This is a genomic window from Acidovorax sp. Leaf73, assembly GCF_916855635.1.
Taxonomy (GTDB): domain Bacteria; phylum Pseudomonadota; class Gammaproteobacteria; order Burkholderiales; family Burkholderiaceae_C; genus Acidovorax; species Acidovorax facilis.
This window is the reverse complement of sequence record NZ_CAKASI010000004.1, coordinates 566,179-620,650: the sequence shown is the minus strand read 5'-3', so window position 1 is coordinate 620,650 and position 54,472 is coordinate 566,179. Positions and strand designations below refer to the sequence as shown.

The 54,472-nt window shown below is 64.2% G+C and carries 59 protein-coding genes and 1 pseudogene (1 of these 60 cut by a window edge); 39 read left to right on the top strand and 21 right to left on the bottom strand.

Going from position 1 to position 54,472, the window contains the following annotated elements; translation table 11 throughout:
* Positions 1-318 carry the 3' portion of a hypothetical protein gene (locus LPA35_RS16170; protein WP_121421975.1) on the top strand. The gene continues 15 nt to the left of window position 1, outside the view, so the window shows 318 of its 333 coding nt (coding positions 16-333); its start codon lies beyond the left edge, outside the window; it ends in the stop codon at positions 316-318.
* A gap of 36 nt (positions 319-354) precedes the next feature.
* Here the strand turns inward: LPA35_RS16170 and LPA35_RS16165 are convergent, their stop codons facing one another.
* Together LPA35_RS16165 and LPA35_RS16160 are read right to left on the bottom strand one after the other, a co-directional pair.
* The gene (locus LPA35_RS16165) at positions 355-705 is read right to left on the bottom strand and encodes an antibiotic biosynthesis monooxygenase (RefSeq protein WP_121508865.1); all 351 of its coding nucleotides are present in this window, start codon (positions 703-705) and stop codon (positions 355-357) included.
* A gap of 20 nt (positions 706-725) precedes the next feature.
* Complete coding sequence (locus LPA35_RS16160; protein ID WP_228897649.1) at positions 726-2,405, bottom strand: GMC family oxidoreductase; 1,680 nt, start codon at positions 2,403-2,405, stop codon at positions 726-728.
* A 279-nt stretch (positions 2,406-2,684) separates the two neighbouring features.
* Here LPA35_RS16160 and LPA35_RS16155 point away from each other — a divergent pair, with 279 nt between their 5' ends.
* The 5 genes from LPA35_RS16155 (at position 2,685) to LPA35_RS16135 (ending at position 6,528) form a co-directional block, all read left to right on the top strand.
* A complete protein-coding gene (locus LPA35_RS16155) occupies positions 2,685-3,809 on the top strand; it encodes an ABC transporter permease (RefSeq protein WP_055394405.1) in 1,125 nt (374 codons plus the stop codon).
* Positions 3,806-4,693, top strand: coding sequence for an ABC transporter ATP-binding protein (locus tag LPA35_RS16150; protein WP_121421978.1), 888 nt, complete (start codon positions 3,806-3,808; stop codon positions 4,691-4,693). The genes LPA35_RS16155 and LPA35_RS16150 overlap by 4 nt, the downstream gene beginning before the upstream one ends.
* A complete protein-coding gene (locus LPA35_RS16145; protein ID WP_228897648.1) occupies positions 4,693-5,655 on the top strand; it encodes an MlaD family protein in 963 nt (320 codons plus the stop codon). The genes LPA35_RS16150 and LPA35_RS16145 overlap by 1 nt, the downstream gene beginning before the upstream one ends.
* A 6-nt stretch (positions 5,656-5,661) precedes the next feature.
* Positions 5,662-5,817 (top strand): hypothetical protein, encoded by a 156-nt coding sequence (locus tag LPA35_RS16140; protein WP_228897647.1) that lies wholly within the window; start codon positions 5,662-5,664, stop codon positions 5,815-5,817.
* Between the two features lie 90 nt (positions 5,818-5,907).
* On the top strand, positions 5,908-6,528 hold the full coding sequence (locus LPA35_RS16135; protein WP_228897646.1) for an ABC-type transport auxiliary lipoprotein family protein: 621 nt from the start codon (positions 5,908-5,910) through the stop codon (positions 6,526-6,528).
* A 30-nt stretch (positions 6,529-6,558) separates the two neighbouring features.
* On the opposite strand, the gene LPA35_RS16130 is transcribed toward LPA35_RS16135, so the two are convergent.
* The 4 genes from LPA35_RS16130 to LPA35_RS16115 all read right to left on the bottom strand — a co-directional run bounded on the left by LPA35_RS16130 (position 6,559) and on the right by LPA35_RS16115 (position 12,216).
* A complete protein-coding gene (locus tag LPA35_RS16130; RefSeq protein ID WP_228897645.1) occupies positions 6,559-7,131 on the bottom strand; it encodes a hypothetical protein in 573 nt (190 codons plus the stop codon).
* 63 nt (positions 7,132-7,194) lie between these two features.
* Positions 7,195-8,565: an NAD(P)/FAD-dependent oxidoreductase gene (locus LPA35_RS16125; RefSeq protein ID WP_228897644.1), complete on the bottom strand. Its 1,371-nt coding sequence runs from the start codon at positions 8,563-8,565 to the stop codon at positions 7,195-7,197.
* 172 nt (positions 8,566-8,737) lie between these two features.
* A complete protein-coding gene (locus LPA35_RS16120; protein ID WP_121421982.1) occupies positions 8,738-10,183 on the bottom strand; it encodes a DUF1501 domain-containing protein in 1,446 nt (481 codons plus the stop codon).
* Positions 10,184-10,194: 11 nt separating this feature from the next.
* Entirely contained in the window at positions 10,195-12,216 is a 2,022-nt protein-coding gene (locus LPA35_RS16115; protein WP_228897643.1) for a DUF1800 family protein, read from the bottom strand.
* 427 nt (positions 12,217-12,643) lie between these two features.
* Between LPA35_RS16115 and LPA35_RS16110 the strand changes: the two genes are divergently transcribed.
* The 5 genes from LPA35_RS16110 to LPA35_RS16090 all read left to right on the top strand — a co-directional run bounded on the left by LPA35_RS16110 (position 12,644) and on the right by LPA35_RS16090 (position 15,418).
* Entirely contained in the window at positions 12,644-12,862 is a 219-nt protein-coding gene (locus LPA35_RS16110) for a CsbD family protein (protein ID WP_055398709.1), read from the top strand.
* 119 nt (positions 12,863-12,981) lie between these two features.
* Positions 12,982-13,563: a hypothetical protein gene (locus LPA35_RS16105; RefSeq protein ID WP_121507841.1), complete on the top strand. Its 582-nt coding sequence runs from the start codon at positions 12,982-12,984 to the stop codon at positions 13,561-13,563.
* A gap of 198 nt (positions 13,564-13,761) precedes the next feature.
* Positions 13,762-14,277 carry a hemerythrin domain-containing protein gene (locus LPA35_RS16100; protein WP_228897642.1) on the top strand — a complete coding sequence of 172 codons (516 nt, stop codon included), beginning with the start codon at positions 13,762-13,764 and terminating at the stop codon, positions 14,275-14,277.
* A 95-nt stretch (positions 14,278-14,372) separates the two neighbouring features.
* Entirely contained in the window at positions 14,373-14,951 is a 579-nt protein-coding gene (locus LPA35_RS16095; protein WP_228897641.1) for a GAF domain-containing protein, read from the top strand.
* Positions 14,888-15,418, top strand: a complete 531-nt coding sequence (locus LPA35_RS16090; RefSeq protein ID WP_370641458.1) for a GGDEF domain-containing protein — start codon at positions 14,888-14,890, stop codon at positions 15,416-15,418. Before LPA35_RS16095 ends, LPA35_RS16090 begins: the two co-directional genes overlap by 64 nt.
* 88 nt (positions 15,419-15,506) lie before the next feature.
* Here the strand turns inward: LPA35_RS16090 and LPA35_RS16085 are convergent, their stop codons facing one another.
* Together LPA35_RS16085 and creD are read right to left on the bottom strand one after the other, a co-directional pair.
* A complete protein-coding gene (locus LPA35_RS16085; RefSeq protein ID WP_228897640.1) occupies positions 15,507-15,827 on the bottom strand; it encodes a hypothetical protein in 321 nt (106 codons plus the stop codon).
* Positions 15,824-17,305, bottom strand: a complete 1,482-nt coding sequence (creD, locus tag LPA35_RS16080; protein WP_228897639.1) for a cell envelope integrity protein CreD — start codon at positions 17,303-17,305, stop codon at positions 15,824-15,826. The genes LPA35_RS16085 and creD overlap by 4 nt, the downstream gene beginning before the upstream one ends.
* Before the next feature lie 183 nt (positions 17,306-17,488).
* On the opposite strand from creD, the gene LPA35_RS16075 reads away from it, so the two are divergent.
* Entirely contained in the window at positions 17,489-17,869 is a 381-nt protein-coding gene (locus tag LPA35_RS16075) for a phosphopantetheine adenylyltransferase (RefSeq protein WP_228897638.1), read from the top strand.
* Here LPA35_RS16075 and creC read toward each other — a convergent pair.
* A complete protein-coding gene (creC, locus tag LPA35_RS16070) occupies positions 17,866-19,332 on the bottom strand; it encodes a two-component system sensor histidine kinase CreC (RefSeq protein ID WP_228897637.1) in 1,467 nt (488 codons plus the stop codon). The genes LPA35_RS16075 and creC overlap by 4 nt on opposite strands.
* A 438-nt stretch (positions 19,333-19,770) precedes the next feature.
* On the opposite strand from creC, the gene LPA35_RS16065 reads away from it, so the two are divergent.
* A complete protein-coding gene (locus tag LPA35_RS16065) occupies positions 19,771-21,033 on the top strand; it encodes a porin (protein WP_228897636.1) in 1,263 nt (420 codons plus the stop codon).
* Between the two features lie 18 nt (positions 21,034-21,051).
* Here the strand turns inward: LPA35_RS16065 and LPA35_RS16060 are convergent.
* The 5 genes and pseudogenes from LPA35_RS16060 to LPA35_RS16040 form a co-directional block, all read right to left on the bottom strand.
* A pseudogene (locus LPA35_RS16060) lies at positions 21,052-21,246 on the bottom strand (two-component system sensor histidine kinase CreC); the annotation flags it as partial.
* 348 nt (positions 21,247-21,594) lie between these two features.
* A complete protein-coding gene (locus tag LPA35_RS16055) occupies positions 21,595-23,028 on the bottom strand; it encodes a hypothetical protein (RefSeq protein WP_228897635.1) in 1,434 nt (477 codons plus the stop codon).
* A gap of 54 nt (positions 23,029-23,082) precedes the next feature.
* A complete protein-coding gene (locus LPA35_RS16050; RefSeq protein ID WP_228897634.1) occupies positions 23,083-23,787 on the bottom strand; it encodes a response regulator in 705 nt (234 codons plus the stop codon).
* Between the two features lie 149 nt (positions 23,788-23,936).
* Positions 23,937-24,572 (bottom strand): MarC family protein, encoded by a 636-nt coding sequence (locus LPA35_RS16045; RefSeq protein WP_055402029.1) that lies wholly within the window; start codon positions 24,570-24,572, stop codon positions 23,937-23,939.
* A gap of 168 nt (positions 24,573-24,740) precedes the next feature.
* A complete protein-coding gene (locus LPA35_RS16040; protein WP_121423008.1) occupies positions 24,741-25,487 on the bottom strand; it encodes an SDR family oxidoreductase in 747 nt (248 codons plus the stop codon).
* A gap of 115 nt (positions 25,488-25,602) precedes the next feature.
* Here LPA35_RS16040 and LPA35_RS16035 point away from each other — a divergent pair, with 115 nt between their 5' ends.
* Positions 25,603-26,292 carry a dienelactone hydrolase family protein gene (locus tag LPA35_RS16035; RefSeq protein ID WP_055402028.1) on the top strand — a complete coding sequence of 230 codons (690 nt, stop codon included), beginning with the start codon at positions 25,603-25,605 and terminating at the stop codon, positions 26,290-26,292.
* A gap of 151 nt (positions 26,293-26,443) precedes the next feature.
* Positions 26,444-27,382, top strand: coding sequence for an amidohydrolase (locus LPA35_RS16030; protein ID WP_228897633.1), 939 nt, complete (start codon positions 26,444-26,446; stop codon positions 27,380-27,382).
* A gap of 38 nt (positions 27,383-27,420) precedes the next feature.
* Here LPA35_RS16030 and LPA35_RS16025 read toward each other — a convergent pair whose 3' ends face one another.
* Together LPA35_RS16025 and LPA35_RS16020 are read right to left on the bottom strand one after the other, a co-directional pair.
* Positions 27,421-28,536 (bottom strand): heavy metal sensor histidine kinase, encoded by a 1,116-nt coding sequence (locus tag LPA35_RS16025; RefSeq protein WP_228897632.1) that lies wholly within the window; start codon positions 28,534-28,536, stop codon positions 27,421-27,423.
* Positions 28,537-28,591: 55 nt separating this feature from the next.
* Positions 28,592-29,275, bottom strand: a complete 684-nt coding sequence (locus LPA35_RS16020) for a heavy metal response regulator transcription factor (protein WP_228897631.1) — start codon at positions 29,273-29,275, stop codon at positions 28,592-28,594.
* A 790-nt stretch (positions 29,276-30,065) separates the two neighbouring features.
* Between LPA35_RS16020 and LPA35_RS16015 the strand changes: the two genes are divergently transcribed.
* The gene (locus tag LPA35_RS16015; RefSeq protein WP_057228604.1) at positions 30,066-31,079 is read left to right on the top strand and encodes a porin; all 1,014 of its coding nucleotides are present in this window, start codon (positions 30,066-30,068) and stop codon (positions 31,077-31,079) included.
* 271 nt (positions 31,080-31,350) lie between these two features.
* Complete coding sequence (locus LPA35_RS16010) at positions 31,351-32,901, top strand: tetratricopeptide repeat protein (RefSeq protein WP_121507831.1); 1,551 nt, start codon at positions 31,351-31,353, stop codon at positions 32,899-32,901.
* 74 nt (positions 32,902-32,975) lie between these two features.
* On the opposite strand, the gene LPA35_RS16005 is transcribed toward LPA35_RS16010, so the two are convergent.
* Together LPA35_RS16005 and hemB are read right to left on the bottom strand one after the other, a co-directional pair.
* Positions 32,976-34,106, bottom strand: a complete 1,131-nt coding sequence (locus tag LPA35_RS16005) for a magnesium transporter CorA family protein (protein ID WP_121421994.1) — start codon at positions 34,104-34,106, stop codon at positions 32,976-32,978.
* A gap of 58 nt (positions 34,107-34,164) precedes the next feature.
* Positions 34,165-35,172 carry a porphobilinogen synthase gene (gene hemB, locus LPA35_RS16000; RefSeq protein ID WP_121421995.1) on the bottom strand — a complete coding sequence of 336 codons (1,008 nt, stop codon included), beginning with the start codon at positions 35,170-35,172 and terminating at the stop codon, positions 34,165-34,167.
* Positions 35,173-35,498: 326 nt separating this feature from the next.
* Between hemB and LPA35_RS15995 the strand changes: the two genes are divergently transcribed.
* From LPA35_RS15995 to LPA35_RS15895, 21 genes are all read left to right on the top strand, one after another.
* Positions 35,499-35,927, top strand: coding sequence for a CopD family protein (locus LPA35_RS15995; RefSeq protein WP_121507830.1), 429 nt, complete (start codon positions 35,499-35,501; stop codon positions 35,925-35,927).
* A gap of 12 nt (positions 35,928-35,939) precedes the next feature.
* Positions 35,940-37,037, top strand: coding sequence for a VanZ family protein (locus tag LPA35_RS15990; protein ID WP_228897630.1), 1,098 nt, complete (start codon positions 35,940-35,942; stop codon positions 37,035-37,037).
* Between the two features lie 55 nt (positions 37,038-37,092).
* The gene (locus LPA35_RS15985; protein ID WP_055401693.1) at positions 37,093-37,452 is read left to right on the top strand and encodes a ferredoxin; all 360 of its coding nucleotides are present in this window, start codon (positions 37,093-37,095) and stop codon (positions 37,450-37,452) included.
* A 98-nt stretch (positions 37,453-37,550) separates the two neighbouring features.
* Positions 37,551-38,204, top strand: a complete 654-nt coding sequence (locus LPA35_RS15980) for an alpha/beta hydrolase (RefSeq protein ID WP_228897629.1) — start codon at positions 37,551-37,553, stop codon at positions 38,202-38,204.
* A gap of 119 nt (positions 38,205-38,323) precedes the next feature.
* Entirely contained in the window at positions 38,324-39,493 is a 1,170-nt protein-coding gene (locus tag LPA35_RS15975) for a D-alanyl-D-alanine carboxypeptidase family protein (protein ID WP_228897628.1), read from the top strand.
* 258 nt (positions 39,494-39,751) lie between these two features.
* Positions 39,752-40,129, top strand: coding sequence for a 30S ribosomal protein S12 (gene rpsL / locus LPA35_RS15970; RefSeq protein WP_007851137.1), 378 nt, complete (start codon positions 39,752-39,754; stop codon positions 40,127-40,129).
* A 172-nt stretch (positions 40,130-40,301) separates the two neighbouring features.
* Positions 40,302-40,775 carry a 30S ribosomal protein S7 gene (gene rpsG / locus LPA35_RS15965; RefSeq protein WP_005798541.1) on the top strand — a complete coding sequence of 158 codons (474 nt, stop codon included), beginning with the start codon at positions 40,302-40,304 and terminating at the stop codon, positions 40,773-40,775.
* A 152-nt stretch (positions 40,776-40,927) separates the two neighbouring features.
* Positions 40,928-43,030, top strand: a complete 2,103-nt coding sequence (gene fusA / locus LPA35_RS15960; RefSeq protein ID WP_055401687.1) for an elongation factor G — start codon at positions 40,928-40,930, stop codon at positions 43,028-43,030.
* 222 nt (positions 43,031-43,252) lie between these two features.
* The gene (gene tuf / locus LPA35_RS15955) at positions 43,253-44,443 is read left to right on the top strand and encodes an elongation factor Tu (RefSeq protein WP_056642984.1); all 1,191 of its coding nucleotides are present in this window, start codon (positions 43,253-43,255) and stop codon (positions 44,441-44,443) included.
* A 26-nt stretch (positions 44,444-44,469) separates the two neighbouring features.
* Entirely contained in the window at positions 44,470-44,781 is a 312-nt protein-coding gene (gene rpsJ, locus LPA35_RS15950; RefSeq protein WP_005796953.1) for a 30S ribosomal protein S10, read from the top strand.
* A 232-nt stretch (positions 44,782-45,013) separates the two neighbouring features.
* On the top strand, positions 45,014-45,688 hold the full coding sequence (rplC, locus tag LPA35_RS15945; RefSeq protein WP_055394981.1) for a 50S ribosomal protein L3: 675 nt from the start codon (positions 45,014-45,016) through the stop codon (positions 45,686-45,688).
* On the top strand, positions 45,688-46,308 hold the full coding sequence (gene rplD / locus LPA35_RS15940) for a 50S ribosomal protein L4 (protein ID WP_008906425.1): 621 nt from the start codon (positions 45,688-45,690) through the stop codon (positions 46,306-46,308). The genes rplC and rplD overlap by 1 nt, the downstream gene beginning before the upstream one ends.
* Complete coding sequence (rplW, locus tag LPA35_RS15935) at positions 46,305-46,619, top strand: 50S ribosomal protein L23 (protein ID WP_010467173.1); 315 nt, start codon at positions 46,305-46,307, stop codon at positions 46,617-46,619. Before rplD ends, rplW begins: the two co-directional genes overlap by 4 nt.
* A 2-nt stretch (positions 46,620-46,621) precedes the next feature.
* A complete protein-coding gene (gene rplB / locus LPA35_RS15930) occupies positions 46,622-47,446 on the top strand; it encodes a 50S ribosomal protein L2 (RefSeq protein WP_010467175.1) in 825 nt (274 codons plus the stop codon).
* Between the two features lie 10 nt (positions 47,447-47,456).
* Positions 47,457-47,732 carry a 30S ribosomal protein S19 gene (gene rpsS, locus LPA35_RS15925; RefSeq protein WP_010467177.1) on the top strand — a complete coding sequence of 92 codons (276 nt, stop codon included), beginning with the start codon at positions 47,457-47,459 and terminating at the stop codon, positions 47,730-47,732.
* Between the two features lie 9 nt (positions 47,733-47,741).
* On the top strand, positions 47,742-48,074 hold the full coding sequence (gene rplV / locus LPA35_RS15920) for a 50S ribosomal protein L22 (RefSeq protein WP_007847806.1): 333 nt from the start codon (positions 47,742-47,744) through the stop codon (positions 48,072-48,074).
* A gap of 15 nt (positions 48,075-48,089) precedes the next feature.
* Entirely contained in the window at positions 48,090-48,971 is an 882-nt protein-coding gene (gene rpsC, locus LPA35_RS15915; RefSeq protein ID WP_055394983.1) for a 30S ribosomal protein S3, read from the top strand.
* A gap of 2 nt (positions 48,972-48,973) precedes the next feature.
* Positions 48,974-49,390: a 50S ribosomal protein L16 gene (rplP, locus tag LPA35_RS15910; protein ID WP_015012190.1), complete on the top strand. Its 417-nt coding sequence runs from the start codon at positions 48,974-48,976 to the stop codon at positions 49,388-49,390.
* Positions 49,391-49,406: 16 nt separating this feature from the next.
* The gene (gene rpmC, locus LPA35_RS15905) at positions 49,407-49,601 is read left to right on the top strand and encodes a 50S ribosomal protein L29 (RefSeq protein WP_055394985.1); all 195 of its coding nucleotides are present in this window, start codon (positions 49,407-49,409) and stop codon (positions 49,599-49,601) included.
* Between the two features lie 9 nt (positions 49,602-49,610).
* On the top strand, positions 49,611-49,880 hold the full coding sequence (gene rpsQ, locus LPA35_RS15900; RefSeq protein ID WP_055394987.1) for a 30S ribosomal protein S17: 270 nt from the start codon (positions 49,611-49,613) through the stop codon (positions 49,878-49,880).
* A gap of 258 nt (positions 49,881-50,138) precedes the next feature.
* The gene (locus tag LPA35_RS15895; protein WP_055394989.1) at positions 50,139-50,648 is read left to right on the top strand and encodes a peroxiredoxin; all 510 of its coding nucleotides are present in this window, start codon (positions 50,139-50,141) and stop codon (positions 50,646-50,648) included.
* A gap of 142 nt (positions 50,649-50,790) precedes the next feature.
* On the opposite strand, the gene LPA35_RS26180 is transcribed toward LPA35_RS15895, so the two are convergent.
* The 3 genes from LPA35_RS26180 to LPA35_RS15880 form a co-directional block, all read right to left on the bottom strand.
* The gene (locus tag LPA35_RS26180) at positions 50,791-51,681 is read right to left on the bottom strand and encodes a reverse transcriptase family protein (protein WP_370641457.1); all 891 of its coding nucleotides are present in this window, start codon (positions 51,679-51,681) and stop codon (positions 50,791-50,793) included.
* A 946-nt stretch (positions 51,682-52,627) separates the two neighbouring features.
* Complete coding sequence (locus tag LPA35_RS15885; protein WP_207402132.1) at positions 52,628-53,119, bottom strand: GNAT family N-acetyltransferase; 492 nt, start codon at positions 53,117-53,119, stop codon at positions 52,628-52,630.
* A gap of 46 nt (positions 53,120-53,165) precedes the next feature.
* Positions 53,166-53,846 carry a cytochrome b/b6 domain-containing protein gene (locus LPA35_RS15880; RefSeq protein WP_228897626.1) on the bottom strand — a complete coding sequence of 227 codons (681 nt, stop codon included), beginning with the start codon at positions 53,844-53,846 and terminating at the stop codon, positions 53,166-53,168.
* 159 nt (positions 53,847-54,005) lie between these two features.
* Here LPA35_RS15880 and LPA35_RS15875 point away from each other — a divergent pair, with 159 nt between their 5' ends.
* Positions 54,006-54,461, top strand: coding sequence for a cytochrome c (locus LPA35_RS15875; protein WP_055394996.1), 456 nt, complete (start codon positions 54,006-54,008; stop codon positions 54,459-54,461).
* Positions 54,462-54,472: the final 11 nt, after the last annotated feature.

Genomic DNA, 54,472 nt, shown 5'->3' with positions numbered 1-54,472 from the left:
AAGCTTGCCATTGCCGCCCATTTGCATGTGCTGCTGCGCCGCAAGACGGGGCGCGTGACCGACACTGAATGGATGGCTTCCAACGTTGAATATGCGCTGGAGATCGTGCGGTTCGCACGCCAACGTGCCCAGGAGGACAACGTTCCGGAGCTGGTCGAGTGGGCCGACCGCCTCGATCTCGCCATCCATGCCGCCCCACCTGCTGCGCCGCGGCGACCCTTGCTGGATGTGGCCACGCAGGCGGTGCGCCAGCGCATGGCGCCGCCGCCGCCAGAGCCTGCGCCGGAGGTTCCCCGTTATGTGGGAGGGATTCGCTGACCACACTGCGGCCGGGTGGCCGTTGCGCGGGCGGTGTCAGTGCGCTGCCGTGCCTTGCACGAACAGGCCCGCCGTGGGCAGCAGCCCGGCCAGCTTGTCATCGCCATAGGTGCGCAGCACCTGCGCAATCACGACCTGGTAGCCGTTGAGCCACTGCGCTTGCGCCGCCTTGGCCTTCAGGTGGGCGGGGTGCTGCATCAATGCCTGCAGCGCTTCGAGCGACTGCCAGTAGTAGACGTTGGACACGAGGCCCTTGCCCGTGTCCTCCCACGATTCCTCGCCCAGGTAGCCGTCGATGGAGCGGGCGGCAGTCGCAATCGCCTCGTCCAGGCGGTGGAAGGCGTCGTCGAATTGTTTGGTGGCAAAGATGAAGGTGGAGGAGTACATGGGCGCGATGGTATCCGCGCTCATGCCGCGCGCCGCGCCTGGATGATCCACTCCGCCGCCTTCTCGGCCAGCATCAGTGTGGGCGAGTTGGTGTTGCCGCTGGTGATGGTGGGCATGGCCCCCGCATCCACCACGCGCAGGCCTGCAATGCCGCGCACGCGCACTTGGGAGTCCAGCACCGCCATCGGGTCGTCATCCCGCCCCATCTTCGTCGTGCCCACAGGGTGGAAGATCGTGGTGGCAATGTCACCGGCCAGGCGCGCTAGGTCCTCGTCGCTTTCAAATTGCACGCCGGGCTTCCACTCCTCGGGCTGGTACCTGGCCAGCGCGGGCTGGGCCACGATGCGGCGCGTGACACGCAGGCTGTCGGCGGCCACCTGGCGGTCTTCGGCGGTGCTCAGGTAGTTGGGAGCGATGGCCGGTGCGGCCTTGAAGTCGGCGTTCTTGATATTCACCGTGCCCCGGCTTGTGGGGTTGAGGTTGCACACGCTGGCCGTGAAGGCCGGAAAGCTGTGCAGCGGCTCGCCAAAAGCGTCGAGCGACAGCGGCTGCACGTGGTACTCGATGTTCGGGTAGGGCTGGTCGGCGCTGCTGCGCGTGAAGGCCCCCAGCTGCGAGGGCGCCATGCTCATGGGGCCACTGCGTTTGGTCGCGTATTCGAGCCCGATCTTGGCCTTGCCCCAGAGCGAGCTGGCCATGGTGTTGAGCGTGGCCACGCCGTTGACCTTGAACACCGCGCGGATCTGCAGATGGTCCTGCAAATTGGCGCCCACGCCGGGCAGGTCGTGCACCACGTCGATGCCGTGCTGGCGCAGCAGCGCGGCCGGGCCGATGCCCGACAGCTGCAGCAACTGCGGTGAGTTGACCGCGCCTGCGCTCAGGATGACCTCGCCCGTTGCGCGGGCCGTGACCATCTCCTGGCCGTCCCACACCTGTACGCCGGTGCAGCGCTTGCTGCCGTCGGGCTGCGTCTCGACGATGAGCTTGGCGGCCTGGGCGCTGGTCCACATCTCGAAGTTGGGGCGGCCGTAGCAGGTGGGCCGCAGGAAGGCCTTGGCGGTGTTCCAGCGCCAGCCGCTTTTCTGGTTGACCTCAAAGTAGCCCACGCCTTCGTTGCTGCCGCCGTTGAAGTCGTCGGTGGCCGGGATGCCCGCCTGCTGCGCGGCCTGGGCAAAGGCGTCGAGCACATCCCATCGCAGGCGCTGCTTTTCCACGCGCCACTCGCCGGTGCTGCCGGTGGCCTTGTTGCCATGCAGGCGCTTGAAGTTTTCATTCACGCCGCCGGGCTGGTCCAGGCGCCAGTGGTCCTCGTGGCGGCGGAAGTAGGGCAGGGCGTTGTCCCAGCGCCAGCTGGCGTCGCCCGTCAGTTCGGCCCACTGGTCGTAGTCGCGCGCCTGGCCGCGCATGTAGATCATGCCGTTGATGCTGCTGCAGCCGCCCAGCGTCTTGCCGCGCGGGTAGCGCAGGGTGCGGCCGTTCAGGCCCGCATCGGGTTCGGTGTTGTAGAGCCAGTCGGTGCGCGGGTTGCCGATGCAGTACAGGTAGCCCACGGGGATGTGGATCCAGTGGTAGTCGTCCTTGCGGCCGGCTTCGATCAGCAGCACACGGTAGCGGCCGTCGGCGCTCAGTCGGTTGGCGAGCAGGGCGCCGGCGGTGCCGCCGCCGATGATGATGGTGTCAAACGTGGTGTGGTCGCTCATGGGCAGGGGCGGTGGCAGTGTGAGGAAGGAGACGGAGGGCCATTGTGCGGACGGCGCCGGGTGTGTCGAGAGGGTCAGTGCCTATTGCTATTAAATATATAGCTATCAGTGATTGGTGGTAAAGCGCTGGCGGCCTGTTTGATATTAATTTCACGCATTCCTGGCCCGCCTGTGCTTGGCGCACGGTCCTGGCGGGCATCAATCCTACGTGCCGCCTGCGTCCGGCTCCGCTACCATGCACGCTCCCTTTCATTCTTGGCAGCCCGCGCTGCCCAGTTCATGACCGACCCCGCTCCTCGCATTGTTCGCGCCGACACGCCCCAGGGGCCTTGTGCGCAGCTGCACGGGCGCTGGGGCGCGGCGGAGCTGGGAACCGGGGCACAGTGGCAGGCCGTGGCGGGTCAGTTGCGCAGCCACCCGGCCGCGCCCACGCTGGGCTGGGACCTGATGCAGCTGCAGTGGCTGGACCACGTGGGCGCACAGTTGCTGTGGAACCACTGGCAGCATGCCTGGCCCGAGCGCCTGGCCTGCACCGACGCCCAGCGCGACATGCTGGCGCGCGTGGCGCAGTTCACCTGCACCGCTCCGCCGCCCGAGCCCTGGCGGCTGGGTGAGCAGGTGGACCACCTGGGGGTGCTGGTGCTGCACGGCGTGGACCATGCCCGCCACATGCTCGAAATGGTGGGCCGACTGGTGCTGGACCTGGGCCGCCTGGCGCGCGCGCCGCGCAAGGGGCCGTGGCGCGACGTATCGGGCCACCTGTACCGCATGGGGGCCACGGCCCTGCCCATCACGGCGCTCGTGGGTTTTCTCATCGGCGTGGTGCTGGCCTACCTGATGAGCCTGCAGCTGCGGCAGTTCGGCGCCGAATCGTTCATCGTCAACATCCTGGGCATCTCGCTCATCCGCGAGCTGGGGCCGATGCTGGCCGCCATCCTGGTGGCGGGGCGCTCCGGCTCGTCGATCACGGCGCAGATCGGCGTGATGCGCGTGACCGAGGAACTCGATGCCATGCGCGTCATGGGCATTCCCCACGGCTTTAGGCTGGTGATGCCGCGCACCATTGCGCTGGCACTGGCCATGCCGCTCATCAGCGTGTGGACCACGCTGGCAGCGCTGGCGGGTGGGATGCTGGCGGCCGACGTGGCCATGGACATCTCGCCCGGCTACTTTGTGCAGGCCCTGCCCGCCGCCGTCAAGATCGGCAACCTGGGCCTGGCCATGGCCAAGTCGGTGGTGTTTGGCGCGTTCATCGCGCTCATCGGCTGCCACTGGGGCCTGCGCGTGAAACCCAACACCCAGAGCCTGGGCGAGGGCACCACCGCTTCGGTGGTCACGTCCATCACCATGGTGATCATCGTGGATGCGTTGTTCGCTGTGGCATTTAAAAACATAGGCATATGAGCAGCCACGCACGCACATCATTGCCCGAGCACATCGCCGTGGCGCCCGGCGAGCCGCCCATCGTGGACGTTCAGGGCCTGTGGACGCAGTTTGGCAAGGGCGATGAAACCTTCACCGTGCACCAGGACCTGAACTTCACCGTGCAGCGCGGTGAGATGCTGTCGCTGGTGGGGGGCTCGGGCACGGGCAAGACGGTGCTGCTGCGCCAGATCCTCGGCCTGGCCCGGCCTGCGCGGGGGCAGGTCACGGTGCTGGGGCGCCCGGCGTCCGAGATGGGGCGCGAGGGCGCGGCCAGCCGCGTGGGCATGCTGTTCCAGCACGGCGCGCTGTTCTCGGCCTTCAATGTGCTCGACAACGTGGCCTTTGCGCTGCGCGAGCAGGGCACGCTGCCCGACGACCTGGTGCGCGACGCCGCGCTGGTCAAGCTGCAGATGGTGGGCCTTCAGCCCGAGCACGCCACGCGCATGCCGGCGGATCTGTCGGGTGGCATGGTCAAGCGCGTGGCGCTGGCGCGTGCGCTCATCATGGACCCGCCGCTTCTGCTGCTCGACGAACCCACGGCGGGGCTGGACCCCAGCAGCTCCGACGACTTCTGTGCGCTGCTGCGCGAGCTGCGGGCCGCGCTGGGGCTCACGGTGGTCATGGTCACGCACGATCTTGATACGCTGTTTGCGCTGAGCACCCGCGTGGCCGTGCTGGCTGATAAGAAGGTCATCGTCACCGGTCCGCCGCACGAGGTGGCGCATTTCAAGCACCCGTTCATCGAACATTTCTTCCTGGGTGAACGTGGCCAGCGCGCCATGGCCCCGGTGCAATCCGTGGAGCACGCCCTGGCAGCACAGACTGCCGCCGCCGTGCCCACGCCCGACAAGGAACCCAGCTGATGGAAAACAAATCCCACGCCCTCGCCGCAGGCATCTTTGTGCTGGTGGTGGCCGCCATGCTGGCGGGCCTGGCCATCTGGCTCACGCGCGACAGCGCCAACTACGAGCAGTACGAGCTGTCCACCAAGGACGGCGTGAGCGGCCTGCAGCCCCAGGCCGCCGTGCGCTACAAGGGGGTGGCCGTGGGCAAGGTCACGCGCATCGGCTTCGACCCGCAGGTGACGGGCAACGTGCTCATCCGCATTGCCGTCAACGAGCAGGCCCCCATCAGCCCCACCACCTTCGCCGTGCTGGGCTACCAGGGCGTGACGGGCCTGGCCCACGTTCTGCTGGACGATGCCGACCAACCTTACCCCGAGCTGCCCCCGGGCCCCAGCGGCCTGCCGCGCCTGCCCATCAAGCCATCGCCGTTTGGCAAACTCGCGGAGCAGGCCCCCGCCATCCTCACCCAGGTGGAAGAAGCCACGCGGCGCATCAACCAACTGCTGGGCGACACCAACCAGCAAAAACTCACCGAAGCCCTGGGCAACATTGCCCAGGCCGCAGGCAGCGTGAACACGCTGACCCGGCGGCTCGATGCCACCGTGGCCCAGCGCCTGGACCCGGCCCTGGCCGCGCTGCCCCCGCTGGCCAGCGATGCGCGCAAGACCCTGCAGTCCCTGCAGCAGGCCGGCGCCAGCGTGTCGGTGCTGGCGGCCGACGTCAGCAAGACCACGCAGCGCCTGGGGGCCGAGGGCGGCCCCATCGACCAGATCACCATCGGCACGCAGTCCCTCGCCCGCGCGGCCGACCAGTTCAGCACCACCACGCTGCCGCGCCTGAACCGCGCGGCCGACGACACCTCGCGCGCGGCACGCACGCTCAGCCGCACGGCGGGTGGCGTGGCGGACAACCCCCAGCTGTTCATCTACGGCTCGGGCCGCATTCCGCCCGGCCCGGGCGAACCGGGTTTCGCGCCCTGAGAAGGTGTGAACGAACCCACCATGCCCGCTCATTTCCCCAAAACACACCCGCTCGTCGTTGCAAATGCTCGCCATAGCCCGCGCTATGGCTGCGCTTTGCGCCTGGACCGGCCGCGTTTCGGCGGCCTGCTCGGGCACGCCGGATTCATTCACACCTTCTGAGGAGAAGCGTTGATGGAAAATACTATTAAAAACATAGCTGCTATCGCTTTTCCATCAAGCGCTAGAGGTCTATTTGTTTCAGTTTTTGCTGTGGGACTGCTGGGTATCGCAGGCTGCTCGGCGCTGCCCAGCCCGCCCTCGCGCCCCGTGCTCTACGACTTTGGCCCCGGCCCGGTCGCCACGGCCCCCAGCGATCGCCGCGCCCCCTTGCCCCCGTTGGCGCTGGCCGATGTAGAGGCCCCGGGCCTGCCCGAGGGCAGCAACGCCGTGCTCTACCGCCTGGCCTACGCCGACGCCCAGCAGCTGCGCCCCTACAGCCAGGCCCGCTGGAGCCAGCCACCCGCCCAGTTGCTGCAGCAGCGCCTGCGCGAGCAGCTCGGCCAGCGCCGCGCCATCCTCAAGGCCGACGACGGCGCGGCCCAGGCGCGCGACGCCGCCCAGGGCGGCCGCTTGCCAGCCGTGCTGCGCGTGGAGCTGGAAGAGTTCAGCCACCTGTTTGCCAGCGCCTCGGACAGTGCGGGCGTGGTGCGACTGCGTGCCACGGTGGTGGACCTGACCCCGGGCGGTGAAGCGCTGCGCGGCCAGCGCGTGTTCACCGTGCGCACCCCGGCGCGCAGTGCGGATGCAGCAGGCGGCGTGGCTGCATTGGCCGATGCATCGACTCAGGTGGCGCAGGAAGTGGCGGAGTGGGTGGAGCAGACAGGGCGCTAATCCAGCGTATGGGCTGGGTGCAGCTTGCTGCTACCTTTCAAAGTAAAGCGCGGGCGCCAGATTCCAGTCGCCAGCGCATGTCACCACCCTGAGCGTGCTGATGGACACCGAAGTCCACGCACGGCCCGATTTTGGGTAGCCATAGGCGCAAACACCGTATCTCCGGCTTGCGGAGTTGGCATGGTTGAACAAGGGGGGATCGTAGTAGGTCGGGTCGATGTGCAGTACCAGTGCCGCATCGGTATCTCTTGCGGGCACCCTCAGGTTGTTGGGCAGCTTCTGTTGCTGAGCAGCAGACAGATCGGTTTTCCAGTTGTCCGCAATCCGTTGGGGGAAGGGCTTGTCCACGTACTTGATTTCGAGCACAGCGTCCTCAGTGGTCGTTTCAGATAGAAAGGCGAACCCTTGTGCGCCCATGTCCGGATTGATGACTGTGCATGCGATGAGTGGCTCGGCTTGGCTACTCCAACCTGCGGAAGAGACGTTGAGCATGGCGCTTTCCGAGAACAGAGGAATGATGCAACTCGCCGATGTCGCACCGGTCGTCTGCGCGATGGAGAGCACGGTCACTGCAACTAAAAGCCTGGTTTTGAATGCCTTCATTGGATGGTCCCTGCTGGTGATGATTTCTGTAGTGAGTGGTATGTTGTTGCCGCGCCGCATAGATTAGCTGGTTTCCGTGTTTGTTTTGCCCTCAATCCCCGTCACCACCCGCGCATAGCGCGCAAAGCTCCAGTACGCCCAGGCCCAGTCCAGCAGCACGACCAGGCGGTTGCGAAAGCCGATCAGGAAGTAGACGTGCGCGAACAGCCAGAACAGCCACGCAAAGTAGCCTGAAAAGCGCACCGGCCCAGCGGGCGAGGTGAGGTCCACCACGGCGGAGTTGCGGCCGATCGTGGCCAGGTTGCCGTAGTCGCGGTAGCGAAACGGCTGCGTGGCCTGGCCGGCCAGGCGGCGCAGGATGTTGGCGGCCGTGGCGCGCCCCATCTGCTTGGCGCCGGGTGATACACCGGGAACGGGGGTGGGCTCCTGGCCGGGCGCGTGGCTCTTGACAGCAGCCAGGTCGCCGATGACGCTGATCTCGGGGTGGCCGGGCAGGCTGAGATCCGGCGCTACCACCACGCGGCCCGCCCGGTCGGTGTCGCAACCCGTGGCCCCGGCCAGCTGGCGCCCCAGCACCGAGGCCGCCACACCTGCCGCCCAGACAATGCATTTGCTCTTGATTTGATAGCTGTTTGCGCTTGTTGGTTGAGCGCTGGATGGCGATTCGACCATCAACCCGTCGCTGTCGATGGCGGTGACGCGGGCGTTCAAGCGCACTTCCACGCCCAGCTTTTCGAGCTGCTCCCTGGCGCGCTGGCTCAGTGATTCGGGCATGGACTGGAGCACGCGGGGGCCGCCTTCGAGCAGGATGATTTTTGCGCTGGCCGGGTCGATGTGCCGGAACTCGCCGGGCAGTGTGTGGCGCGCGATCTCGGCCAGCGTGCCCGCCATCTCCACGCCTGTGGGGCCTGCGCCCACAACCACAAAGTTGAGCCAATCGGCGCGGCGGGTGGGGTCCGCTTCCTTTTCTGCCGCCTCGAAGGCCAGCAGGATGCGGCGGCGGATCTCAAAGGCATCGTCCAGTGTCTTGAGGCCCGGGGCATGGGGGGCCCAGTCGTCGTGGCCGAAGTAGCTGTGGGTGGCGCCTGCAGCAACGATGAGGTGGTCGTAGGGCAAGGGGGCAGACGGGTGGGGCCCGTCCTTCAAATGCACGGTGCGCGCTGCCACGTCGATGTGCGTGACTTCGCCGAGCAAAGTCGTAACGTTGGGCTGCTGCCGAAACAGGTGCCGGATGGGCGCAGCGATGGCCGGCGCCGACAGCCCGGCCGTGGCCACCTGGTAAAGCAGGGGCTGGAAGAGGTGGTGGTTGGTCTTGTCGATGAGCGTCACATCCAGCGCGGCACCGCGCAGCGCACGGGCGGCTTCGAGGCCGCCAAAGCCGCAGCCGATGATGACAACACGGGGGCGGGGCGAGGGAACAGAAGAAGTGGTCATGCCCCCATTATTGGGGCTTGCAGCTTCCGGGCAGCCTGTGAAACGGGCGCCCTCCGGGACAAGGGCAGCCAAGCAAGGGCCGCCCCGCAGTGAGGGCTGCGTCCCCCCGCCCGCAGCGCGCAGCGCTACGAGAGCGGGGGGAAGTGGCGCAGCCGCTCAGGGGGGGCTCACATCACGCCATGAAACCCAGGTTGGTCGGGTAGTCGGCCCCGCCAAAGTGGCTCAGGTTGGGCAGCACGCCCGCCAGTTCGCTGTTGCTCACGCCAAACCAGCTGGCCAGCGTGGCCGCGTACTGGTCCACCGAGGTGCTGGGCAGCAGGCGGCCCTGGCCCACATGCCACTGGTCGTTGGCATCGGCAGTGTTGGTGATGCTGACTGGCGGCGCCTTGCCATAGAAGGCCTTGCCCTTGACTGCGCCACCCACCATGAGATGGTGGCTGCCCCAGCCGTGGTCCGAGCCGTCGCCGTTGGAGCTGAGCGTGCGGCCGAAGTCCGAGGCCGTGAACGCCGTCACCTTGTCGGCCACGCCCAGTTCGACCGTGGCGTTGTAGAACGCGGTCATGGCTTCGCTCACGCGCTGCATGAGCGTGGGCTGCTGCGAGATCAGGTTGTCATGCAGGTCGAACCCGCCCAGCGACACCATGAACACCTGCCGTTTGCTGCCCAATGCGGTGCGTGCACCAATAAGGCGGGCGACCATCTTGAGCTGGTCGGCCAGCGAATTGCTGGTGGGGAAGGCCGTGGCCAGCGTGACACCGGCCAGCCCGGAGGTGATGGAAGCCTCGGCGCCCACAGCCCGCGCGGTGACGCGGTTGTATTCGTTCTCCAGCGTCTGGCCGCTGGTTTGCTGGATCAGCGAGGTCAGCGCTGCGCGCACGGCCGTGGAGCCGTAGACATTGCTTTTGACGCCGTTGATCGGGATCGCACCGTTGGTGCTGACCTGGTACTGCAGCGCGGAGTCGCCCGAGAGGAACACCGCATTGCCCGTGACGGAGATGCAGGTGAACAGCGAACTGCCGTTGGAGGACAGCGCCAGGTCGCCGATGTTGCCGCCCCAGCCCACGGTGGAGCCTTCGGGCGAGGACGACTGCCAGACCGATTGCTGGTCGTTGTGCGAGAACAGCTTGGGGGGCAGCGGGTACAGCGCACGGTTGCTGCCGCTGTATTGCGCACGCGTGAGTGGAACCACCAGGGGGCCCACGTTCAGCTGCACGGCTGCCTTGCCGGTGTTGAACAGGTTGGTCAGCCCGGTCATGGCAGGGTGCAGCGCGTACTGGCGCCCACCGGCCAGTGGCGTGGTGGGCGCGAGCAGGGTGGGGGTCAGGGCGGACTTGGCCAGGGCAATGCCCCCCGCCGTCTGTCCGGCACCGCCTCCGCGCGCGGCGCTGTATTTGTTGTAGCTGTCGTCGTCATAGGTAATGACGGTGTTGGCGTAGTCGTTGCCGCCGTACAGGAAGACGCAGACCAGCGCCTTGTAGTCGGTGGCCGTGAAAGCTGCGGCTTCGCCCACGGCGGCGAGATTGAGCGCAAAGGGCAGGGCGGTGCCTGCCATGCCCAGCTGTGCCGAGCGGCGCAGAAAAGCGCGGCGGGAGTGGAGGTCGGGTTGGAGGAGATGCATGGCGGCGCGCCTTATTTTTGGATCAGGTATTCGGCCGAGGCCATGACGAGGAAAATTGCGGCCGCCACGCGGTCACGTTTGGCGTTGTCCGTGCTTGCCGCCGTGACGGGGGTCGTCTTGAGGGCGTCTGCGATGAGCTTGACGGTGGCTGCAGACAGCTGGCCAGCCGTCATGAGCAGGTTGATCCGGTCCACGAGCGCATCGGCATCGGCCACGATAGCCAGTTCGTTGGTATAGGCCGCCTTGATGTCGAAGCCGTTGTTGCCGTTGTTGCCGTTGTTGGTGTTGTTGGGCAGGTCTGGCGCGTTCACGAAGATACCGTTGCGGATCACGCCCTGCATGTAGTTGAGGTAACCGCCCACGCTGCTCTCGTTGACCAGCTGGAACTCGGGCGCCACGGCACCGGCCGTGGCCAATGCCGTTGAAGGCGGCACATAGCCCGGCCGGAAGAAGTTGAACACCGACGGTGAGCGCAGCGGGCTCTGCGCCAGGCGCGAGCCGGCCGAGCTGAGGTCGCCGATCTTCCAGCTGCCGTATTGCGACGCGATGCCAAAGGTGCGGCCCCACTGCACAAAGCGCAGCATGGGCTCGCGCAGGCGGCCGAACATGGGGTCCGTGAGCCCGGCGGGCGCGCGGGCTTCGTCGTCGAGCAACACAGCCTTGACCACGGCCCGCAGGTCGCCCCGCACGCCGAGGCCGTTGTTGTTGAAAGCGGCCGCCACACGGCTGATGTAGCCGGGTGACGGGTTGCTGGTGACCAGGCGCTGGATCAGCTGCTTGCCGATGAACGGCGCCACGTTGGGGTGGTTGAAGATGGTGTCCAGCGCCGTTGTGAGCGCCGCCGCACCGGGTGTGCCAGCGGCAACCGTGGTGCCCAGGAAGGTGGCGGCCAACGTGGAGTGCCGCGACTCGTTGAGTGCCATGGGCAGCCGCGTGAAATGGGTGCTGGGCACGGTGCGCGTGGTGCCAGGCACAGTGGTCGGGGCATTTTGCGACTGGTCGTAGTCGTAGCCTGTGAACACGCGTGCCAGGTTGGTGATGTCGCTCTGGGTATAGCTATCGACCACCTGGCCCGAGCCATTGCGCTTGGCTGTGCCATCCTGGTTCAGCTCCACGAGCCCGATGGACATCAGCTGCAGGATCTCACGGGCATAGTTCTCATCGGGCTGGCGGCCGGTGGAGGGGTTTTCCTTCTGGTTGCCGCGCGTGTTGAGGTAGTAGCCCATCGCGGGGTTGAGGGTCACGTCCTCCAGCAGCTTGCGGAAGTTGCCGAAGGCATTGGCAACCAGCTGGTCCCAGTAGTGGGCGATGGCATGGCTGCGCCAGCTGAAGTCCAGGCCCGAGAGCGATACCACGCAGATCTCGGACAGCGCGAGTGCCACGCGCTTGCGCAAGCCGTCGCTGGATGTCATGAGCTGCTGCCAGATCATGTAGTCGCCCGGGTAGGTGTTGTCGTAGTACGACGTGGCGTTGTCCACCGTGTTGTACCCGCGCTGGTTCAGCCAGTCCCACCCCTTGGTGCCGACGGGCAGGCTGAACTGGTTGTTGATCCAGCTGTCGTAGGTGCTGGCGCGCAGGGTGGCGATTTCGCCGGTGGATGCCGAGAACTGCGCTTGCAGGAGGAACCGCGCCGCTTCCTGGTCGGTGTCGGCCCGTGTGTAGGTGTAGCTTCCAGCTCCCGGGGCTGGCGGTGGGGGCGGCGGCGTCGCAGGCCCTGGAGCGGGTGTGGGGCCGGGTGCTGGTGCAGGCCCTGGGGCGGGCGGCGTGGCGGGACCCGGTGCGGGGGCCGGGCCAGGCGCAGGTGCCGGGCCAGGGGGGGGCGCAGAGCCCGGTGTTGGCGTCGTGGGCGGGCTCACGGTTTCATCAGCCGCGTCACCACCACCACAGGCCGCCAACGCCACGCTGGCCATCAGGGCGGCGAGCGTGGCCTCCTTGGGCAACGGGGCCGGGCGCGGAGCCGGCTTTGTGGTGTCGATTCCCTCTGCGACCTCGGCAGGCGCTGCTGCGCAAGGCTCCTCTTTCAACAGTGTCATGGTGGTTCTGCTAGTTGTTTGTCACGCGAGCAACACCCTGCGTAGAGCCTTCCAACGCATTGCGTGCACGGGCCGTCTGCGTTGGTAGCTCTGCCCTGGGTGCCAAGGCCGGTGAATCAAGTGTATGGATTTGCAACTGGGAGCCACTCGGGCTAAATCGTTATGAATGACTACAAAAGTCACTAAATGCAACTTTTTACCCAATGAGGTCGGTTTCGACTATGGCGTATTCACCCACGGTTTTCTGAGCGGCGATCCTGAGCGGCTTGTCTGGCATCGGTGTAGTCCACAGGCCGACGTTCTCTGCCTCTGACTGCCTACGTGTGGCGCGCCGCGGGGTTTCTACAGTGGGCTCATCGCTGACCGGCACCGTTTACCGCCATATCGGTGGCATGGCCGCAGCGAAACAACCGCAAGGAAGAAGACCATGAACGAAGACACCCTCAAGGGCAACTGGAAGCAGTTCAAAGGCAAGATGATTGAACAGTGGGGCAAGCTCACGAACGATGACTTTGACGTCATTGATGGCAAGCGTGAACAGTTCCTGGGCAAGCTGCAGGAGCGCCAGGGCATTGCCCGCGACGCAGCCGAAAAGCAGCTCAAGGAATGGCAAGAACGCCACCCGGACTTCCGCTTCAACGACTGACCGGTTGCCCGGCGCAGGGGCCCGGCCCCTGCCCTGCAGCAACACGGGAAACGACGGCTCCCGCACCCTGGTGCAGACAGCTGGACACCCCTGAATCACCCAATCCCGAGGAGAAACCCATGAAATTCGCACGTACTCTGATCGCATCCGTGGCTGCCGGCCTGCTGGCAACCTCTGCCTTCGCCATGACCGAACCCGAGCACAAGGCCGCCAAGGAGCGCATCTCGGCCGACTACAAGGCCGACAAACAAAAGTGTGATGCCCTGAAGGCGAACGCCAAGGACATCTGTGTGAAGGAAGCCAAGGGCAAGGAAGATGTGGCCAAGGCAGAACTGGAAGCCCAGTACAAGCCGAGCCCCAAGGCCACCCAGAAGGTGGCAGAAGCCCGCGCTGACGCTGCCTACTCTGTCGCCAAGGAAAAATGCGATGACCTGAAGGGCAATGAAAAGGATGTCTGTGAAAAGGACGCCAAGGCTGCCCAGGTGAAGGCCAAGGAAGATGCCAAGGTTGCCGCAGCGCAGGCCAAGCCTGCTGACAACGCCGCCGAAAAGGGCGCCGCCGTGGCAGAGGCCCGCAAGGATGCCAACGCTGAAAAGAACGACGCCAACTACAAGGCCGCCAAGGAGCGCTGCGATGCGCTGTCGGGTGATGCCAAGTCCAAGTGTGTAGACGACATGAAGCGCATGTACGGCAAGAGCTGATCCGCTGGGGACCTCTCAGTGGCCGGTACTCCCAGCCGCTGTCAGTCTTCACAATGCCCCGCCCCGTGCGGGGCATTTTTTGTTGTGGGGTCCGGATGGTGCTGAGCGGTTGATGCCGAACTGACCTGCATCAACACGCCCTGGTGGCTGGCGGCATAAGCTCGTGCCCTGTTTTTGTCTCGCTGCAAAGGGATTCCCATGGCACAACTCGAATGGTCGGACGCGCTGGCCCTGGACCTGCCCCTGATGGACGACACCCACCGCGAATTCGTGGACCTGCTGGCCGCCGTGGACCGGGCCGACGATGCGCAGCTGCTCTCGACCTGGCATGCGCTCGTGGAGCACACCGATCACCATTTTGCGCAGGAGGACGCCTGGATGGCGTCCACCCGTTTTGCCTCGGGCAACTGCCACAGCATGCAGCACCGGGTGGTGCTGCAGGTCATGCGCGAAGGGGTGGTGAGGGCCCAGCAAGGCGACCTGCAAGTGCTGCGTGTGATGGCCAGCGAACTGGCGCTGTGGTTTCCGCAGCACGCCCAGAGCATGGACGCTGCGCTGGCCCTGCACTTGCGCCGTGTGGGCTTTGACCCGGTCTCGGGCGTGGTGCACGCGCCGCACGCGCTGCCGGGCGAGCTGATCCAGGGCTGTGGTGGATCGACCTGCTCCGACACTTCGGCCGGTGTTGGCGCCACCGAGCCAGCGGCAATGGCCTGAGAGCGTCAACAGGCTCTTACCCCCGTGCGCAGGCCGCGCCGGTGTGGCATGCTGCCAAGTCTCTAGGCAAGTGGGCGGCATGACCGCTGTGCTTCATGGCCGAAACCTCTTCCCCTGTGGCTCTGTACGACGAGGCCGCAAGTCTCCAAGCTCTGCAGCGCTATGGCATTCTCGACACGCCGATGGAGCTCGCCTACGACGACCTGGCAGGGATTGCGGCCCATGTGTGCGAAGCCCCGGTCGCCCTGATCAGCCTGCTCGACAGCCACCGCCAGTGGTTCAAGGCCTCAGTGGGGCTCCCGCTGCGGGAAACCCCGCTGGACCAGTCCGTGTGCCGCTACGCCGTGCGGCAGCCCGGCGTGTTCATCGTGCCCGACCTGGCGAAGGATGCGCGTTTTGCGCACTTCAGCATCGTGACCCAAGAAAATCCGCTCCGCTTCTATGCCGGGGCGCCGCTGGTCACGCCCGATGGTTATGCCCTGGGCACGCTCTGCGTGCTGGACCACCGGCCGCGCCATCTGTCCCAAAAGGCCCAGGACATGTTGTGTGCGCTGGCGCGCCAGGTGTCCGCCTGCTGGAGCTCAAGCGCGCCAACGACCGCCAGGGCCAGATGCTGGTGGAGCTGGAAGAAGCGCGCCGCCAGATGGCCGTGCTGGCCCATACCGATGTGTTGACCGGCCTGGCCAACCGGCGCTCGTTCACCGCGCGCCTTTTGCAGGAGCAGGCCCTTTTGCGGCGCGACGGTGAACCCGCCTGTCTGCTGATGATGGACATCGACCACTTCAAGCGCGTCAACGACGTGCATGGCCACCATGTGGGCGACCAGGCCCTGCAGCTTTTTGCCACGCTCTGCCGCGATGTGTTCCGCGCGGCAGACATGGTGAGCCGCTGGGGCGGCGAGGAGTTTCTGGCCCTGTTGCCTGCTACCCGGGTGGAGCAGGCCCAGGCGGTGGCGCAGCGTGTGCATGACGCGCTGACCACCCACCCGGTGCCGGGGGTGACGCCGCCCTTGGCGCTGACCGTGAGCATGGGGCTATCCAACTTCGATCCCCTGCGCCCTCTCGACATCACCCTGCGCGCGCTGGATTCAGCGCTCTACGCAGCCAAGCGCGAAGGTCGCAACCGCACAGTGGTGGTGTAAGTGCAGCGAATTTGCTTTAACTTTGATAGCTGCTAGCGCTTTTCAGTAAAGCGCTAGGGCCATATTCTTTCAATATTTCGACGCTGCTTCAGTGCCCTGCGGTGCGGGGCAGTATCAGCGCAGCCATGCGCCATGACAGATCCCGCAGGGCCCGGCGCACGGCGGGTGAATCCTGCGCACCCACGGGGTTGGCATCGCTGCGCGGGCAGAACGCAGCCTCCAGGACCTGCTGCTTGGCGCAGACCAGCGCCACCCGGTCTTGCGCCCGCAGGGCCGCCATCAGCTGGTCGCGGTGGCGCTGCACGCGCTCCGCTTCGGCCAGCGTCAGGGTGGGCGGGAGCGCGGCAGCGCCTGCGGCCGGGCCGGTGAGGTGCTGTGCCCAGGACAGTGGCGTGGTGCGCGTTGTCATACAGCGCTCACCGGCGGTGTAGGGGGCGTGGCGGGGCGCGCAGCCGGTGGGGCGGGAGGGCGCACCTCCGGTGGCGCCATCGGGCGGCGGGGCGGGGTGTTGCCCTGCGACAGGCCGTACCAGTTCACCTTGCGCGTCAGCACCATCACAGCGGTCAGTACCAGGAACAGCGCAATGGCACCCACCACCAGGGCCGTCTGCTCCAGCTGCAGCAGCACGTACAGCAGGCCATACAGCACCGCGATGCCCCCGCCCAGCGGAATGCCCCGCGCCAGCCCACCCAGCATGTGGCTGGCGTAGTAAGCGAGCAGCAGCACACAGGCGCTGGCGGCCACGGCGTACGAGATGCCAAACGGCAGGTGCTCCGACAGGCTCACCAGCAGCAGGAAGAAGCTGCACAGTGCGCTGCCCACCAGCAGGTACTGCACCGGGTGCACGCGCAGCTTCTTCATCAGCTCGAACAGGCCCACGGCCACGAAGGTGAGGGCAATGAACAGCACGCCATATTTGGTGGCGCGGTCCGACAGGGAATAGGGGTTCACCGGGTCGATGAAGGCCACGCTGAAGCTGTCGGCGCAGTCGCCGGGGGTGGCGCCTCCGGGCACATAGTCGCTGTGGCCGCCATCGTCTGTGCCGCCCAGGCAGATGCGTTTGCCGTTGGCAATGTCGGCCTGCGCCGTGGTGGCCAGCGACGACAGGCGCCACTGGGCCGCGAAACCGGTCTTCTTGACCTCGCGCTCCGACGGCAGAAAGCGGCCCCCGAACGACGGGTGGGGCCAGCTGCTGGTCATCTGCACCTCGGTGTTGCCACCCAGCGGCACAAAGGCCAGGCGTTCGGTGCCCACCAGTTCCAGGTCCAGCGTGGCGGTCAGTCCGTCGGCCTTGCCGCGCACCGATTCTGGCAGTGCCGCATGCAGGCCCCGGCTGTAAGTGGGGTGGAAGGTGCCGGGCTTGAGGGCCAGGGTCTGCGAATCCAGGGTGAACTGCGCGGTGCGGATGCCACGCGCGTCGCCCACGGCCATCATGACGATGGGTGCACCGCAGTGCATGCGCGAGTTTTTCATGCTGCTTTGCGGCACCAGGCTCGCCAGCGGCCCCCACTGCGCCGTCACGTGGGCCTTGAGGTTGAAGGTGTTCACCTTGTGCAGGCCGCGCGCACGCTCTTCCATCGCGGCGCCGGTGCTGAGCTTGAGCTGCTCGGGCATGGCGGTCAGCAGGAACTCGCGGCGCTGCTCCACCATGCGGCGCTCGTCGCCCTTGCCGGTCTCTACCTCCCAGCTCTCCACACAGGCGCTGTGGATCATCGGGCCCATCAGCGTCTGCGGTCCGGCCAGGCTTTCGGCCACGCTCTGGGCGGTGATGCTGCGGTAACGCAACCGGTCGCGCACCACGTCTTCGATCATGCCGAGGCCAAAGAGAAGCAGCACGGTGATGGCGGCCAGCGCGGCCAGTTTGGTGAACAAGGGGTGTTTGAGCAAGAGATCCTCCACAAATGATGTTGTGGAGGCAGTGTTGGGGCCCGGTGTGAGGGCGCTATGAAGTTTGTGAGGCCAGTGTGAAGTCGGGCGTTGTGTCGGCATGACCTGTCAGGTCATCGACGGCCGAACTCCTTGCACCTACAAACGGCGCATGGCTAAAAGAAACACGTTTTAGGGGGCGGCATGCGCTATGGGGTTCCGTTGATTCTGGTCTTGGTGGCAGTGGTCCATGCACTGCCGCTGGTGGGCGTGCTCGGGGCGGGCAAGCTGGCGCAGCTGTACGGCACCCCGGTGCAGGATGCAGGCGTGGAGCTGCTGTTGCGGCACCGGGCCGTGCTTTTCGGGCTGCTGGCCGCCTTCATGGGCTATGCAGCCCTGCGCCCCGATCTGCATCGGCTGGGCCTGGTGGCGGGGCTGGTGAGCGTGGTGTCGTTTCTGCTGCTGTCGTGGCTGCAGCGGGGCAGCGCGCTCAGCGCCCCGCTGGTGACGGTCGTGCGGGTGGATGGGGTGGCACTGGCCTTGCTGGTGGTGGGGCTCGCTCTACACCTGCGCCGCTCGCATTAACTGGCGGGAAACTCCAGCGCCACGCGCAACCCAGGCCCGGTATTGCCCACCACCATCTGCCCCCCGTGCAGCGCCATCACGCGCTTGACGATGGCCAGCCCCAGGCCCGATCCGCTGCGCTCGCCGCCTGGCCGCGCGGTGGTGAAGAAGCGTTCGCCCAGGCGGGGCAGGGCGTAGTCGGGAACGCCGGGGCCGCGGTCCCGCACGGCCACGGTGGCGCCGTCCAGCTCCACCTGCACCGTGCTGCCTGCGGGCGCAAAGTCGATGGCGTTGTCCAGCAGATTGGTCAGTGCCATGGTCACCAGCTCGGCCTCCCAGGGGCCGTTGCTGCCCGTACCGGACAGGGCCAGCATGATGCCGCGTTGCGCAGCACGGGCGCGTGTCTGGCCGATGGCAGCCTCGGCGCAGGCCTGCAGGGCCACAGGCGCGCGGCCCTCGGCGTGGTGGCGCTGCTCCAGTTTGGACAGCTCCAGCAGTCGGTCGATGATGCGCTGCAGGCGTTCGCTTTGCTGCACCACCTGGGTCGCAAATTCGGCACGGTCGGCGGCGGGCAGCTCGTCCTGCAGCAGCTCGCCCGCGCCCCGGATCGCCGCCACAGGGCTTTTGAGTTCGTGCGTCAGCGCGCGCACGTAGCCCTCGATGTAATCGCGCCCCTCGAGCCGGGCACGCATGCGGTCCATGGCGCGGGCCAGGTCGCCCAGCTCGCCCGGTACCTCGGGCACGGCCAGCGCCGTGGTGGGCGGGGCGCCGGGGTCATGGCGCTCGCCATCGGCCGGGCCCTGCACGCTCAAGGCGTAGTCGCGCAGGCGGCGCACGTTCCACACCATCCACAGCGTCACGGCCACGCCGACGGCGGCCGAGAGCGCCAGTAGCAAAAGGCCGCCCATGAACACCTTGCGCTCGGCGCGGTCGATGAAGCGCTGCACGGTGCGGGTGGGTTTGGCCACCGTCAGCACGCCTGCAATCTGTTCTTTCACGTAGATGGGCGCCGCCACATGCATCACGCCGCTGGTGTCGTCGTCTTCCACATCGCGCGTGGAGCGTGCGCCGTACTCGCCCCGCAGCGTGCGGGCCACGTCGCGCCACTGCGAGTAGTCGGCGCCGATGGCGCGGTTCTCCGAGTCGAACAGCACTCGGCCCGTGGTGTCGGTCACATAGATGCGGTAGTCCAGTGACTGCTTGGAGAAACCCCAGATCGCTGCATCGATGGGCCGCGTGGCGTAGCGACGCACATGCTGCGCAAACGGACTGGTGCTGCTGTTGTCGGCCCCCGCCGCCAACCGCCCGGCGGCCAGGTCTTCGCTGGCCAGCTCGGCCAGGATGTTGGCCGTGTCCACCATCATGTCCTCCATCACCTCGCGCACGCTGGGTTTGATCTCGGCCATGAACACGCGCAGCACAAAAAACGCGGCGATGCCGTTGATCAGGAAGAAGGCGAACAGCAGGCGGATGCCCAGGCGCATGGGGCAGTTCTCTTAAAAAATCTTGACCGGCAAAGCGTCTCAGAAGCGCTGAGTATCGGTATGGAGCAAGACGATGTGGGGGACGGGCAGTGCGTAGCACGCCTGGCGGACATGCTGCTCAGATCGTACAGGCGGTTGAATCGCAAGGTGAATTTGGCCAGGAAGCGCGATGCGGGCTTCCTGTGCGTGATGCTGCGACCCAGTCCTTGCGATCTGGCACGAGATGCACTGTGGGGACGCAAAGCCTGTTGCGTGGCCTAACTAAGTTGCAAGCGCGCAACGTTTTCGCTCGAAAACAGGTCGGTACGACCGGGTTGCTCCAGCGATCCCGTGCTACCCGCTGTTACCGCTTGAGACATGTCACCTAGGCTGAACCCGGAGCTGCCCACGGTGTGGCGCGGGCTTCTGCCAATTTCATGCAGCAACAGGAGACAAGTTATGAACAAAATGCGTGCCCTATCAGCGGCCGTGCTTGGGTGCTTTTCGTCGTTTGGCATGGCGCAAAGCGCGGCTGACGGGAGCAGTGTGATGATGTACGGCATCGTCGACGTTGGCATCCACCATGTCACCGGAGCACCCGGCGGCTCTAAGACCAGCCTTACCAGTGGGAACATGCAAGGTTCGCGCCTCGGATTCAAGGGAAATGAAGACCTGGGCGGTGGATACCGCGCCGTCTTCACGCTCGAATCGCGGCTCGAAGCTGACACCGGCGCACTGGGCAACCGCCCCATTTCCCAAGGGCGGCTGCCGGACCGACTCAGCAACGCTGGATCGTTGGGCCTGCCCGCTGCGCTTCAGCCTGCTGTGTCCGCAGTGGCCGCCCAGATCGGTAATTCCGTGGGCGTCAACTTGGGCAACAACTTCTTTGATCGGCAAGTATTCACCGGCCTGATCACCCCGTTCGGTGCCTTCACATTCGGGCGACAGTACACACCGGGCTACTTGGCCAACGCCAACTTTGACGCCATGAAGACCGAGTCCAGCCTGTCACTGGGACAGTTGGTGGCGATTCCGGCTTCGTTCGATATCCGCGTGAGCAACTCACTCCAGTACGGTCTGCAATGGAACGGATTCACCGCCACCGCGATGTACGCAGCCGGGGAAGTCGCTGGTCGGTCGAGCGCGGGGCGGCTGTGGGGTGCCATGGCCATGTACAACGGCAACGGCTATTCGTTCGGCGGCGGTTACAACACACGCAACAACGAACTGGGTGAAAAGTCGCTGACGACCGCTGTCCTCGGCGCGACGCTGGATGTCGGGCCGGGCACCCTGTCGGGCCAATTCAGCGTCATCAAGGACGACCATCCCACCAACCTGTCCGGCATTTCCGCAGTCCTGTCTGCCAACCCTGCCGCGGCACCAGTGGCCGGCCTGGTGCAAAACGCCTTCATTCAGGGTTTTCGGCAAGACGCACGCCTGTTCCAGGTTGGCTACCGCATCACCAGCGGCGTGCACGCCGTGACCGTGGCCTACAACAACATGAACGACAAACGCCCGTTCAATGCGGATCGCGCGTCGTATGGGGTGGCTTACACCTATGCACTGTCCAAGCGCACCGACCTGAATGCCGTACTCACACACCTGAACAACAAAAACACGTCGCAAGACATGTTGGGCGGCAACGGATTTCTGGGTGGCGTTGCGGCAGCGCCCGGAAAAGACGTCAATAGCCTGGCACTGTCGATTCGCCATCGTTTTTGAGGGCTTGCAGAGCGGAGGCCCCAGTGCGAGCAGCACGGCCGCCAGGTCGTCGCTGGCCAGCTCGGCCGGGATGTTGGCCGTGTCCACCATCATGTCCTCCATCACCTCGCGCACGCTGGGCTTGATCTCGGCCATGAACACGCGAAGCACAAAAAGCGCGGAGATGCCGTTGATGAGGAAGAATGCGAAGAGCAGGCAAATGCCGAGGCGTATAGGTCATTGGGTATTTATCAAAAACGATAGCTGTCAGCGCATGTTGGATAAGCTCTGGAGGTCAATTTGAGGCTCTTATAGCGAGTGGTAGTGATGGAACTCGCCGCACGTCTGTAGACGGCGATTTCGACGTACGACATTTATCGAGTGCATCACTAGCATTCGCTAGAAGAGCCCAATTTGACTTGATTAGTGACCTGTCTCAGATGTCTCCCCCCGCTGTCTCTCCCTCCGTTCGAGCGGATCCAGTCGAAGCCAAAGCGCTGCTCGCAAACAGCCTTTCGACAGGTTCAGGGCGTATGGGGTTGGTTTGAGGCATGTCGCGAATCAGGCAATTCGGCTATGCACTCAGTCGCGCAGGCGAACGCGGTAGGTCGGGGACCGGCCTGGGTTCTGGGTCTGCTTTTCGCGGCCTTCAAAGACCAGACTGCTGTCAGCCGCGTCCCATTGCATCGGCTGCAGGGTGTAGGGGTTGCGCAGTTCCTGTGGCGATTGCGCCAGCCAGGCGGGCATGTCCGCCAAGGAGATCTGCTGTGCAGCTGCGCGGCGTTGCAAGAGCACAAGACGGCGATAGCCGTCCATGTCTGCAATCCGCTGCATGTAGCCTAGATAGCTGGGCATTCCGGTTGCTGCCATGCACAGGCCTGCAGCGTTGCGCAAATGCTTCCAGGGTGAACATGCCTTGTCTTCGTCCCACTGGTGCATGGCATTGGAGAACGCAGCCTCCACGTGGTGCGCTGGCAGGCTGCTGATGGCTTGAATCTGTTGCAGGTAGCCGATAGACAGATTGAGCGTTTGCTTGGGCAGAAGGGCCCAATTGCTCGCCCTGTTCAAAGGGCGCTGCAACCATGCGGAGGGCTCACCCCAGGGCCCAGTGAACAAGCCCGGGTCTTTGAGGGAGTAAAGGACGCTGGCGACGAAATGCATTTCGCCTTGCAGAGCCTGGTGCAAAGAGCTCGGCGGGGTGGCGAGCAGAAGTTCGACCTCCTTGAGTACGGATGGAGGTGTCTGCAGCTTCCCGTGTGTGATCGCATCGCTGAACCATCGCAGTTCACGGTGCTGCATGGCCAGCGCGATCATGGAAGCAATCAGGCTGTTGGAACTGCTTGCCAGGCGACTGCGCACCTGAACGGCTTGGCGGACGATGTCCATGGCCTGCCGTGGTTGCCCACGCATCCATTCCAGCGATGCCTGGGCCAGCCAGAGTTCATGGGCACGCACCAATCGCGCATACGGAGGGAATTCAGCCAGCAGGTAAAAAGGGGCGGGGTTGCTGAACTGCGGTGCAATGGCCGCTGCCGTCACCCGTTGCAACAGAGCGTGGTGGGTCTTCCTTAAGGCCAGCACTTCATCGCCACGCTTCGCGAACCAGGCAAAACAATCCGGTTCGCCGATCGGGCAGCGCAGCCAAGTTGGCAGCACATCCTCGCTGGCGCTCTCTGCAGCGATGGCGGGCGGCATCCCGTCCTGTTGGTCGCCGTGGACCTCCACCCAACGCCTGCGCTCGATCTCGCGCTCCAGACGCTGGCGGCCCAGTGCCATGGCGTCTTCGACGGCATCGCTCCCAACAGGTGCGTCCAGCCCCATGAGGATCAGATAGCCGTTGCCCTGCAGGGACTGCTCGGTGGGCGGAGTGTAGTGCGCCGCCTGTTGGGCCGCCTCACTCAAGGCGTCATCGTTCCAGTTTGCAGCGATCAGTGCGGCCAAGCCCACAGCGGCAAATCCCCCCAGGGCCAGCATCAGCCAGCCCAGTCCTTTCAAGCAGTGGCGCAGGAATTTCATTTAAAAATGATAGCTGTCAGCTCTTGATGGATAAGCACTGGCGGCAATTTTTCTTCAGATGTCAACACAGTACCCCATGCCCCGGTGTGTGCTGATGTACTCGCGCCCCGGGTCCACCTCGCGCAGCTTGGCGCGCAGGGTCTTGATATGGGTGTCCACCGTGCGGTCGGTGCTCTCGCTGTCGTCGCCCCAGGCAGCGGCCAGCAGCGCGTCGCGCGAATGAATGCGGCCTGCGCCTCGCAACAGGTGGGACAGCAGGCGGTATTCGCGCCGGGTCAGCGGCAGGGCCTGGCCGCGCAGGCTGATGCGCTGGCCCGTCTCGTCGTCGAGGAACAGCGCGGAGGCCGTGGCGGTGGGCGTTGCCGGGTGGCCATTGCCGTTCCCGTTGCCCGCGCGGCGCAGCAGCGCCTTCACGCGTGCCGCCAACTCGCGCGGGCTGAAGGGCTTGGTCAGGTAGTCATCGGCGCCCAGCTCCAGGCCCAGCACGCGGTCGATTTCTTCGCCGTGGGCGCTGAGCATCAGCACGGGCAGGGCGGCCGTGGACGCCGCGTTGCGCACGTCGCGCAGCAGGTCCAGCCCACTGCCGTCGGGCAGGCCCACGTCCAGCACCAGCAGGTCAAAACGTGCGCGCTGCAGTTGCTGGCGCGCATCGTGTACCAGCAGACTGTGCGTGACGGTAAGGCCATCGCGCTCCAGCGCATAGGCCACGGTGCGGGCTATGGCGGGGTCGTCTTCGAGCAAAAGGAGTTTGGCAGACATGCCTCAATCATCCCCGGTGCTGCGCACCCCGCGCAGACAACGCAACGGGCGCGGCGCAGGCCAGGGACGCCGAGCAAGGGCCGCCCCGCAGTGAGGGCGTCGTCCCCCTTGGGGGAAGGCGCCGCAGGCGACTCAGGGGGTATTCCATGTCAGCGTGCAACGAGGATGGGGAACAATTTACCCAGCCCGTCGGCCATCACCTCCACGGCCAGGGCGGCCAGGATCAGGCCCATCAGCCGGGTCATCACGTTGATGCCGGTCTTGCCCAGCACGCGCGCAATCGGGTCGGCCAGCGCAAAACACACGGCCGTGGCCAGCGCAATCACCACGCCGTAGCCCACCAGCGCCGCGTGCTGCCAGAAGGTCTGTGCGCGGTCGGCATAAATCACCACCGTGGACATGCTGGCTGGGCCGGTGAGCAGCGGGATGGTGAGCGGCACCACGGCAATGCTGCTGCCCGCTGCTGCCTTCTCGGCCCCTTCTTCGTACTCATTGGTGCTGGGCTTGGCCTCAGCGGGCTGGGCGTTGAGCATGTTCATCGCGCTGATGAGCAGCAGCATTCCGCCGCCCACCTGAAAGCTCTGCAGCGAGATATTGAAGAAGTCCAGAATCTGCAGGCCCAGCAGCGCACAGGCCGCAATCACACAGAACACGCTGAAGCTGGCCACCTGGATGGTGCGTCGCCGCTGCGGGTACGAAAAGCCCTGCGTGTAGTGGATGAAAAACGGCACGATGGCCAGCGGGTTCACGATGGCCAGCAGGGTGATGAGCGGTTTGAGATCCATACTAGTTTTCCGTTTTGAAGCTTGTCGCCCCTAGATTTTCGACTTGGCGCTGTCGAGGCCAGTGCCCCCGCGCAAGGGCCGCCCCGCCGCGCTGGGGGCGTCCCCCTCCCGCTTCGCGCAGCGAAGCGAGAGAGGGGGAAGGCGCGAAGCGACTCAGGGGGGGCTTCATTACCTTCCTCCAGAGACTTCAAGCAATGACATGGTGGTGTAGGGCGACGCATCCGACATCAGCCATACGATGGCCTCGGCCACTTCTTCGGCCGTGCCGCCGCGTTGCATGGGCACCTGGTGGGCCAGGTCGCGCACGCGGTCGGGCAGGCCGCCGCTGGCGTGGATGTCGGTCTCGATCAGGCCCGGGCGCACGGCGTTCACGCGGATGCCTTCGGCCGCCACCTCGCGTGCCAGGCCGATGGTGAAGGTGTCGATGGCGCCCTTGGCCGCCGCGTAGTCCACATACTGGTGGGCCGCGCCCAGCCGCGCGGCGGCGCTGGAGACGTTGACGATGCTGCCGCCCGCGCCGCCGTGGCGGGTGCTCATGCGGCGCACGGCCTCGCGGGCGCAGACAAAGCTGCCGATCACGTTGATATCGAACATGCGGCGCAGGCGCGCCACGCTCATTTCGTCCACCCGCTGGGTGGTGTCCACCACGCCCGCGTTGTTCACCAGGGCGGTGATGCGCCCGAGTTGTGTATCCACGGTGGCAAACATGGCCAGCACCTGGGCCTCGTCGGCGACATCGGCCTGCACGGCCAGCGCGGTGCCGCCTGCGGCGCGGATCTGCTGCACCACTGCATCGGCGGCGGCCTGGTTGCCTTGGTAGTTCACCGCCACCGCCCAGCCCTGGCGCGCGGCCAGTTGGGCGGTGGCGGCGCCAATGCCTCGGCTGGCGCCGGTGATTAAGACGATCTTGTCCATGAAATCAGGGTCTCCTGCAAGAATGGCGCATTGGAACAGGTTCTGGGTGCTGCGGGCAGCGGTTTGCAGCAGGCACACCTCCACTCCGGCGCATTTTTATCAAGGAGATTGCAGCATGGGACAGTTTGTCGATCTGACTTCGGGTGACGGTTTTGTATTTCCGGCCTGGGTGGCCCAGCCCGATGCCGCACCGCGTGGCGCCGTGGTGGTGCTGCAGGAAATTTTTGGCGTGAACTCCCACATTCGCGCCGTGGCCGACCGCTTTGCGGCGCGTGGCTACCTGGCGGTGGCGCCTTCGACCTTCCACCGCGTGAAACCCGGCGTGGACCTGGGCTACACCGGCGACGACATGCAGGCTGGCATGGGCCTGAAAGCGGCGGTGGAGGCGCTGCCCGCACCTGGCGTGATGCCCGACATCCAGGCCGCCATCGACTACGCCGCCGCGCAAAGCGGCCGCAAGGTGGGCATCGTGGGCTTTTGCTGGGGTGGGCTTCTCACTTGGCGCGCGGCCTGTACGCTCACCGGCCTGTCGGCCGCCGTGCCCTATTACGGTGGTGGCATGACCAGCCCTGACGAAGCTGCGCGCCAGCCGCGCGTGCCTGTGCTGGCTCACTTTGGCGAGCGCGATCACTGGATCCCCGTGGACAGCGTGCAGGCCTTTGCCCGCGCGCAGCCGGGAGCCGAGGTGCACATCTACGCCGCCGACCATGGCTTCAACTGCGACCAGCGCGGCAGCTACGACGAGCCTGCGGCCATGACGGCACGCGACCGCACCCTGGCGTTCTTCGACAAGCACCTCGCATGAATTGGAATCCCTCCTGAGTCGCTGCGCGCCTTCCCCCAGGGCGCACGACGCCCTCGCTGCGGGGCGGCCCTTGCTTGGCGTCTCTGGCGGGGGCGCGCCCATTGCAGGCGCCAGGGCGCAGCGATGAACTGCTCAATGTTTGGAGACCGCCATGGCGAGTTCGACGTATATCCAGGTTTTGAGGCAAATTTGGCCGCTACCGCTTGCCTGTAAATCGATAGCAGCTATTGTTTTAATAGCATTTGGATTTCAGGCCCACGCGGCCGACTACACCGGCCCCCTGTTCGACGCGCACCTGCACTACAACGAGGAAGCGTGGGACGGCAAAACCGGCCCCCACCCGCCCGCCGATGTGCTGGCGCGCATGAAGGCCAGCGGCGTGCGTGCCATCGTTGCCAATTCGCGGCCCAATGCGGGTTCGCTCACGCTGGCGGGCCTGCCGCAGACGCGCGAGGCGGGCGTCACCGTCGTGCCCTTTGTGCGGCTGTACCGCAACCGGGCGGACTACACCGGCTGGTTTGCCGACGAGAGCATCTACACCATGGTGCAGACCGAGCTGGCGCGCGGCACGGCGGCCGGGCCCTACCGGGGCATTGGCGAGTTCCACCTGTACGACAGCGCCAATGCCGACGGCCCGGTCGCCAAAAAGCTCATGGTCCTGGCCGAAGAGCGTGACCTGGTGGTGCTGGCCCATGTGGACGATGTGGCCATCGACCTGCTGATGGCCCACACGCCGTCGAAGGGCCAGAAGGCGCGCCTGATCTGGGCCCACACCGGCATCGGCGGTGCGCCCGTGGAGCGGGTGGATGCGCTGATGGCGCGCTACCCCGGCCTGGTGGGCGAACTCTCGTACCGCCCGGGCCTGGTCTGCGACGACAACCAGCTGTGCCCCGCCTGGCGTGCGCTGCTGCTCAAGTACCCCACGCGCTTCGTGATCGGCTCGGACACCTGGGTCAACCAGCGCTGGCAGCACTACGAAAGCCTGATGCAGGGCTACCGCCAGTGGCTGGGTGGATTGCCTACCGATGTGGCGCGCAAGGTGGCGTGGGACAACGGGGCGGGGTTGTTCGGCGTCCAGGCGCCGCGCTGATCTTGCGACCCAAGGTCCCCGCCCGATCGCACCCCGTGCTACCGGCTGATACGCCCGCGTGATGGCCCAGCCTCCGGTGCACGCGGCGGTGGTGGCGGGAACCACAGGGTGAACACCGTCGGATGGCCTGGGGCGCTGCGCACGTAGACCAAGCCTCCATGCAATTCCATGGTGCTTTTTACGATGGCCAGCCCCAGGCCAACGCCGGGTGCTTGTTCGTTGCTCGGACTTTCAACCCGGTATGCGCGTTCAAAAATCCTGGCCTGGTGCTTGAGGGCGATGGGTTCGCCCTCGTTAGAGACCGAAATATGGCAGCCGCCATTTGATGCCACCGATCCTGAGAGCACAACCGTGCTGCCTGGGCGGGCGTGGCGAATGGCATTGGTCAGCAGGTTGCCGGTGGCGCGGGTGAGCAGGGTGTCATCAGCCCAGACGTGGGCGCTCTGGTCTACCTGGAGCGCCAGCTCCAAACCCCGCTCCTGGGCGAGCAGTTCGAAGAAGGCTGCGATGGCCCCTAGCCGTTGCTCCAGCGGGATGAAGGTGGCATGAACGGCGCTTTGCTGGCTCTCGGCGCGCGCGAGGAACAGGATGTTCTCGATCATCCGCCCCATGCGCTCATACGTTGGCACAGCCGACTCGATCACCGCACGGTATTCGTCCGCACTGCGGGGACGGTCCAGCGTGACCTGCGCGACCATCAGGAGGCGGTGGATGGGAGTGCGCAGATCGTGCGCAATGTCGGTTGACACACCCGACAGGCGGGTGAAGGAATCCTCCAGCCGGTCGAGCATGTGGTTGAACGCCCGGGCCACAGGTTCCAGCTCGGCAATGTTGTTCTCAGGTGCCAGCCGTTCGTGCAAGGCCTGGGCGCTGATGCGGTTGGCCGTGTTGGCCAGGCGGTGGGCCGAGGACAGGATGAGCTTGGCGGTGCACCATGCGAAGAGGCTCGCGGCCAGCGCGCCGACACCCAGCGTGATGGCAAACACACGCCATGAGCGCAGGGCAAAGGCATGGCCCCGCGCGTGCAAATCCTCTGCAGGGATATGGACCATGCCTCCGTTGCTGGCGAGCAGCGGCAGGAGGTCGTTGAAATCCTGGCCCAGCAGGTAGATCACCATCCAGAAGCTGGCCGTGATCAACAGCAGGGTGATCAAAGAAATCGCCAGCGCGATTTTCAGGGGCAGAGAGCGCCGCAGAATGGACCGCGCCTTAGGCGTTATGCCGGGGCTCAAGGACATAGCCGACACCCCTCACGGTGTGAATGAGTTTTTCGGCGAAGGGCTCGTCGATCTTGGCGCGCAGTCGGCGCACCGCCACATCGACCACATTGGTGTCACTGTCAAAGTGCATGTCCCACACGTTCTGCGCGATCAGGGTGCGCGATACGACCTGGCCGGCATGGCGGGCCAGATAGTCCAGGAGAACAAACTCCTGGGTGGTGAGATCAATGCGCAGCGCGCCCCGTTTGACGCGTCGGCGGGCGGTATCGACTTCCAGCTCGCCCACGCGCAGCACGCCCTCTGGTGCGGACATGGGTGCGCGGCGGCGCGCGACCACCTGGATGCGTGCCAGCAGTTCGGAAAACGCAAAGGGCTTGACCATGTAGTCGTCGGCACCCAGCAGCAGCCCCTTGACGCGGTCTTCGACCTCGTCGCGGCCCGATATGAAAAACACCGGTGTCTGTTGTTGTGTCCGAATGCCCTGCAGCACTTCCCAGCCACTGGCGCCGGGCAGCCCCACGTCCAGCAGGATGAGGTCGTAGTGCCCTGAGGTAGCCAGGTGCAGGCCTTCCACCCCGTCGAACGCCGTGTCTACGACATGGCCATGCTCGGTCAAGCCCTTGTACAGGTAAGCAGCGGTTGATCGTTCGTCTTCAATGGAAAGCAAGCGCATGTGACGAGATCCCAGCGGTTTCTCAAGGGACAAAAAGAAGGTGGAGTGCAGACGGATGGAGGGAAGCTGCGGATTGACTTTGGTGGATTGTTGAAGGTGCGTGTGGATTTGAGAAGCTTGCTGGATCGAAATGCACTGTTGCGAATTCACGAACAGTCGTGAGAGCTTGTGTGCGGCCTCGCGGGAGGATTGGTCTGGAGTGTGACCATGATCCTCGCGGATGCTTCGGGCGCGCTGTTTGCGCTAGGGATCCTCTGCACGAATCGAGCGGCAAGTGGGCGCTGCGGATCGGGATGGGCTGCAAGGCGCAAAAACGCAGCAATAGCCGCAGCTATTGCGAGTATTTGCAACGCCGCAGACCGCCCGAGACCGCAGCTGCACACGGCGCGGTGATTTGTGCAGAGGGTCCCTAGCCCTTGTGCAATCAGCGGTTGTGTCTCCTCACCCGATTTCGCGGCAACCTTTCGGGCCGTGGTGTTTGCAGCCGGCCTCTGCTGTTGCAGCGGTTTTGCAAGTCCAGGCTATCTATCTATTGCACACCGTGTCTGGCGTACCCATCCCGCCAAACCACTGCGCGCCTCCCGGGGATCGCCAACAGCCTTTCAGTTCGGAGGGAATGTGGCACCTGTGAAACGGCGTTGTCCCAAACCGAGGGGGGGACGCATGCGTGTCCCCCGTGGTTGCGCTCTGCGGTCTGTGGGCACGAGGGTGCAGTGCCTACGCTTGCACCATGTCCTGCCAACAAGGCGTGGGACATGACTCCGATTGAACCCACTTAACAAGGATGACCATGAAAAAATTCGCCACATTGGCTGTGCTTGCAGCCATCAGCGCAACCTCTTATGCACAATCGTCTGTCACGCTGTTTGGCGTGGCCGACGTGGCGGTTCAGGTGGGCCGCGGCAGTGAGACGAACCGGACCAGCGTGGGCAGCGGTGGTCTGGCTTCCAACCGCCTCGGTTTCCGAGGTATTGAAGATCTTGGTGGTGGCATGAAGGCTGGCTTCTGGCTGGAAGCCGGTTACAACCTGGACGACGGTACTGGCGTCGGCAACACCTTCAACTTCAACCGTCGCTCGACCATCAGCCTGATGGATGACCTCTGGGGCGAAGTTCGCCTGGGCCGTGATTTCACTGCGACCTACAACAACATCTATGACGCATTCGGCGACAACGGCGTCGGCGCTCTTCTGAAGACGACTTCGCTGGGCAGCAACTACGGCTACGCCATGCAGACGCGTACCAGCAATTCCGTGTCGTACTTCACGCCCAGGAATCTGGGTGGGTTCTTTGGCCAGGTGCAGTACTACCGTGGCGAGGCCGCCAATGGCTCCAATGACGGCAATGGTTATGGGTTGCGCGCTGGCTATGAAAACGGCCCCCTCAATGTGGGCGTGAGCTACGGCTCGGTGTCCAGCCTTGGTGCGTATGGCGACGTGACGAATGCCAATATCGGAGGTTCTTACGATTTCGGTGTGGCCAAGCTGCTGGTTGAAGCTGGGCAGGATGAGTCCAAGGCCCGCGACGAGAAGGCTCGCCACTACATGATCGGCGCAACGGCTCCCGTGGGCAGCGTTGGTCTGGTCCGCGCTTCGTGGTCCCGCGTCAGCGTTCAGGACACCAATGTGCAGGCGAACAAGTTTGCCGTGGGGTACGTGCACAACCTGTCCAAGCGCACTGCCCTGTACACCACCTTCGCGTACCTGAAGAACAAGAACGGTTCTGCGCTTGCACTGAACGGTGCCAAGACCAGTGCAGGTGACAACTCCAAGGGGCTGGACTTCGGCCTGCGCCACACGTTCTAAGACCCCAGGCGGTCTTCCTCTTGCCCATTGCGATGGGCAATTGTCTCCAAGGTAAACGATTGGCCCGCATCCCCCAGGGGATGCGGGCTTTTTTGCATGGGTCGCGGGCAGGCCAGGCGGTTCATTACAGAGATGTCATGTGCGCGCAATCCCGCTGTCAGGCGTGCGTTTCTATTCTTCAAACCTGTCCAAAGCAGGGGGTGTTTGCCAGTTTGCGTGCCAAAAGCCGCTTTGGTGTGCCGCCCCCGCAACACCTTGAAGAGAGCCAAGCATGCGCCGACAAGACATTCAATTGCTGACCCTGGCCCGCCAGGGCGATCCCGCCGCCCGCAGCAAAGCGGGCCGACGTTATTTGGTGGGGGGCGACGGCTTCCCGCGCCATGTGGCCACGGGGATCGAGTACCTCTCGCATCCCAGCGTTCGAGAGCTGCCCGAAACCGCGTGTGCCATTGCAGAGAGTTTGCCGCTGCAGGACTTGCTGGACCTGAAACAGGAAGATGCGTTGCACAAGGCTGCCGCTGCGGGAAGCCCCTTGGCGCAGTTCAAGCTGGGCGTGTGGATGGCGTTGACGCGCAGCTCCGTCACGGCGGGGCAGTCGTGGCTGGAGACCGCCGCCGCAGCCGGGCACGTCGAGGCCTGCCAGGTCATGGCGGCCGTGGAGGGTGCACGCTCGGACCGCGCCCTGGAGGCGATGGTGGAATCGATCCAATCCAGCGCCGCAGTGGACGTGGTGCAGGTCGCGGTGATCGCTGCGCGCCAGGCGCGTGAAGAAGGGGGACTGGACCAGCTGGTCGATTGCCTGCGGGTGGCGCTGATGGTGGCGCCGCGCTTGACACACGCCCTGTCGGATCTGGTCGTGGCGGCGGTCTTGTGGGCCGAGCGCGAGAAACACTCCTTGCGCGGGCTGGCACCTGACCAGATTGAGGCCAGCCTGGAGCTGGCTGTCGTACGCGGGGATCGGGACGCTGCGTGCCTGCTGGGCCGTGCGCGTTGCGGAATTGACAGCGGCACGCTGGCGCCAGCGCGGCTGGCCACGTCGCTGAACCTGCGCAAAGGCGTGGCCTTGTTGTTGCGCGCTGCGGACGCGGGCCGGGACGATGCATGGCTTGCCTTGTACGCGACGCATGCAGACCACCGCTCGTCGGTATCCAACCCGCAGATGGCCCGCTTCTTCCTGGAGAAAGCGGCAATGGCCGGGCAGTCCGAGGCGCAGCGCAAGCTGGGGGCTTTGATACTGCGCGCGTCGAACTCGGTGGTGGAGTCGGAGCAGGCTATTGCGTGGCTGCATGCCGCTGCCAACCAGGGCGATGCGCACGCGCAGCGCCTGTTGGGCTCACTGGTGCTTCCGCTGCCGGGGAGTGAATCCGTGGCGCGCGAGGCGATTGAGCAAGTGCGTCAAGCCGATCCCTGGCTGGCCGTGCGGCTGACGCTGGCGCGCGACTTCGGTTTGACCAAGCTGGAAGCCTTGAGTGTCGACCCTGTCGAGGGCCGTCGGCCCTGGGGGTTGCTGGTGGGGCAAAACCCGTTTATCGCGCAGGCCCGTTTGTCCGCACCGCGTGCCGTGCCGGCATTGACACCCCTGGCGCTGCAGAACCTGGCGCGCGCGGCAGCATTGTTCGAACAATCGCGCGGTGACGGCAATGCCTTTGAGGGGGATCTGCGCCGCCGCTCGGTGCGCCAGCGGCGGGTATTTGAACGCCTCCATTTGTCCGAAGACCTCTTTTTTGCTACCGCTTCCTCGCGCAGGCTGGAGGCCTTCCGTCTGGGGCCGAAATGGGCTTTTCGCGCACGACAACCACTGGCCCTGGCGTTGGCGGGTTGACGGCTGCGTGGACTCTGGTGCGAAGAACGTCTGGCTGTGAGAGCTTCGTCAGCTGAGTGCCTTCGCGAGCATGGTCACCTCGTCCTCGCCAGATACCGCTTGCGCCAGAACAGCATCACCAGCGACAGGGCGATGAAGACCATCGAGCCCAACGCCCACCAGAACCCATCGGCCTTGTGGATGAGCGGCAAGAACTCAAAGTTCATGCCGAAGATGCCCGCTATCAGATTGAGCGGCAGGAACACGGCGGTGAGCGCCGTGAGCGTGCGCATGATGTCGTTGGTGCGGTTGCTCTGCACGCTGAAATGCATCTGCACGGCGGTTTCGGTGCTCTGCTCCAGCCGCCGCACGTGGTGCACCACGCGCTCGATGTGCTCCAGCACGTCGCGGCTGCGCACCTTGAGCAGGTCCAGCTCGCGCAGGCCAGCCGGGGTGTCGGGCAAGGCCCAGGTTTCCAGCGCATCGATCCAGTCCTGCACGGCGGTGCGCTGGTCTTCGCAGATCTCGTCGAGCTTGTGCAGGGCCAGCCGTGCTTCCAGCAGCGAACTCCAGTTCACATACCGCGCCCGGGGCTTGAGCAGCTCGTTTTGCCAGTGGTCGAGCTGGCGCGTGAGTTCGCGGCGCAGGTCCAGATAGCGGTCCACCATCATGTTCACCACGCGCAGCATCAGGTCGGCCGGGCTGGCGGGCACGCGGGCGCCGGGCACGGGGCTGCTGCGGCCTTCGGTGCCGTTGCTGGTGGGTAGCGATGCCAGCAGACGGGCCGCATAGGCGTCGCGCACTGCGCAGTCTGCGGGGTGTACGGTCAGCAGCAGCTGGTCGAACACCGCAAACCCCACCGGGCTGGTGTCGATGCGGCGCAGCACCGGTGGGCCGCTGCGTTTGAGTGGGCTGGCGGGGCTATCACCTTCCACGGGCGAGTCGACGGTGTCGCCCTGCGCGGTGGCCAAGCGGCGAAACACCAGCAGGTCATATTGCGAGGTGTAGTCGTAGTGCGAGGGCAGCTGCGCGTTGAGCAGGTCGGACACGTGCAGGTCCACCAGCTGCAGCCCCACCAGGGTTTGCAGGCGTGCCTGGATCTCGGCCAGCCGCGCCTGGAAGGCGGGGCGCCCGCAGGCGATCCAGACAAAACCCTGGGCGGGCATCTGAGCGGGCAACGCGGTCAGCTCCTGCACGCCGCCGTTGTGGATGTGAAAGATGCGCATGACCCCGGTTTTGAATGAAAAGTGCCTCTAGCGCTTGTCCATAAAGCGCTAGTAGCTATTATTTTGTTAGCAAACGAGCCGCGTCGCGCGCAAAGTAGGTCAGCACGCCATCGGCACCGGCGCGCTTGAAGGCCAGCAGGCTTTCCATCATCACGGCGTCGTGGTCCAGCCAGCCATTGGCGGCAGCGGCCTTGATCATGGCGTACTCGCCGCTGACCTGGTAGGCGAAGGTGGGCACCTTGAACTCGTCCTTCACGCGGCGCACGATGTCCAGGTACGGCATGCCGGGCTTGACCATCACCATGTCCGCGCCTTCGGCGATGTCGATGGCCACCTCGCGCAGGGCTTCGTCGCTGTTGCCGGGGTCCATCTGGTAAACATTCTTGTCGGCCTTGCCCAGGGCGCCACGTGTGCCCACGGCGTCGCGAAAGGGACCGTAGAAGGCGCTGGCGTACTTGGCGCTGTAGGCCATGATGCGGGTGTGGATATGGCCCTGCACTTCCAGCGCCTCGCGGATGGCGCCGATGCGCCCGTCCATCATGTCGCTGGGCGCGACGATGTCCACACCCGCCTCGGCGTGCGTGAGCGCCTGGCCGGTGAGGATCTCCACCGTCTCGTCGTTGATGATGTAGCCGGTCTCGTCCAGCACGCCGTCCTGGCCGTGGCTGGTGTACGGGTCCAGCGCCACGTCGGTCATCACGCCCAGGCCGGGGAATTCCTTCTTCAGCGCCCGCACCACGCGCGGGATCAGGCCGTCGGGGTTCAGGGCCTCTTTGCCATCGGGCGTCTTGAGCGACGGGTCGATCGCCGGGAACAGCGCCAGAACCGGAATACCCAGCTTCACGCAGTCTTCGGCCACGGGCAGCAGCAGGTCCAGGCTCAGGCGGTCCACGCCGGGCATGGAGGTCACGGCCTCGCGGCGCTGGCTGCCTTCATGCACAAACACGGGGTAGATGAGGTCGTGCGGCGTCACAGCGTTTTCGCGCACCAGGTTGCGGGTAAAAGCATCGCGGCGCAGGCGGCGCGGGCGGTTCTGGGGGAAGGGAGCGGGGCTTTGGAGGTGCATCGCGAGATTATCTCCCTGAGCCGCTGCGCGGCTCCCTCGGGGGACGCACCCCCTGGACCGGCGAAGCTGGATCCACGGGTGCACTGGCATGGGGCGCGCCGGTTTCAAACACCATGGCGACGCCTTCTCACCTTGGAAAAGCCGCTTGTAACACCCGATGCCCGGTGCTAAATTGGCGCCGGGCGGCTTGCCGCCCCCCGCTTTCCCTCCCTGAGCGGGGCCTCGGGTTGCAGCGATGCAAAACAGGCTTTCCCGGCCCGGCGGATTTGCCGGGCTTTTTTTTGGTGCGGCCTCGTGTGGCCCGCACGGGCCCTTAAACTGCCTCCATGCTCTGGGTCAAAGCCTTTCACATCGTCTTCGTGGCCAGCTGGTTTGCTGGCCTTTTCTATCTGCCGCGCATCTTCGTCAATCTGGCGATGGTGGCGCCGGGCTCGGCAGCCGAGCGCGACCGCCTGCTGCTCATGGCACGCAAGCTTTTGCGCTTTACCACGCTGCTGGCCGTGCCTGCGCTGGCGCTGGGCCTGTGGCTGTGGATGGGTTACGGCATCGGCTGGGGCCCCGGCAATGGCTGGATGCACGCCAAGCTTGCGGTGGTGCTGCTGGTGATCGGCTACCACCACGCCTGCAGCGTGGTGCTGCGCAAGCTGGCCGACGGCACCAGCCGCAGGAGCCATGTGTGGTTCCGCTGGTTCAACGAGGCTCCCGTGCTGATGCTGGTGGCCGCCGTCGTGCTGGTAGTGGTCAAGCCGTTCTAGGCCCGCACGCAGGTGCCCAAGACCTCCGCCTGGCCTCTCGCGCTGATCTATACAGCGCTCATCGTCTTTGCCAGCCTGTTCCCGTTTGACGGCTGGCGCGCCCAGGGCATTGACCCCCTGGTCTTCCTGCTGGCGCCGCTGCCCCCGCCGTACTGGACGGGTTTTGACATTGCCACCAATGTTGTGGGGTATGCCCCGCTGGGCTTTCTGCTGGTGCTGGCCATGCTGCGCTCGGGCTGGGGGCGGGGCGCGGTGCTGCTGGCCACGCTGGTGGGCATGCTGCTGTCACTGGTCATGGAGTTCCTGCAGATCTACCTGCCCCGGCGTGTGCCCTCCAATCTGGACTTGCTGCTCAACGCGGCGGGCACCCTGGCGGGGGCGCTGAGCGCCGCGCTGCTGGAGCGCCTGGGCGCCATCGACCGCTGGAGCGATTTCAAGGGCCGCTGGTTTGTGCAGGACGCCAGCGGCGCCATCGTGCTGCTGGCGCTGTGGCCGCTGGCGCTGCTGTTCCCGGCGGCGGTGCCGTTCGGGCTGGGGCAGGTGCTGGAGCGGCTGGAAGCGGCGCTCATCGAGGTGCTGGCCGACACCCCGTTTCTGGAGTGGCTGCCGCTGCGCGAGGCTGCGCTCGACCCGCTCTCGCCCAGTGGGGAGCTGCTGTGCGTGACGCTGGGCCTGCTGGCCCCGTGCCTGCTGGGCTACTGCGTGATCCGCCATGTGGGGCGACGGGCGCTGTTTGCCCTGGGTGTGGTGGCCGTGGGCGTCACGCTCACTGCGCTGTCGGCCGCCCTGAGCTGGGGCCCCGTGCATGCCTGGGAATGGATGGGCCTGCCCACGCGGGTGGGCGTGTGGGGCGCGCTGGCGCTGGCGGTGATGCTGCTGGCCTTGCCTCGGCGTGCCTGCGCTGCCGTGCTGCTGGTGGCCCTGGTCTGGCACCTGGCGCTGCTCAACCAGGCGCCCACCAGCGCCTACTTTGCGCAGACGCTGCAGATCTGGGAGCAGGGCCGGTTCATCCGCTTTTACGGCCTGGGCCAGTGGCTGGGGTGGCTGTGGCCCTACGCCACGCTGATCTACGTGGTGTTTCGGGTGTCGCGCAAGGAAGGCTCCTCCTGAGTCGCATTCAGCGCCGCGACGGCGTCATGGACGCGTGGGTTCGTAAAATGCAGTCATGAGCGACACCACCCCCGCACCGGCCGCAGTGCCCGGCTACTACCAGCGCCACATCTTTTTCTGCCTCAACGAACGCACCAACGGCGAGGACAGTTGCGCCCACCACAACGCCCAGGCGGGTTTTGACCGCTGCAAGGCCCAGGTGAAGGCGGCAGGCCTGGCGGGGGCCGGCAAGGTGCGCGTGAACAAGGCCGGCTGCCTGGACCGCTGCGCGGGCGGCCCTGTCGCGGTGGTCTACCCCGAGGGCACTTGGTACACCTATGTGGATGCCGCCGACATCGACGAGATCGTCGAATCGCACCTCAAGAACGGCCAGGTGGTGGAGCGCCTGGTCACACCGGCGGAACTTGGCCGCTGAATGCGCCTCCATCCGTCTCGTCGATCCGTTTTTGAATTATTTTGGATGCTAGCGCTTATCCGTCAAGCGCTAGCAGCTATTAAATTGGTAGTAAACCCGTGAATGCCCAGACCGAACGCCTGACCCTGTCCGGCCCCGCAGGCGCCATCGAGGCCGTGCGTGACGCTGCCACGCTGGCCGACGGTGCTGCTGCGCCCCGTGGCGTGGCCATCATTGCCCACCCCCATCCGCTGTTTGGCGGCACCATGGACAACAAGGTGGTGCAGACGCTGGCGCGCGCCTTTGTGCAGTGTGGCTGGACGGCCGTGCGTTTCAATTTTCGCGGCGTGGGCGCCACCGAAGGCGTGTACGACGAAGGTCAGGGCGAGCTGCAGGACCTGCTGGCCGTGGTGGAGCAGGTGGCGCCCGCTGCCGCTGGTCAGCGGATTGCGCTGGCGGGATTCTCGTTTGGCGCATTTGTCACCAGCCATGCGCTGGCCGCCCTCTGGCCGCAGGGTCGCGTGGACCAGGCAGTGCTGGTGGGCACGGCAGCCAGCCGTTTTGCCGTTGCCCCGGTGCCGCCCGATGCCCATCTGCGCACCCTGGTCGTGCACGGCGAGCACGACGACACTGTGCCGCTGGCCGCTGTGATGGACTGGGCGCGGCCCCAGATACTGCCTGTCACAGTCATTCCCGCAGGGGGGCATTTCTTTCACGGACAATTGCCGCTTCTGAAAAATCTGGTGGTGCGCCACCTGCAATCGCGAGGCTGAGCCACTCAAGCCTGCGTCTGACTTTGGGTTGGCTTCAACCCGCCCCTCCTGGTCGCCTCCCAGCAGTTTCTGCTGTTTCTTTTACCTCTTTTCCGAGCCTTTCCAGCCCCTTATCGCCCATGAAACGAATCCTGTCCGCGCTGCGATCCCTGGCCGTCTTTGCTGCCGTGGCCCCTGCCGCTTTCGGCGCCTATGCCCAGGCGCCCCAGCCTCCTGAAATTGCCGCGCGCACTTATATGCTGGTGGACGTCACGGCCAGCCAGGTGCTGGCCGCCAAGGACATTGACGCGCCGGTGGAGCAGGCTTCGCTCACCAAACTCATGACGGGCTATCTGGTGTTTGACGCGCTGCGCGCCAAGAAGATAACGCTGGACCAGAAGCTGCCCGTGAGCGTGCGTGCCTGGAAGATGCCCGGCTCGCGCATGTTCATCGACCCCAAGATGCAGGTGCCGGTGGAAGACCTCATCAAGGGCATGATCGTCCAGTCCGGCAACGATGCCACGGTAGCGCTGGCCGAGGGCGTTGGTGGCACGTACGAAAACTTCGTCAAGCTCATGAACGACCAGGCCAAGGCCCTGGGCATGAGCGGCACCAGCTACAAGAACCCCGAAGGCCTGACCGAGCCCGGCCACCTCACCACGGCGCGCGACCTGTCCGTTCTCGCCACGCGCCTGATGAAGGATTTCCCGGAATACATGCACTACTACTCCACCAAGCAGTACAGCTACCCCGGCACGCCTGCATCGAACGGCAGCAATCGCAATTCCCTGCTGTTCCGCGATCCGACCGTGGACGGCCTCAAGACCGGCCACACCGCAGCCGCAGGCTACTGCCTGGTGGCCACGTCCAAGCGTGAATTCCCAGGCGTGGGCCAGCGCCGCCTGCTGTCTATCGTGCTCGGTGCTGCCAGCGAAAATGCGCGCGCCAACGAAAGCCAGAAGCTGCTGAACTGGGGCTATACCGCGTTTGAAGCCGTCAAGCTGTTTGACGCCGGCAAGCCCGTCGCTACGCCCGCTGTCTGGAAGGGCACGGAAAACACCCTCAAGATCGGCCGCGATGAGGCCATCGTGGTGACCGTGCCCGCAGGCAGTGCAGGCAAGATCACCACCCAGATTGCGCGCCCCGACCCGCTGGTTGCTCCGTTCACCAAGGGGCAGTCTGTGGGCGCCCTGAAGGTACTCCTGGGCGAACAGGCTGTGGCGGAAGTGCCGCTGGTCGCGCTGGAAGGCGTGGAACAGGCGGGCATCCTGGGCCGTGCGTGGGATGCCATCCGGCTCTGGATAAAGTAGCAGGAACATCCCCCTCAGGCGCTGCCGCGTCTTCACCCCTTCCCGAACAGCGCAGCCATTCGGGAAGGGGGTATCGCCAGCGCGGCGGTTCTGGCTTGCCGCGCGCTTTCGGCGGCTTTTGGTCTCCATCTTGAGCCTGGGTTTCCGAGGAAAACCGCGTAGCGCTTGCCCGTTCAAGGCCTTGCTGCTACATTAGAAGGCTTTTCGGAAATTCCGAAGGGTTTCACGTTTTCGTTTTTTACGTTTAGGGACGTATTCATGCCAACCATCAATCAACTAGTCCGTCAGGGGCGCGAGGTCGAAAAGATCAAGTCCAAGAGCCCTGCGATGGAAAACTCTCCCCAGCGCCGCGGCGTGTGCACCCGTGTGTACACCACGACGCCTAAGAAGCCTAACTCCGCTCTGCGTAAGGTTGCCAAGGTGCGCCTGACCAACGGTTTTGAGGTCATTTCCTACATCGGCGGTGAAGGCCACAACCTGCAAGAACACAGCGTGGTGCTGGTTCGTGGCGGTCGTGTCAAGGACTTGCCCGGTGTGCGTTACCACATCGTGCGTGGTTCGCTCGACTTGCAAGGCGTGAAAGACCGCAAGCAGTCGCGCTCCAAGTACGGTGCCAAGAAGCCCAAGGCCAAGTAAGCCCTGCGCTTTTGCGCAAAAGAATTTTCGGTGCTGTCTCCCGCGTGGCGCGGTGAAGCAGCGTAGTGGCCCCAAACGCAGATGTTCTGCGCGGGTCGAGTAAGTGGGAGTCCTTGATTGGCTCTCGCGGTGTCTGAAAAGATGCCAACTGAAGCAAAGATAGAGGTAAAAAATGCCACGTCGTCGCGAAGTCCCCAAACGTGAAATCCTGCCGGATCCCAAGTTCGGCAATGTAGAGCTGTCCAAATTCATGAACGTGATCATGGAAGGCGGCAAAAAGGCGGTTGCAGAGCGCATCATTTATGGCGCCCTGGAACTGATCGAGAAGAAGCACCCTGACAAGGACCCGCTGGAAGCCTTCACTGTTGCCATCAACAACGTGAAGCCCATGGTCGAAGTGAAGTCCCGCCGCGTGGGCGGTGCCAACTACCAGGTGCCTGTGGAAGTGCGCCCTGTCCGTCGTCTGGCTCTGTCCATGCGCTGGATCAAGGAAGCCGCCCGCAAGCGCGGTGAGAAGTCGATGGCCCAACGCCTGGCCAACGAACTGCTGGAAGCCACCGAAGGCCGTGGCGGCGCCATGAAGAAGCGTGACGAAGTGCACCGCATGGCCGAAGCCAACAAGGCATTCAGCCACTTCCGCTTCTAAATCGACGAACTGCCCTCGTCGCCAAGCGCAAGGCTGCCGGCAATTTTGCCTGCAGCCTTGTGGCGATTGAGGTGGTCACAAAATTGACGGGTCGCAGCGCCACAATGCTGGGCCCTTCCCCTGAATAACACGACCCATCCAAGGATCCAACCATGGCTCGCAAGACTCCCATCGAGCGCTACCGCAATATCGGTATCTCGGCCCACATTGACGCTGGCAAGACCACGACCACCGAACGTATCCTGTTCTACACGGGCGTGAGCCACAAGATTGGCGAAGTGCACGACGGCGCTGCCACCATGGACTGGATGGAGCAGGAACAAGAGCGCGGCATCACGATCACCTCGGCTGCCACGACCTGCTTCTGGAAGGGCATGGACAACTCCTACGAGGAGCACCGCTTCAACATCATCGACACCCCCGGTCACGTGGACTTCACGATCGAAGTGGAACGTTCGATGCGCGTGCTCGACGGTGCCTGCATGGTGTACTGCGCCGTGGGTGGCGTGCAGCCCCAGTCGGAAACCGTCTGGCGCCAAGCCAACAAGTACAAGGTGCCTCGCCTGGCCTTCGTGAACAAGATGGACCGTACCGGTGCCAACTTCTTCAAGGTCTACGAGCAGATGAAGCTGCGCCTGAAGGCCAACCCTGTGCCCGTGGTGATCCCAATCGGCGCCGAAGACAAGTTCACCGGCGTGGTCGATCTGCTGAAGATGAAGGCCATTCTGTGGGATGAAGCTTCGCAGGGCATGAAGTTCACCTACGAAGAAATTCCAGCCGATCTGGTCGCATCCGCCAAGGAATGGCGCGAGAAGATGGTGGAAGCCGCTGCCGAAGCCTCCGAAGAGCTGATGAACAAGTACCTGGAAGAGGGCGACCTCTCCGAAGCTGAAATCAAGTTCGGTCTGCGTACGCGCACCATCGCCACGGAAATCCACCCGATGCTGTGCGGCACTGCGTTCAAGAACAAGGGTGTGCAGCGCATGCTGGACGCCGTGATCGACTACCTGCCGGCACCGACGGACATCCCTGACGTGACGGGTACCGATGAAGACGAAAACCCCGTCACCCGCAAGGCGGACGACAGCGAGAAGTTCTCGGCCCTGGCATTCAAGCTGATGACCGACCCGTTCGTGGGCCAGCTGACCTTCGTGCGTGTGTACTCCGGCGTTCTGAGCAAGGGCGATACCGTCTACAACCCCATCAAGGGCAAGAAGGAACGTATCGGCCGTATCGTGCAGATGCACGCCAACGAGCGCCAGGAAGTCGAAGAAATCCGTGCCGGCGACATCGCTGCCTGCGTGGGCCTGAAGGACGTGACGACCGGTGAAACGCTGAGCGACATCGACTCCCAGATCATTCTGGAGCGCATGGTGTTCCCTGAGCCTGTGATCACCCAGGCCGTGGAACCCAAGACCAAGGCTGACCAGGAAAAGATGGGCATCGCACTGCAGCGCTTGGCTGCAGAAGATCCATCCTTCCGCGTGAAGACCGACGAAGAATCGGGCCAGACGCTGATCGCCGGTATGGGCGAGTTGCATCTGGAAATCATCGTGGACCGCATGAAGCGTGAATTCGGCGTGGAAGCCAACGTGGGCAAGCCCCAGGTTGCCTACCGCGAAACCATCCGCAAGACGGTGGAAGAAGCCGAAGGCAAGTTCGTGCGCCAGTCCGGCGGTAAGGGTCAGTACGGCCACGTCGTGCTCAAGATCGAACCTAACGAAGCCGGCAAGGGCATCGAGTTCGTCGACGCGATCAAGGGTGGTGTGGTTCCTCGCGAATTCATCCCGGCCGTGGAAAAGGGTATCAACGAAGCCGTGACGCAAGGCGTGCTGGCTGGCTACCCCGTGGTGGACGTCAAGGTCACGCTGCACTTCGGTTCGTACCACGATGTGGACTCGAACGAACTGGCGTTCAAGATGGCTGCCATCTTCGGCTTCAAGGAAGGCTGCCGCAAGGCCGGCCCGGTCATTCTGGAGCCCATGATGGCCGTGGAAGTGGAAACGCCGGAAGACTACGCTGGTACCGTGATGGGTGACCTGTCCTCCCGCCGTGGCATGGTCCAGGGCATGGACGACATCCCGGGCGGTGGCAAGGCCATCCGCGCTGAAGTGCCGCTGTCCGAAATGTTCGGCTACTCGACCTCGCTGCGCTCCGCGACGCAAGGCCGCGCTACGTACTCGATGGAATTCAAGCACTACAGCGAAGCGCCGCGCAATGTGTCTGAAGCCATCATGGCTGCACGCGCCAAGTAAGCGCGTCGAGTGAAAGGTCTGCCCTGGGCAGGTCTTTCCTCTTTGTTTTTGAGTCAGATTGGCTGCTAGCGCTTGTCTATAAAGCGCTAGCAGCTATTAAAACAGTAGCAAAATTCTTGCAATCTGCGACCCGGTGCCGTCCTGTTGCCCTGTGCGGGACGAACCAGCAATCGGGTGCAGACGTTAAACCCCAACACAGGCATTGCTCTTTGGAGATTCAAAATGGCAAAAGGTAAATTCGAACGGACCAAGCCTCACGTCAACGTGGGCACAATCGGCCACGTGGACCATGGCAAGACGACGCTGACGGCAGCCATCGCTACCGTGCTGTCCGCCAAGTTCGGCGGCGAAGCCAAGGCATACGACCAGATCGATGCAGCGCCCGAAGAAAAGGCCCGCGGTATCACGATCAACACCGCTCACGTGGAATACGAAACGGCCAACCGCCACTACGCCCACGTGGACTGCCCTGGCCACGCCGACTATGTGAAGAACATGATCACCGGTGCAGCCCAGATGGACGGCGCTATCCTGGTGTGCTCGGCTGCTGACGGCCCCATGCCCCAGACCCGCGAGCACATCCTGCTGGCTCGCCAAGTGGGCGTGCCTTACATCATCGTGTTCCTGAACAAGTGCGACATGGTGGACGACGAAGAACTGCTCGAACTCGTCGAAATGGAAGTGCGCGAACTCCTGGACAAGTACGACTTCCCAGGCGACGACACCCCCATCATCCGTGGTTCCGCCAAGCTCGCCCTGGAAGGCGACAAGGGCAAGCTGGGTGAAGAAGCCATCATGAAGCTGGCTGAAGCGCTGGACACCTACATCCCCACGCCAGAGCGCGCTGTGGACGGTGCCTTCCTGATGCCCGTGGAAGACGTGTTCTCCATCTCCGGCCGTGGCACCGTGGTGACCGGTCGCGTTGAGCGCGGCATCATCAAGGTCGGCGAAGAAATCGAAATCGTCGGTATCCGCGACACGCAAAAGACCATCTGCACCGGCGTGGAGATGTTCCGCAAGCTGCTGGACCAAGGTCAAGCTGGCGACAACGTCGGCCTGCTGCTGCGCGGCACCAAGCGCGAAGACGTGGAGCGTGGCCAAGTGCTGTGCAAGCCCGGCTCGATCAAGCCCCACACCCACTTCACCGCTGAAGTGTATGTTCTGAGCAAGGACGAAGGCGGCCGTCACACGCCCTTCTTCAACAACTACCGCCCTCAGTTCTACTTCCGCACGACCGACGTGACCGGCGCCATCGAGCTGCCAGCCGACAAGGAAATGGTCATGCCTGGTGACAACGTGTCGATCACTGTGAAGCTGATCAACCCCATCGCCATGGAAGAAGGTCTGCGCTTCGCTATCCGCGAAGGCGGCCGTACCGTGGGCGCTGGCGTCGTGGCCAAGATCATTGCTTAATCCATAAGCAGAACAAGGAACTTGCCATGTCCAAGCAAAAAATCCGCATCCGCCTGAAGGCGTTTGACTACAAGCTGATCGACCAGTCCGCTGCCGAGATCGTTGACACTGCCAAGCGCACCGGCGCCATCGTCAAGGGCCCCGTGCCCCTGCCGACACGCATGAAGCGTTTCGACATCCTGCGCTCGCCGCACGTCAACAAGACCAGCCGCGACCAGCTCGAAATCCGCACGCACCAGCGTCTGATGGACATCGTGGACCCAACGGACAAGACCGTTGACGCCCTGATGAAGCTCGACCTGCCTGCTGGCGTGGACGTCGAAATCAAGCTGCAGTGATGTAGCGACGGCCGTTGTGAGGTGGGTCCGCCCGCCTTGCAGTGTCTGAAATAACGCGAACTTGCTTGAAAAAGCAGTTCGCGTTATACTTTAGGGCTTCGCTCAATTTGCGCCTGTTAAAAGGTGTGCATTGGCGGAGTTTTATTAACCTTCTTTCATACACGCGGGCGAGAGCTTGCGGAAACGCTGCAGCCAATTGAAGTTGTGGCGGTGAGAGTTTTGGAGAAAACCAATGAGTCTGAGCAACTCCCTCGGGTTGCTGGGTCGCAAAGTGGGCATGATGCGTCTGTTCACCGATGATGGGGACGCAGTGCCTGTCACGGTGGTGGATGTGTCCAACAACCGCGTTACCCAGGTCAAAACCCAAGAGAACGATGGCTACGTGGCCTTGCAGGTCACGTTTGGTTCGCGCAAAGCATCGCGCGTAACCAAGCCAGAAGCCGGCCACCTTGCCAAGGCAGGTGTGGAAGCCGGTGAAATCATCCAGGAATTCCGCGTCACTGCTGATACCGCTGGCAAATATGCCGCAGGTGCAGCTGTGCCCGTAACCGATGTGTTTGCCGTGGGCCAGAAGGTCGATGTGCAAGGCACTTCCATCGGTAAGGGTTACGCCGGTACCATCAAGCGTCACAACATGAGCTCGCAGCGCGCGTCGCACGGTAACAGCCGTTCGCACAACGTGCCTGGCTCGATCGGTATGGCACAAGACCCCGGTCGCGTGTTCCCCGGCAAGCGCATGACGGGCCACCTCGGCGATGTCACCAAGACCACGCAAAACCTCGATGTCATCCGCATCGACGAAGCGCGTCAATTGCTCTTGATCAAGGGCGCTATTCCGGGCTCCAAGGGTGGGTTCGTGACGGTGCGCCCAGCGGTCAAGGCCAAATCTTCCAAAGGAGCGAACTAATGCAGCTCGAACTCCTGAATGACCAAGGCCAAGGCGCGTCCAAGCTGGATGTTCCTGAAACCGTGTTCGGTCGTGAATACAACGAAGATCTGGTGCACCAGATCGTCGTGGCCTACCAGGCCAATGCACGCCAAGGCACTCGCGCCCAGAAGGACCGCGAGCAAGTCCGTCACTCGACCAAGAAGCCTTTCAAGCAAAAGGGTACGGGTAACGCACGTGCAGGTATGACTTCCTCGCCACTGTGGCGTGGGGGCGGTCGGATTTTCCCGAACATGCCTGACGAAAATTTCACGCAGAAGATCAACAAGAAGATGTACCGCGCCGGTATGTCTGCCATCTTGTCGCAGCTGGCCCGCGAAGGCCGTCTGGCTGTGGTCGACTCGCTGAAGCTTGACTCCCCCAAGACCAAGGTCCTGGCCGACAAGTTCAAGGCGATGAACCTGCAATCGGTGATGGTGATTGCCGACGAAGTGGACGAAAACCTGTACCTGGCTTCGCGCAATCTGGTGAACGTGCTCGTCGTTGAGCCCCGTTACGCCGATCCCGTGTCGCTGGTGCGTTTCAAGAAAGTGCTCGTCACCAAGGGTGCAATCGACAAACTCAAGGAGATGTTCGCATGAGCACACTCAAGTTTGACGAAGGTCGTCTGATGCAAGTGCTGGTCGCTCCCATCGTGTCCGAAAAGGCCACCATGGTTGCTGAAAAGTCCAATGCTGTGACGTTCAAGGTGCTGCAGAACGCAACCAAGCCAGAAATCAAGGCCGCTGTGGAATTGATGTTCAAGGTCGAGGTCAAGGGCGTCTCTGTGGTGAACACCAAAGGCAAGACCAAGCGTTTTGGCAAGACCATCGGCCGCCGCGACAACGTTCGCAAGGCATACGTCACGCTGCAACCAGGTCAAGAGCTGAACCTCTCCGGGGAGGCCGCGTAATCATGGCTGTCATCAAGATGAAACCCACTTCGCCCGGCCAACGTGCCGTGGTGAAGGTCACGCGTGACCACCTGTACAAGGGTGAAGCGTACGCCCCCCTGCTGGAGCCACAATTCCAGAAGGCCGGTCGTAACAACAACGGTCACATCACCACCCGCCACAAGGGCGGTGGTCACAAGCACCACTACCGTGTGGTGGACTTCAAGCGCAACAAGGACGGCATTCCGGCCAAGGTTGAGCGCATTGAGTACGACCCCAACCGTACGGCCCACATCGCTCTGGTGTGCTATGCCGACGGCGAGCGCCGCTACATCATCGCTCCCCGCAACCTGGAAGTGGGCGCAACCCTGCTGTCCGGTTCGGAAGCCCCTATCCGCGCTGGCAACACGCTGCCTATCCGCAACATCCCCGTGGGTTCGACCATCCACTGCATCGAGCTCAAGCCCGGTGCCGGTGCTCAGATCGCCCGCTCGGCAGGTGCTTCGGCAACGCTGCTGGCCCGCGAGGGCGTGTATGCCCAGGTGCGTATGCGCTCCGGCGAAGTGCGCAAGATCCATATCGAATGCCGCGCCACCATTGGTGAAGTGGCCAACGAAGAGCACAGCCTGCGCCAGTTGGGCAAGGCCGGTGTGAAGCGCTGGATGGGTATTCGTCCTACGGTTCGCGGCGTGGCCATGAACCCTGTGGATCACCCTCACGGTGGTGGCGAAGGCCGCACCGGCGAAGGCCGCCATGCAGTCGATCCTTGGGGCAATCTGACCAAGGGTTATCGCACCCGTAACAACAAGCGCACACAGATCATGATCGTGTCGCGTCGCAAGAAGTAAGGGGTAACAGATGACTCGCTCTCTTAAAAAGGGTCCATTTGTTGACCATCACTTGCTGGCCAAGGTCGAAAAGGCCGTTGCCACCAAGGACAAGAAACCAGTCAAGACCTGGTCGCGTCGCTCCATGGTTCTGCCCGAGTTCATCGGTCTGACCATTGCCGTGCACAACGGCAAGCAGCACGTACCTGTCTATGTCACCGACCAGATGGTGGGCCACAAGCTGGGCGAATTCGCCCTGACGCGCACCTTCAAGGGTCACCCCGCTGACAAAAAAGCGAAGAAGTAAGGAACGACCATGTCTGAAACACGTGCAGTCCTCCGGGGCGTCCGTCTGTCGGTCGACAAGGGCCGTCTGGTCGCTGACCTGATCCGCGGCAAGAAGGTGGACCAGGCTCTGAACATCCTGAACTTCACGCAGAAAAAAGCTGCGGGAATCGTCAAGAAAGTTCTGGAGTCGGCCATCGCCAATGCCGAACACAACGATGGCGCTGACATCGACGAACTGAAGGTCAAGACCATCTACGTCGAACAAGGCACCACGCTCAAGCGCTTCACCGCGCGCGCCAAAGGCCGCGGCAACCGCATCAGCAAGCCCACGTGCCATGTGTACGTGACGGTTGGCAACTAAAGGCTCGGGAAGACTATGGGACAAAAAATCCATCCTACCGGCTTCCGCCTTGCGGTCAGCCGCAACTGGTCCAGCCGTTGGTACGCCAGCAACCGCGACTTCGCGGGCATGCTGGCCGAAGACATCAAGGTGCGCGAGTACCTGAAGGCCAAGCTCAAGAACGCGGCAGTGTCGCGCATCCTGATCGAGCGTCCTGCCAAGAACGCCCGTATCACCATTTACTCGGCACGTCCTGGTGTGGTGATCGGCAAGAAGGGCGAAGACATCGAGAACCTGAAGAAGGAACTCGCTCTGCGCCTGGGTGTGCCTGTGGCAGTCAACATCGAAGAAGTGCGCAAGCCCGAAATCGATGCCAAGCTGATCGCCGACAGCATCACGCAACAGCTCGAAAAGCGGATCATGTTCCGCCGCGCCATGAAGCGTGCCATGCAGAACGCCATGCGTCTGGGTGCCCAAGGCATCAAGATCATGTCGTCCGGTCGTCTGAACGGTATCGAAATCGCTCGTTGCGAGTGGTACCGTGAAGGCCGCGTGCCACTTCACACGCTGCGCGCCGACATCGACTACGGTACCTCTGAAGCCAAGACCACCTACGGTGTGATCGGCGTCAAGGTCTGGGTCTACAAGGGCGATACGCTGGGTCGTAACGACCTGCCTGCCGTGGAAACCCCACGTCCAGACGAAGAACGCCGCCCACGCGGTCCACGCCGTGACGGCCGCCCAGGTGGCGATCGTCCAGGCGCAGGCCGTGGCCCACGTCGTCCAGTCGGTGGTAACACCGCTCCGGCCGACGGCAGCGACAAGCCAGTGGAAGCTGGTGGCGCTGATAACACCGCCGTTAAGCGCGTACGCAAAGTCGCCGCGCCCGCTACAGCAGCGGACGGAAAAGGAGAATAAGTATGCTGCAACCTGCTCGCCGCAAGTACCGCAAGGAGCAAAAGGGCCGTAATACCGGTGTCGCAACGCGGGGTGCCTCCGTTGCGTTCGGTGATTTCGGTCTGAAGTGCACCGATCGTGGCCGTCTCACGGCCCGCCAGATCGAAGCTGCACGCCGTGCGATTTCCCGTCACGTCAAGCGTGGCGGCCGTATCTGGATCCGCGTGTTCCCGGACAAGCCAATCTCTACCAAGCCCGCAGAAGTTCGTATGGGTAACGGTAAGGGCAACCCCGAGTACTACGTGGCCGAAATCCAGCCCGGCAAGATCGTTTTCGAGATCGTCGGTGTGCCTGAAGAACTGGCCCGCGAAGCGTTCCGCCTGGCTGCAGCCAAGCTGCCGCTGCGCACCACGTTTGTCAGTCGTCACCTTGGCGCTTAATTCAGGAGAACAAGCAATGAAGACTACTGAACTTCGCCAAAAAGACGTCGCCGGTATCGAAGCCGAAATCAAGGCGCTGCAAAAGGCCCACTTCGGCCTGCGCATGCAAAAGGCTACGCAGCAATTGGCTAACACCAACACGCTGCGCACCACCCGCCGCGATATCGCCCGTGCAAAGACCATTCTTGCTGAAAAGCAAGCCGCCAAGTAAGGAGCCCACATGACGGAACCTAAAAAATCCCTCAAGCGCACCTTGGTTGGCAAGGTGGTCAGCGACAAGCGTCAAAAGACTGTGACCGTGCTGGTCGAGCGCCGTGTGAAGCACGAGCTCTACGGCAAGATCGTTGCGAAGTCGAGCAAGTACCACGCCCATGATGAGAATGGCGAGTACAAGCTGGGCGACGTGATCGAAATTACCGAAAGCCGTCCGCTCTCCAAGACCAAGAACTGGGTGGCTACCCGCTTGGTGCAAAAGGCCGGTCTGCTGTAAATCAGCATCCCATTGCCCCGGGGTCAAGACCCCGGACGGCAAAGCCTTTCAAAACGACCCACAATGTGGGTCGTTTTGCTTTGTGGCCCACTTTTTTAGGACTCAGGCAAATCGGGATGCGGCATCAACTCGCTTTGGCGTGAGTCGCTTGTCTGAGCCTTGTTTTGCGCACGTCATGTTGTGTTGGCGGCGCGGGGCACTTCGCGTATCCAATCCCATTCATCCCGCTATCCATTCCACCATCCCAAGGAGATAACAATGATCAAAGTCGGTGACACCCTGCCTGCCAGCACGCTCATGGAATATTCGGAAGTCGAGGGCGAAGGCTGCAGCATCGGCCCGAACCCTGTGCCTGTAGACAAGGCTACGGCTGGCAAGACGATTGCCCTGTTTGCATTGCCCGGAGCGTTTACGCCCACCTGCTCGGCCAAGCATGTGCCAGGCTATGTGGAAAAGGCCGCCGAGTTCAAGGCCGCAGGTGTGGATGAGATCTGGTGCGTGAGCGTGAACGACGCCTTCGTCATGGGCGCATGGGCGCGTGACCAGAAGACCGATGGCAAGGTCCGCATGTTGGGCGATGGCGATGCCACTTTCGCCAAGGCCACCGGTCTGACGCTGGATCTGACGGGCAAGGGCCTGGGTCTGCGCAGCAACCGTTATTCGATGCTGGTGCGCGACGGCAAGGTGGTCACCCTCAACGTGGAAGCCCCGGGCAAATTTGAAGTGAGCGACGCTGACACGCTGCTCCAGCAAGCCCAAAAGGCTTGAGTTCGGCGTTAACCGGCTGCGCCGAGTTGCTCCCTGCGATGTGGGGCGTTCTGGCTTGGGCCGGCTACCGGGGTCGCCATTGCTGTGGCGAGAACTGGTGAAGCCGGCCATAAACGTGATCCCGGGAAGGCCTTGAGCGGATCTAAATCTCGTTGGAAAACCGGATGGCTTGGAACAGCTGCTGCAGCTTCGCACTGCGTGTCGGCGCCAGCCATTGACTGGCCCATTGGACCTCGCCGGTCAGCCGGGCCCGTTCGCTGATGTCCACCTGGGGCTGTTGGCCCAGCCGGTGCAGGCGCGCCTTGAGGATGTCGAACTGTGTGCGGCTGTAGTTGGTACGCTCGTTGACCACCAGTCCCGTCACATACTGCCGCTGGTGCGCTGGCATCACGCGGGTCTTGTCCGCGCGCAGGGTGAATCCTTCGTCCTGGGCAATGGCGGTCACCCAGGCGCGCAAGTCCACCCACTGCTGGTGCAGCGCCTTGGAACCTGAAAACACCAGGTCGTCGGCATAGCGTGTGTAGCGCGCGCCAAAGCGCTCTGCCAGGGCGTTCAGCCGCAGGTCCAGCCCGAAGGCGCACAGATTTGCCAAGGCGGGCGACGTGGGCGCACCCTGCGGCAAATGGGGCTGTTTCAGGCGCGTGTTGATGGCACGGCGCTGCGCGATGGCCTCCCGCGGCAGGAGGGCTGCTTCCAGCAATCGTTCCCGGACGGCCTGAGGGGTTCGCGTGGTGGTCAGCCGCGTCAGCAGCTCGGCGGCCGGCCGGCCGTGGCCCAGTGCCCGCCACAGCGCGCGCACGCGGGTGGCCGTGATGCACATGAAGAAATCGGCTAGGTCAAACCGTATCACCACAGCCTGCTGGGTGTGGACCTGTGCGTGGGTGCCCACGCCGTGGCCGCGCACAAAGCCATGCGCGGCCTCGTGCACGGGCACGCCAGCCAGCAGGCTGTCCAGAATGCGGCGCTGCGTGCTGGCCGGGCGCGGGCGGGGCGCCTCCAGCAGGCGCAGCCCACCGCTGGGCTTGGGCAGCAAGCGGTAGCGATAGTGCGAAAGGGGCAGGGCATGGCCCCCGTCCTGGCGTTCGCGCCAGTGCGCATGCTCGGGCGCGAGCCACAGGAGGTCATCCAGCGAAACGGCCAGGGCCTCGGTCACGTCGGTGGCGGCCAGCAGCACGGGCGTGGTGCGCCCACGGCCCATCCATGCGGGGTGCGCGCCTGCCGTGGCAGGACGCAGCAGCCAGTGCAACGGCTCCCCGGTGCGTGGGCTGGCGGCCCAGGTGCGGAAAGCCCGGGCGAGTTGGGGGTCGGGCCATTGGTGCAAAGGCAGGGCTGGTTCGGCGTTTTTATCGTCGTCGCCCGCCAGCTCGTCCCAGGCGTCCTGGTCTTTTTCCTCCTGCTGGCTGAAGGTCGTCGTAAGCGACTGCAGGGTGGAGCCATTGCGCAGCCCCGCTTTGCGCCACCAGACACCCCAGCACAGCCAGGTGGCCACGTCCTCTGGCTCCAGCCGCGCCCATTCGGCCCCGGACGCGTGGGACAGGCGGCGCAGCTGTTCGAGCAAGGGCGGGGGCAGTGGAACGGGGCTGTCCGCCAGAGTCGTGTTGTTACCCAGGCAGGCACTTGCGCGCGCTGCCAGTGCCTGGAGGGTGCGACGCTCCGGCTCCCGTGCATCGGCCAGCACGGCCATGGCCAGCGCCTTGGCCAGTGCGCGTGTGCGGGCTGGAGTCTTCGTCACGAAGCTGCGAAGTGTAGGAAGTTGGCCCGGTGCCAACCTGCGGGTTGGGTGCGAACTGCACGCCACGGGTGGCGGGAGGTTCGCGCGCCGCGATGGACGCGTTGGAAGACAACACCGTGGGGCTGCCCCACGGCTCGATCCTGATCAACAGGCTCGAAGTGCTTGGCACCGGGCCGGTCTGATTCTATAGTTGCTATAAATTTAATAGCTATTGATGCAATATCAGTGAGCGCTAGGCACCAAAAACTCAAGAAATATCAACCTTGAGGTAGTGCGCCCCCGCAATGGGGTTGTGGTAGTAGGGTGGAATCTCTTCAAAGCCCAGGTCGGTGTACAGCGCCCGGGCCGATTCCATGTCGTCGAGCGTGTCGAGCAGCACGCAGGCGTAACCCGCCTGGCGCGCCCGGTCGAGCATGGCCTCCGCGAGTTCGCGGCCCAGGCCGAAGCCCCGGAAGGCTTTGCGCACGTACAGCCGCTTCATTTCGCTCGCGTTGGGGTAGTCGGCCGTATCCAGTGGCCGAAGGGCGCAGCAGCCGGCAATCGCCCCTTCGACCTGGGCCAGCAGCAGTGCGCCGCGCGGCGCGCCGTAGTCGCCGGGCAGGCCCGCGAGTTCGGTCTCGAAGTCCTGGAAACACAGGTCTACGCCGAGGGTGTCGGCGTACTCCCGGAAGATGGTGCGGACCGCTTCCATCTCGGCGGGCGAGGTGGGGGTCAGCAGGGTGACGGAAGGCTTGTCCAAAACGCAGTAGTTCAAAACAGCGGAAGCCTCAGTGTAGCGAGTCTGGCTAGAACCCCGCCGCAGCCCCCAGAGAGGACACCCACCAGGCCAGCGCGGCACTGAGGGCCAGCACCACCAGCGCCACGGCCCGGCTGGTCAAGTCGTCGCGAGACGGCGTGGCCGGGGCGGGCAGCAGCTTGTCGCCCTGCAGCATGGGCCGGACGAGGCGTTGGCGGCGAACCAGCACATAGAAAATGATGGCGATCAGGTGCAACCCCACCAGCCCCAGCACCAGGTACTGGCCAATTTCCTTGTGGTAGCCCGTGGCCTGGCCGACCACTGCATTCGACACAAACCGGGTGAGCGGGCCAGTGAAGGCGATCTCGTCATCACTCAGCAAACCGGTGGCCACCTGGGCCACCAGCACGGCCAGCAGCGCAAAGACCGACAGGGCGCCCAGTGGGCTGTGGCCAATGCTGTCTTCGGCGTGGGCTGAGCCGCGCAGATACCGCAGCACCCGCATCGGGGAGTACAGAAAACTCGTGAAGCGCGACCAGCGCCCGCCCATCAGCCCCCAGACCATGCGGAACACCAGCAGCGCCAACACGCCGTACCCCAGCCGGAAATGCCATTCCATGGCGTTGCCCCCCACCTTGGCGGTGATGACCAGGCCCACGACGCTCGCGGCCAGCGCCCAGTGGAAGATGCGGGTGGGAAGGTCCCAGATGCGTACGGAGTGTTGCGTCATGGCGGCGGGGCAGGGTGGTTGGACGAAGGGTGGTGGGCCGCATTGTGAAGGAGGCGGGGTCAACCCGAAAGAGCATGCCCGCTGCGAAATGGGCGGTAAAACGGCATACTTGCCCCGGGCTCTCAGAGCCTGTCCACCCCACGAAAAAGGAATCTCCCTATGAAAGCACTTGCCGCGTTCGCCCTTGCCGCCGCTACGCTGACCTTGTCCGCACCGGCCTCTGCCCAGTTCGCCAAGGCGGAAGACGCCATCAAATACCGCCAGAGCGCGCTGTTTGTGATGGGCCAGCACTTTGGCCGCCTTGGGGCCATGGCCAATGGCCGTATCCCGTTCGACGCCAAGGCCGCGCAGGAGAACGCGGACGTGGTGGCGCAGATGGCCAAGCTGCCCTGGGCGGGATTTGGCGCGGGCACCGACAAGGGCGCGCCCACCAAGGCACTGCCTGAAATCTGGACCGAACAGGCCAAGTTCAAGGAGCATTCTGACAAGCTCGAAGCCGAATCCGTCAAGCTGGCCGCTGCGGCCAAGACGGGCAACCTGGACAACCTCAAGACCGCATTCGGCGCGGCCGCCGGCACCTGCAAGGCCTGCCACGACAATTACCGCGCGAAATAGGGTACATCCCC

What these genes read in the sequence shown, in the direction of transcription:
- LPA35_RS16045 (WP_055402029.1), bottom strand. Translation starts at nt 24,572, where the DNA reads ATGGATCTCAAACCGCTCATCACCCTGCTGGCCATCGTGAACCCGCTG.
- rpsG (WP_005798541.1), top strand. Translation starts at nt 40,302, where the DNA reads ATGCCACGTCGTCGCGAAGTCCCCAAACGTGAAATCCTGCCGGATCCC.
- rplD (WP_008906425.1), top strand. Translation starts at nt 45,688, where the DNA reads ATGCAGCTCGAACTCCTGAATGACCAAGGCCAAGGCGCGTCCAAGCTG.
- hemB (WP_121421995.1), bottom strand. Translation starts at nt 35,172, where the DNA reads ATGCACCTCCAAAGCCCCGCTCCCTTCCCCCAGAACCGCCCGCGCCGC.
- rpsJ (WP_005796953.1), top strand. Translation starts at nt 44,470, where the DNA reads ATGTCCAAGCAAAAAATCCGCATCCGCCTGAAGGCGTTTGACTACAAG.
- tuf (WP_056642984.1), top strand. Translation starts at nt 43,253, where the DNA reads ATGGCAAAAGGTAAATTCGAACGGACCAAGCCTCACGTCAACGTGGGC.
- rplC (WP_055394981.1), top strand. Translation starts at nt 45,014, where the DNA reads ATGAGTCTGAGCAACTCCCTCGGGTTGCTGGGTCGCAAAGTGGGCATG.
- LPA35_RS16085 (WP_228897640.1), bottom strand. Translation starts at nt 15,827, where the DNA reads ATGACAACGCGCACCACGCCACTGTCCTGGGCACAGCACCTCACCGGC.
- fusA (WP_055401687.1), top strand. Translation starts at nt 40,928, where the DNA reads ATGGCTCGCAAGACTCCCATCGAGCGCTACCGCAATATCGGTATCTCG.
- rpsQ (WP_055394987.1), top strand. Translation starts at nt 49,611, where the DNA reads ATGACGGAACCTAAAAAATCCCTCAAGCGCACCTTGGTTGGCAAGGTG.
- rplP (WP_015012190.1), top strand. Translation starts at nt 48,974, where the DNA reads ATGCTGCAACCTGCTCGCCGCAAGTACCGCAAGGAGCAAAAGGGCCGT.
- LPA35_RS16035 (WP_055402028.1), top strand. Translation starts at nt 25,603, where the DNA reads ATGGGACAGTTTGTCGATCTGACTTCGGGTGACGGTTTTGTATTTCCG.
- LPA35_RS16110 (WP_055398709.1), top strand. Translation starts at nt 12,644, where the DNA reads ATGAACGAAGACACCCTCAAGGGCAACTGGAAGCAGTTCAAAGGCAAG.
- LPA35_RS15880 (WP_228897626.1), bottom strand. Translation starts at nt 53,846, where the DNA reads ATGACGCAACACTCCGTACGCATCTGGGACCTTCCCACCCGCATCTTC.
- LPA35_RS16055 (WP_228897635.1), bottom strand. Translation starts at nt 23,028, where the DNA reads ATGAAATTCCTGCGCCACTGCTTGAAAGGACTGGGCTGGCTGATGCTG.
- LPA35_RS16100 (WP_228897642.1), top strand. Translation starts at nt 13,762, where the DNA reads ATGGCACAACTCGAATGGTCGGACGCGCTGGCCCTGGACCTGCCCCTG.
- LPA35_RS16115 (WP_228897643.1), bottom strand. Translation starts at nt 12,216, where the DNA reads ATGACACTGTTGAAAGAGGAGCCTTGCGCAGCAGCGCCTGCCGAGGTC.
- LPA35_RS16120 (WP_121421982.1), bottom strand. Translation starts at nt 10,183, where the DNA reads ATGCATCTCCTCCAACCCGACCTCCACTCCCGCCGCGCTTTTCTGCGC.
- LPA35_RS15895 (WP_055394989.1), top strand. Translation starts at nt 50,139, where the DNA reads ATGATCAAAGTCGGTGACACCCTGCCTGCCAGCACGCTCATGGAATAT.
- LPA35_RS16145 (WP_228897648.1), top strand. Translation starts at nt 4,693, where the DNA reads ATGGAAAACAAATCCCACGCCCTCGCCGCAGGCATCTTTGTGCTGGTG.
- LPA35_RS16160 (WP_228897649.1), bottom strand. Translation starts at nt 2,405, where the DNA reads ATGAGCGACCACACCACGTTTGACACCATCATCATCGGCGGCGGCACC.
- LPA35_RS16040 (WP_121423008.1), bottom strand. Translation starts at nt 25,487, where the DNA reads ATGGACAAGATCGTCTTAATCACCGGCGCCAGCCGAGGCATTGGCGCC.
- LPA35_RS15875 (WP_055394996.1), top strand. Translation starts at nt 54,006, where the DNA reads ATGAAAGCACTTGCCGCGTTCGCCCTTGCCGCCGCTACGCTGACCTTG.
- LPA35_RS16020 (WP_228897631.1), bottom strand. Translation starts at nt 29,275, where the DNA reads ATGCGCTTGCTTTCCATTGAAGACGAACGATCAACCGCTGCTTACCTG.
- LPA35_RS16005 (WP_121421994.1), bottom strand. Translation starts at nt 34,106, where the DNA reads ATGCGCATCTTTCACATCCACAACGGCGGCGTGCAGGAGCTGACCGCG.
- rplV (WP_007847806.1), top strand. Translation starts at nt 47,742, where the DNA reads ATGTCTGAAACACGTGCAGTCCTCCGGGGCGTCCGTCTGTCGGTCGAC.
- LPA35_RS15975 (WP_228897628.1), top strand. Translation starts at nt 38,324, where the DNA reads ATGAAACGAATCCTGTCCGCGCTGCGATCCCTGGCCGTCTTTGCTGCC.
- LPA35_RS16130 (WP_228897645.1), bottom strand. Translation starts at nt 7,131, where the DNA reads ATGAAGGCATTCAAAACCAGGCTTTTAGTTGCAGTGACCGTGCTCTCC.
- rplB (WP_010467175.1), top strand. Translation starts at nt 46,622, where the DNA reads ATGGCTGTCATCAAGATGAAACCCACTTCGCCCGGCCAACGTGCCGTG.
- LPA35_RS16095 (WP_228897641.1), top strand. Translation starts at nt 14,373, where the DNA reads ATGGCCGAAACCTCTTCCCCTGTGGCTCTGTACGACGAGGCCGCAAGT.
- LPA35_RS16015 (WP_057228604.1), top strand. Translation starts at nt 30,066, where the DNA reads ATGAAAAAATTCGCCACATTGGCTGTGCTTGCAGCCATCAGCGCAACC.
- LPA35_RS16150 (WP_121421978.1), top strand. Translation starts at nt 3,806, where the DNA reads ATGAGCAGCCACGCACGCACATCATTGCCCGAGCACATCGCCGTGGCG.
- LPA35_RS15985 (WP_055401693.1), top strand. Translation starts at nt 37,093, where the DNA reads ATGAGCGACACCACCCCCGCACCGGCCGCAGTGCCCGGCTACTACCAG.
- LPA35_RS16090 (WP_370641458.1), top strand. Translation starts at nt 14,888, where the DNA reads ATGCTGGTGGAGCTGGAAGAAGCGCGCCGCCAGATGGCCGTGCTGGCC.
- LPA35_RS16155 (WP_055394405.1), top strand. Translation starts at nt 2,685, where the DNA reads ATGACCGACCCCGCTCCTCGCATTGTTCGCGCCGACACGCCCCAGGGG.
- rplW (WP_010467173.1), top strand. Translation starts at nt 46,305, where the DNA reads ATGAGCACACTCAAGTTTGACGAAGGTCGTCTGATGCAAGTGCTGGTC.
- LPA35_RS16050 (WP_228897634.1), bottom strand. Translation starts at nt 23,787, where the DNA reads ATGTCTGCCAAACTCCTTTTGCTCGAAGACGACCCCGCCATAGCCCGC.
- LPA35_RS15995 (WP_121507830.1), top strand. Translation starts at nt 35,499, where the DNA reads ATGCTCTGGGTCAAAGCCTTTCACATCGTCTTCGTGGCCAGCTGGTTT.
- creC (WP_228897637.1), bottom strand. Translation starts at nt 19,332, where the DNA reads ATGCGCCTGGGCATCCGCCTGCTGTTCGCCTTCTTCCTGATCAACGGC.
- rpsS (WP_010467177.1), top strand. Translation starts at nt 47,457, where the DNA reads ATGACTCGCTCTCTTAAAAAGGGTCCATTTGTTGACCATCACTTGCTG.
- rpsC (WP_055394983.1), top strand. Translation starts at nt 48,090, where the DNA reads ATGGGACAAAAAATCCATCCTACCGGCTTCCGCCTTGCGGTCAGCCGC.
- rpmC (WP_055394985.1), top strand. Translation starts at nt 49,407, where the DNA reads ATGAAGACTACTGAACTTCGCCAAAAAGACGTCGCCGGTATCGAAGCC.
- LPA35_RS16105 (WP_121507841.1), top strand. Translation starts at nt 12,982, where the DNA reads ATGAAATTCGCACGTACTCTGATCGCATCCGTGGCTGCCGGCCTGCTG.
- LPA35_RS16010 (WP_121507831.1), top strand. Translation starts at nt 31,351, where the DNA reads ATGCGCCGACAAGACATTCAATTGCTGACCCTGGCCCGCCAGGGCGAT.
- rpsL (WP_007851137.1), top strand. Translation starts at nt 39,752, where the DNA reads ATGCCAACCATCAATCAACTAGTCCGTCAGGGGCGCGAGGTCGAAAAG.
- LPA35_RS16165 (WP_121508865.1), bottom strand. Translation starts at nt 705, where the DNA reads ATGTACTCCTCCACCTTCATCTTTGCCACCAAACAATTCGACGACGCC.
- LPA35_RS16065 (WP_228897636.1), top strand. Translation starts at nt 19,771, where the DNA reads ATGAACAAAATGCGTGCCCTATCAGCGGCCGTGCTTGGGTGCTTTTCG.
- LPA35_RS16075 (WP_228897638.1), top strand. Translation starts at nt 17,489, where the DNA reads ATGCGCTATGGGGTTCCGTTGATTCTGGTCTTGGTGGCAGTGGTCCAT.
- LPA35_RS16030 (WP_228897633.1), top strand. Translation starts at nt 26,444, where the DNA reads ATGGCGAGTTCGACGTATATCCAGGTTTTGAGGCAAATTTGGCCGCTA.
- LPA35_RS16125 (WP_228897644.1), bottom strand. Translation starts at nt 8,565, where the DNA reads ATGACCACTTCTTCTGTTCCCTCGCCCCGCCCCCGTGTTGTCATCATC.